Origin of the sequence: uncultured Veillonella sp., assembly GCF_963543145.1 — a bacterium.
Classification (GTDB): Bacteria; Bacillota; Negativicutes; order Veillonellales; family Veillonellaceae; genus Veillonella.
In genome coordinates this window covers 57,672-106,284 of record NZ_CAUTZP010000005.1, presented here as the reverse complement: position 1 = coordinate 106,284, position 48,613 = coordinate 57,672, and the positions used below count along the sequence as shown (strand labels likewise).

Below are 48,613 nucleotides of genomic sequence, written 5' to 3'. Positions count from 1 at the left end.
CAAATAACAGCATATCCGCACTGCTATCAATCCATTTTTCTGCATCTGCAGCACTGCGGACTTGAATAGCTTTCCAAACCTCTACATTAGACTGTTCTTTTAGTATTTGGATGAAAGACTCATCTTCATCTCCATGAAGTTGAATCACATCAAGTTTTACGTCCTCAGCAATCGTAAGTAGGTTTTCTACCGTTTCATTTACGAATACGCCTACAGTTTTAATTGCGTATTGCTTATGGAGTTCGTCCACTAATGTCTTAGCTTGCTCCACAGTGACTTGCCGTTTGCTCGGTGCAAATACAAGGCCCATATAATCAGGCTTAGCATTGACTACAGCAGGGATTGTTTCCACCTTGGAGATGCCGCACATCTTAATCTTAGGCGTATAATATGTAGGCCCATACAGATAGGCTAACTTCTCAACCTTGTTTGGAGAGCGCATGAAGGTTTCCCCCATCAAGGCGACGCCGATATTGTTATCCCGCAATACTTGAATATCCTCTGGCGTTTCAAGGCCGCTTTCAGATACGAAAATCACATCGTCCTCAACGAGATTGCGTAAGCGCACACTATTTTGTACATCCACCGTGAAGTCTTTCAAATTGCGGTTATTAACGCCAATGATACGGGCACCGCAATCGATGGCCATTTGTACTTCGTGTTCGTCGTGAGCCTCTACTAAGGAAGACAAACCAAGAGAATCGGCTAACTCACGGAACTTCGTCAATGTAGGCACATCGAGGCAGGCACAAATCAAGAGGATGGCACTAGCGCCCCACACCTTCGCTTGGTAGATTTGGTATTCATCGATGATGAAGTCCTTACGAAGGACAGGGATTTTTACAGTGCTTGCAATTTCTTGCAAATATTTTTTATCACCTTTAAAGAAGTCTGGCTCTGTTAATACAGAGATGGCCGCTGCGCCGGCTACTTCATATTCTTTAGCGATATCTAAATAGGGGAAGTGCTCCGCAATGATGCCCTTAGACGGAGATGCCTTCTTTACTTCGCAAATGAAGTTAAAGTCTTGCTGACGAAGGGCTGCTTCAAAAGGAAATCCTGTATCAGATGGTAACGCCAAAGCCGCTGCTTTTACAGCCTCAGGCGTTTCCACCTGTTTTTCTTGGGCTACCCGAATTTTGGTAGCCTCTACAATTCTATCTAAAATCAATGATTATACCTCTTGGGTTGCTTTCACAAACTGTTTCATTGTGGCAAGAGCCTTGCCAGAGTCGATCATATTTTTCGCCTCTTCAATGCCCTCTGCTAATGTAATACCCTCTTTTGCAAGGTAAATCGCCATGCCTGCGTTGAGGAGAACCGCCGTGCGTTTGCCACCTTGTTCACCACCGAGAACGCGGCGCGTAATCTCAGCATTTACCGTAGCATCGCCACCTTCAAGCTCAGTTTTATCAGCGTATTCGAAACCGTATTCCTTTGGATCGAATTCGTAGCTTGTGAAAGTACCATTATTAATTTCGCATACATAGGTTTTATTGGTAGCCGTAATCTCATCAAGACCGTCGAAGCCGTGTACCACAGCACCGCGTTTAACGCCAAGATTAGCCAATACGCGAGCCAATGGTTCTACCAACGATTTATCGTACACGCCCATCAACTCTACAGTAGCGCCTGCAGGGTTTGCCAAAGGGCCAAGGATGTTGAACACCGTACGAACGCCCAACGCCTTACGTACAGGGCCTGCATATTTCATCGCTTGATGATACACAGGAGCAAACATGAAGCACATATTGGCTTTATTGAGCACTGCCTCGTTTTGTTCGCCATTAAGCTCTAATTTAGCGCCTAATGCTTCGATCAAATCAGCAGCACCACATTTACTAGATACACTGCGATTACCATGCTTTGCTACAGGAATACCTGCAGCAGAAATGACGAAACCAGATGTAGTAGAAATGTTAAACGTATTAGCCTCATCACCGCCAGTACCTACGATTTCCACAACAGTACCTTTGTGAGGTACAGAACCAGCCTTCTCGCGCATAACCTCAGCAAAAGCCGTAACCTCATCTACAGTAGGGCCCTTCGCCGCCAAAGCGCACAAGAAACCAGCCATAGGAACCTCGGCTACGTCGCCGCTCATAATCTTGTTCATTGTATCTTTTGCAAGGTCGTAGGATAAATCTTGACCATGCGTTACTGCATATAATGCGTCTTTAATCATTTTATATCTCCTTTTGAGGATATCTATTAAATTGATACCATATCAAACTGACTACTACCGATTGGGTTATGTCCTCAGCCTCCAAGTGGCCACCCCCCGCTATGCGGGGCGCCAAGTCGGCTTCGCACATAACCCAATCGCACCTATCAGCCAAAAAATCATACCAATTTAATAGATATCCCTCAAACAAACTATTATCAAATGATCCTGCGCATTATATGGAGTAACGCACAGGCCATTTCTTTATAAGGGGTGGGAAAGGTGGTGCTTTGCACCACCTTTCCCTATATTAGGGGTTCTGATTCGCATATTTCTTTAGAAAAATATGTCTATCGTTTAAGGTATGTGCTGTAGAGGGGCTATTGAATGAGTAATGCCAAGGTTGAGTTGGCAGGAAATAAGGTCTTAAGGAACGACTTGGCGGCCCCATGTAGTGGGGCGGTGGCCACTTGGAGTTCCGAGGGACCTTATTTCTGCCTTATCGTTCTAGGACCTATAAATAGCCCCTCGATACCTAAATTAAACAGTGATTATTTTTCTAAGAAATTGCGAATCATTTGTTCCCCGTTCGGTGTCATGATGGATTCCGGATGGAATTGCACGCCGTAGATTGGGTAGTCTTTGTGTTCTACGCTCATTACTTCGCCGTCGTCTGTAACGGATGTGACGATGAGTTCGCTTGGCATGGTTTCGTCAATGATCGCCAAGGAATGGTACCGTGCCACTTCAAATTGTTCTGGTACGCCTTTAAGAATTTTGGATGGGTGTACTTGTTTGGCTACGCTTTGTTTGCCGTGCATAACTTGTTTTGCGTAGGATACGGTGCCGCCGAATACTTCGCCGATAGCTTGGTGACCGAGGCATACGCCGAGGATTGGAAATTCGCCTTTGCATTCGCGCAATAGGTCTTCGTATACGCCCGCATCAGCTGGTCTGCCAGGTCCAGGTGAAAGTATCACATAGTCTGGTTTTAAAGCGCGGATTTCTTCAACTGTTAATTCATCGCTACGGATGACTTTAATATCTGGATCGATAGAGCCTACTAATTGGTATAAATTAAAGGAGAAGCTATCGTAATTATCTATAAGGAGTACCATTATTCTACCTCCTGTGCATCTGTAATTGCGGAAATCATGGATTGGCCTTTCATCAAAGTTTCGTTATATTCACTAGCCGGTACACTATCACGAACGATACCAGCGCCAGCACGAACATAGACTTTACCACCTTTATTCATGGCCATGCGGATACCAATACATACGTCCATGTTACCGGAGAAATCGATGTAACCTACAGCACCACCGTATACGCCACGTGGGCTTTTTTCAAGTTCGTGTAAAATCTCGATAGCACGAATCTTAGGTGCCCCAGATAAGGTACCAGCTGGCAATGTAGCACCGATAGCATCAAGGGCATCTTTGCCGTCTTGAATGTCTCCGCTTACAGTAGATGTAATGTGAATGACATGAGAGAAACGTTGCAACATATGTAACGCCTCTACTTTTACAGAACCGAATTTAGAAATTTTACCTAAATCATTACGACCAAGGTCAACGAGCATATTATGTTCAGCCAACTCTTTTTCGTCATTGATGAGTTTTTCCTCAATAGCGAGGTCCTCTGCTTCGTTTTTACCGCGGCGCATAGTGCCCGCAATTGGGAAGGTGTACATTTTACCATCTGTTAGTTTTACCAAGGTTTCTGGAGAGGCACCTGTAAGCTCTACATCGCCACCAGACAAGTAGAACATGTATGGAGATGGGTTCAACGTACGCAATACGCGGTATGCATTTAGCAAGCTGCCATCGAACTCGGCTTCGCGGCGATTCGATACAACACATTGGAAGATATCCCCTTCCTTGATGTAGTGCTGTGTCTTTTTAACAACTGCTTCAAACTCATCCTTTGTAAACTCAGATGTAAAGTCTGTTTTAAGAATGCCTTTTGGAATATCCGCCTCTTTACCGTTCACTACGAGATCTGCTAATGCTTTTAACTCAAGCTCAGCCTTGTTGTAGTTACGCTCTAAATCATTTGTGCTAATATTAGCAATCAAATAGATTTTATTTTTGTAATGGTCGAATGCAATAACCTTATCAAAGAGCATAAGATCTACATCGTTTACCATCGCTGGATCATCATCTGGTGTTGGGAAGTCCAATGTGGGCTCGATGTAGCGAATATATTCACAAGCGAAGTAGCCTACAAAACCACCTGTAAAGGTTGGCAACTCTTCTAAACGAGGGCTTTTATATTGGCTCAAAATATTGCGAATTTCTCCAGCTGGGTCAGAGCATTCAAAAGTACGTGTTGTACCGTCTTTGATAGTCATTTTATGATTTTTGCAGAATAGCTCAATCTTAGGATCATAGCCCAAGAAGGAATAACGGCCCCAATGATTACTATTATCCGCACTTTCAAGCAAGTACGTATGACTGCTCACTTGTTTTAATGCTTTCAACACACTAATCGGTGTGCGTACGTCGGATAAAATTTCCATATATACAGGCACGATATCGTAGCCCGGTGCGATAGCTTTCACACGGTCAAGACTAGGGAAAATCATGAGAACCTCCATCTGGCATTTGCCAATAAAAAAACTCGCCCATGACAATATAACGTCAAGGACGAGTCTATAGTTCTATTATTACAAGAGTATTCGAAAACCTTGTATTATGCTATAAATCGCGGTACCACCTTGTTTGAATGCAGTGCATTCCCCTTTCGCAGGATACTAACATATCCCTCACGACTAACGCTCGTGTGACGTCGCACCATACTAGGAATGAAAGTTCATTCTGTTCCCTGCGCCCTCGGTGGTCCATTTAATAAGCTGCGTACTACGGGTTCTCAGCTAATCCCGCTCTCTGTGAGTGCATTTCCTATTTTTATCTCCACCTCATCGGTTTCTTTAGGCGAGTATAAAATTATAATTTGATTATAATGTTTCTATAGAATGAAAGTCAAGAAAAATCTTAACTTTCACCTTATCCTTAGATTTATCAATTATCTGATATCGTTACTTGTAATTAAATCATGTACCCCTATTCTCCTTAGCAAATTCAGAATATTTATATTGTTTTCCTATAAATACTAATAGTATACTGAAATTACATATGTTATCAGCCTCTACTGATTATTATGCGGAGGAGAGAATGAGTTTTTATTTTACTGATCAAATACAGCGGTCTTTCAATAAAATATTCCATCAATGTAATAAAGATATCGCTTGGGAGGGCAAGGCAGAGCTTGAGGCCCTTGTGAAAGCCGACGAGGAAGGTCAAGAGATTCCAGGTATTGGCGATGTGTACGCTATTTTGGCGCGCGTTTATTCTGGCCCTCAGTTCACGTGGATTGAAGCAGGCTTTCCTGAGGATGACACAAAGGCGTATAGTTACTTGCATACCGCCATTCGTCGCGGCAGTGCTATCGCTATTTTACAGGCTATGCGTACCTCAGGAGCCCTTACACCAACCATTGAGAAAGAGTTACCTATGACGAAGGACGAAGCATTCCAGCGCGTCTATGAAGGTGCCCAAAAGGGTTGTTCTTATTGTGCGTACGCCATTGCCAATGTATTCCAATGGGGAGATTACCACATCTTACCATCGGCTCAAAAGCTAGTCAATGAAGGTGAACCATCTACCTTTACCCGTTTCTTAAAAGGCTTATTTGTACAAGCAAATCAACGTAGATTGGCAAACAAAGTAAATGCTATTGCTCAAGAATGGCTCCGTAAATCTGCCGAGGCTGGTCTTGTTATTGCATACAGCAACTTGCGCGTTACCTATGTAGAGCAAGATAATAGGCAAATGGAAGAACAAACCATTTTTAAAGGGGCCGAAGCAGGTTTGCCACTCATGTTGTATCTAGCAGGCGATATTTGTAAAGCTCGCGGGGAACATGAACGAGCTCTTGAATATTTTGAGCGCGGCGCAGCCATGAATAATGGCCTATCTTTACGGGAAGCTGCCGAATATTACGCAAAACCACAGTTGTCTAATAAAAGAATCCCGCAGAATATTCAAAAGGCTCTCAGATACTACGAGCGCGCTGCTATAAGCCCAGATTATTTAGACTTTGACGACCATGCTTATGTTACATTGCAGGCCATCATTATTCGCACATTGAATATCGATGGTCAGTCCCAAGACTGGTCTCGCATTGCTCACTTATTGCAACAACCAGCTATTTACACTCTCGATGCTATTTGGCCATATCTCGCTTATGTATTTACTTTCAAAAAAGGTAATACCCCTGCCATGAGAACCGCCATAGAATGCGTTAATCCGGCTAGCAAATGTCACGACAGGTACGGTAGTTACGACTATGCGGATCATCTATGGCAACTGGCGGCCGGCTATTGCTACGAAATCGGTGCCATTACAAAAGAACCGGATTTAGACCAAGCCGTTACGTTCTACGAGCATGCTCGTGAAAGTATCAACCGTCTCAACACTAGAAATGATAATTGGTTAGGTAATGGTGAGCCCTTGGTAATTCCTGACGAAGCATCTGAACGACTAGAAGCCTTTGAGCTCGTTAATGGCCACTACCAGTACAAAGAAGGCATAACACAATCTTCTACAACTTGTAATCCTATGCCACCTGCATGGCCTCAAAACTCTGTTGATGTATTAGAAATCTTCGAGGACTCTACTACTGGTTGGCGTACTAATAAATACGATTGGGATTTCATTGTGCGCGAATGGGATACACAAAAATACCTCAGTTTTATCATCTATGACAATCGTCAATCCATAGAAAACGTAATTCACGATGTGTACAGCATTGTTATGTTCCACAATGAAGATAAAAACTCTTGTACAATCTATCTATACGGCTACAATGAGGATACCAGTGAACCAGATGAAACCTTAGAGCCTACAGTATATGAAATACGATACTTTAAAGAAATGTCCATTCCTGACGGTTTACGTTTAATTAAAGACTTCTATGATAATGCTACATTACCTGTTATTGATGAAAGTTGGGAGAAACAGTACAAAAATACAACACCTCCACGAGAATATGTATTAACTGTAGATAACGATATCTTCCACCTCAATCAATATGAACATTCCAATCAAATGATTAAGGATGCCTTAGAAGGCGTAGCTAATGGCAAGTATGATATCATGGCGGTTCGCCCATCTAACCTCGACGATCAAGATATTAGCTACTTCATCGAGCGTGGAAAAGGTAAAAACTTACACATTCGACTCTTTATCACTATAGAAGACGACGTAGGAGACAACATCGTATATGGCTTTGAACGAGACTCTTGCAACTTAACATCCATTAACTACTGGATTCAAGAATCTATGACAAGCAGTAAACTTCCGGACTTAAGCGATTGGGAAGAAGTTAAAAAGAAATAAAACTAAAGGAGGGATACTTTGGAAACGTGGAAACGAACGGTGTACATATGCGCATTCTGCGTATTCTTTATGTCCCTTGGGATTAGTCAGGTAAGCCCTATTCTCCCTCTATACTTCCATAATATGGGCTTAAGCGATACAGGCTCGATAGCACGATGGTCCGGTGCCTCCATGGGCATCACCTTCCTCATTGTCTGTTTAGCTGCTCCCTTCTGGGGCCGATTAGCAGACCGTAAGGGACGTAAAATTACCCTCATACGCTCTAGTCTCGGTATGGCTATATGTAGTTTCTTATTGGGCTTTCAGACTACACCAGAAGGTGTTTTCCTCGTTCGTACGTTGCAAGGTTTAGTAAGCGGTTTTTACTCCGCATCGGTAACACTGATTGCGTCAGAAACACCGCAAAACCATACAGGTTGGGCACTAGGGATTATTGCCTCTTTTAACCTTGCTGGCTCACTAGCAGGTCCCCTTGTAGGTGGGTATCTCAGTGATGTAGTAGGCATTCGAAATGACTTCTTTATCATCGGGGCCCTTATGCTTATCTCCTTTGGCTTAACGGCTATGCTAGTACATGAAAACTATGTTCCAAAGCCGCTTGTAGAAAAGCAAACTTTTAGAAATCTAAAAGCTCACTTACCAGAGTTTTCTAGTTTAGTCGCTTTATCTACAGCCTCCTTCTTGTATGCCATTTCGGTGACCGCCATTTCCCCTATTATGACGGTTTACATTAAAGGAATGCTACCAAGCAATACGGAAAATATAGCCTTCATATCTGGTGCTGTATTCTCCGCCATGGGTATCGCCCAGTTCTTTAGTAGCTCTCCACTCGGAAAATTAGTAGACCGCATAGGCCCTAGAAAGGTACTCATCTACTCCATGATCTATGTAGGTCTGCTCAATATACCGCAAGCCTATGTGGACTCTGTGTATGTACTCGGGTTTATCCGTTTCTTACAAGGTTTTGGGCTTGGTGGTATGTTACCAGCCCTTAATACCTATTTAGCATCAAAAACACCTAAGGAATATACGGGCCAAGTATTCTCGTACAATCAATCTTGTTTGTTTATGGGTTACTTCCTAGGCTCCTTTGGTGGCTCCATCGTAGCCGCTCAATTTGGCTTCACAACCCTTTTCTGGGCATGTGGCCTTACCTTTATCGGCGCCGCCCTATGGGTTGCATCAAAATTAAAATAACCCGAAAAAGCTGTCCCAAGAATTCAGATGGATTCTAGGACAGCTCTTTTATTATGTTCTTTTATATCTTTTATTATGTTCTTTTATATCTTTTATTATGTTGTTTTGTGAAAGTCTGAAAACTTTCACTACCTAGGGGATAATCATTCTATAGGTATAGAATAACTATATTCTCTAGTTTATTGTCTTTAGTTAGGTATTATAGGATACCGATGATTTCCCACCATGCGTAGCCTACTGTAAGGTTTACGATGAAGCACACGATAGCGAAGATACCGCCGATAACCCACCAGTTTTTAACTGTGTTGTAACCTGCACCAAATACAATCGGAGCCGCTGCACCACCGTAGTGGGTCAACGCACCACCGTAGGAGTTTGTAGCAGCTAATAACAAGGACAAGGCCATTGGATTTACGCCCGCCACTTTACCTACAGTAAGGAATACTGGAAGCATGGCTACAACGTAGGCACTACCAGAGGCGAACAAGTAACGAACAGCGATACTGAGAGCGCCTATGATAATTAGAGCCATCATCGGGTTGTCGCCGAAGCTGAAGTGTGTACCCATAAAATCAGCTAGCCATTCAAAGAATTTAACCTTGGTCAACGCACTGGACATGCCGATGATACCACCGAACCAGATCAACGTATTCCAAGCACCTTTTGATTCAAGCATATCTTCCCATTTGATTGTGCCTGTTATAAGCGCTGCTACCATGGCTGTAATAGCTACTGCTGTTGCATCAAGAGAGAATTTAATACCAAAGCCTTTCATCAAAATGGATGGTAATGCCCAACCCACTAAGGCAAGAATAAAGATAACGATGAGAGATTTTTCCCGACCAGACATAGGTCCTAGTTCTTTTAAACCTTCATCAGCAATCGCGTGAGAGTCGATGTGTTGAATAGATGGTTTGTCTAAGTAATATACCAAAGCAGGTGTAATGAGAAGCATTACAAGACCTGGTACTCCGAGCGCTAATGCCCATAGTCCCCAGTCGAGATCTACACCGAGGATTTTGTTCATGTAGTCAGCAGCCAATAAGTTTGGTGCCATTGCTGTAGCGAACATGAAGCTTGTTACCTTAGTAACCATGTATGTGTTAACCATGAGGTAAGAACCAGCTTTTTTAGCGGTTTCACCAGGCTCAGACCCCAAAGCTTTTGCTACAGAGTTCATGATTGGGAACACGATACCACCACAACGTGCTGTGTTGGACGGTGTTACTGGGGAAATAACCAAATCTAATAAAGCAGTTACATAGCCAAGACGCAATGTAGTGTGACCTAAAGATTTAATCAATAGATAGGCAATACGACGGCCTAGGCCTGTTTTTACGAACGCCACACTGAGGGAGAACGCAGCGAATACTAACCATACGGTTGTAGATGCATAACCAGACAATACGTTTTTCGTAGCATTCAAGAAAATTGCAGAACCTGCAATAGATAATAACAAGATAATTGGTGCTGGCCAAGGTTTAACAACAAGACCAACGATAGCCATTAAATAGAAACCTAATAGTCACCAAGCTTCAACGCTCAAACCTTCTGGCGGTGTAATGAACCACATTGACAGAGGAATGGCAAACATAATTGCAATTTTAAGTAGCTTATTCATTCTTACTCTCCTTTAACATAAGCTATGCCTTTCATGATCGGTCGCGCTGTTCTAGCGACGCCCGCCTTCTCCACATGCCAACCATTATCATGGGTCAAGCATATTTCGAAATCAAATTTCCCTGATGGATGCGCTAAAGTAACGCGATTTGTTTCCTTAGCACGTTCGCTCACTACTTCGTTTGCCACAGTACCCGTAATAAGCGCTGCCGTAGCTGTACAAATACCACCTGTAACAGCATACGCTTTATGCATTACAGCTAGTGCCTTTGTACGGGCTACAATGTCTATGCTATTCCCCTTGATAGTTCGACCATCGCTTGCCACGTAGGTTTGTGGTGCAGACACCATGCAAACCTTTGGAACTGCAGGACTCACAGCCTCTTTAGATGGAGCAAGGTCCATCATCACAGCCGCAGTAGTACGAATATCTTCAAGTGTATTGAGTAATACACCGCCATCCGTTTCTGTGAAAGCCGGTAATTCCGTACCTTCATAACCAAGGTCCGTAGCCTTTACAAAGACAGCTGGATTAGCTGCGTCTACGAGACTGACTTGGATTGTGCGACCATCAGCCAATGTAATCGTGTCTTGTACATTCCCTGTTGGTAGTAGCTTACCCGTCTTAGAACCACCTGGCTCCAAGAAATATAATGTAATACGAGCACCTGTACCAGGTACACCGTCGATAGCAAAATCACCGTCAATAACAGGCTTGCCATCTCGAACTGGCACATGCGCTTCAATCACCTTATTTGTATTCGTGTTAAAGATACGAACTACTGTTTCTGGTTCTACAGCTTTCACAAAGCCTTCCATAATAGCAAATACCCCTGCACCAGCAGAAATATTGCCACAGTTACCTTCATAATCCACTACCGCATCAGCGATGCCTACATACCCAAAGGTGTAGTCGACATCTGCATCATCGCGGTCAGAAGGATTTACGATAGCTACCTTGCTCGTCAATGGATCGGCACCACCAATACCATTAATTTGACGTGCATCAGGAGAACCATATAAATCTAAAATCATACGGTCTCGTGCAGCTGGATCAGTGGGAAGCGTATCTTTTAACAGATACGCCCCTTTACTAGTACCACCGCGCATATAGGTAACAGGAATTTCTTTATACCCGTTCATAATGTACTCCTTTATGTTCACCACTTACGCTTTACTATTTGCATAGTAGTTGATGAGACAACCTGCTGCGATAATATCTTTTTCTTCATCGCTGAGATGACCTAAATGCAATGTAATCTCTGCTTTCTTCACGCCACCGCTGATAACATATGCTTTGTAATCATCGGAGTCAGAGAATAATTGGTCACGCACATTTGGCACATATACATAGTCGCCTACTGCCATAGTTTTGGAGTCTTCTTCGCTAGTTACGAACGGCAACATGCCCCAGTTAATAACATTGCTGCGATAACGTTTTGTAGCATATTCAATAGCAATATTAGCACCACCACCCAATACGCGTTGGCAGGATGCTGCTTGTTCACGAGCAGAGCCATCGCCAGGGCGATTAGCGTACACCATACTGGAAACGGCTGTAGATTTAGCCATATCCTCTACGGAATCTGTAAGACCAAGCGCTTGTTTTACCTCTTCATAGGCAGTTACTAAATCGGCTGCACTTTCACCTTCTTGACGAGATTTTTCCCAATCGCGAACGACTTTCGCACGACCTACATACTCAGGAACCTTACGGCTCAAAGCAAACTCAGACAATGCATATGGGTCAGAACGGAAGGAAGATGTTTCACCAGATGGAATCAACTCATCTGTAGTCGTTACAGGATCGTCGATATAAGCTGCTACTTTGAGCAATACATTTGGTGTCAATGCTTCGATAGAAGGCCATGGTTTGATAGATGGACCATACACGAGCTCAGTATCTTTATTAGGTTCGTTAAAGCCATTATATACCTTGCTTTCATAAGGTTTATCATCATAGTGGTAAGCTGGCACCGCATCATCATATTCGATATCAGTAGCCGCCGTTAACGCACCACCATTAATAGCCGTAGCCGCTACAGAACGGGCGTCTAACAGTGCAACGGAAGAGATTTGACCATTCCCTGGTTTAGACCCTTCACGATTTGGGAAGTTACGTGTCGCATGACGACCGCTGAGGCCCGTATTATTAGGTGTATCGCCTGCGCCGAAGCAAGGACCACAGAAGGCTGTACGCACGATGGCACCAGCACTCATAAGGTCAACGAGAGCACCATTTTTCATAAGCTCTAAATAAATTGGTTGGCTAGAAGGATATACACTGAAAGCGAAACGACCGGAGCCTACGCTCTTACCGCGTACGATATTGGCCGCTTGCATGATATTTTCATACAAACCGCCAGAACAACCAACGATGATACCTTGATCTAAGTGTAATTTGCCGTCAAAGTGTTTTTCAGGCAATTGCAAGGACAAGGATTTATTATCTAATTGCTCAACCGCTTGACGTTCGATTTCCGCTAATAAATCGCGACCGCCTTCGTTGATTTCTTTAATAGTATATACATTACTTGGATGGAATGGCATAGCAATCATGCTTTCCACTGCGCCAAGATCAACCTTTACAAGGCCATCATAGTAAGCCACATCGCCAGGGTTAAGCTCTTTATACGCATCACCGCGACCATGAAGGGTTAAGAATTCTTTTGTATGGCTATCTGTTCTCCAGATTGTTGTAAGACATGTAGTCTCAGTAGTCATTACATCGATGCCGTTACGGAAGTCCATGGATAGGTGTTCAATACCAGGGCCTACGAATTCCATTACTTTATTTTTTACGAACCCATTCGCAAATACAGCTTTTTCAATAGCGAGAGCCACGTCTTGTGGACCTACGCCGTGTTTAGGTTTACCATCCAGGTAAATCGCGATAACCTCTGGACGTTGTACATCATAGGTACGACCGAGCAATTGTTTTACAAGCTCTGGACCGCCTTCACCAATCGCCATAGTACCAAGCGCACCATAACGAGTATGGCTATCGGAGCCGAGGATCATTTTGCCGCAACCTGCCATCGTTTCACGCATATATTGGTGAATAACGGCAAGATGAGGTGGTACATAGACGCCGCCGAAACGTTGTACTGCGGATAAGCCAAACACATGATCGTCTTCATTAATTGTGCCCCCTACAGCGGCTAAACTGTTATGACAGTTTGTCAAAATATAAGGAATTGGGAATTTATCTAGACCACTGGCAATAGCCGTTTGGATAATGCCAACATAGGTGATATCGTGAGATGTTAAAGCATCGAATTTGATGCGTAAATCTTCATCCCCTTCATGTTGTTGGTGGTCCATTAAAATACGGTACGCCATCGTTTCCTTATAGGCGCGCTCTTTATTAAAAACTTCTTGCTGATCAAGGGCTGCACTAGAATCTGCAGGAACGATATCCGTACCATGATATAAAAATACACCATTTGGAATTAACTCAACCATAACTTGCTCCTTTATTACTTTCAGGCATGTGTAAACCTTTACAAACACTATACTTTCACCATGTTTATGGATGAAAGTTACATTCCTCTTACATGTAACTAGTCTTTAGTTATATCTAATCTGTATAGCCCTAGCCGTCCCTCATCTGTACCAACTCTACGGGATAGAGTACAATAATACATATGTAAAGGAGAGTTTATGGACACGAAAGATTGTACAATTTTAAAAACCTTAGCAGAGGAAAATAATATTACTTATGCGGCACGTCGTCTATTTATGACGCAACCGGCATTGAGTGAACGAATAAAAAAATTAGAAAAGGAATTTAACTGTCCTATCATCAACCGACAAGCTCGTGGTGTAGAGTTTACCTATCAAGGTCAACGCCTTGTGCGGTACGCCGAAGATTTGCTCAATTCCTATACTTCGGTGCGCCAAGAGCTATTAGCTATGGGTAGTGAACCACGGGGTACATTAAACCTAGGATGCTCAAATGTATTCGCCAAGTATCACATTCCCCATATCTTATCCACCTTTAAAGAGGCGTATCCCCACATTGATATCATCATGTATACGGGACTTAGCTATAAGCTGTACCATGACTTCCTTGAAGGTCGCCTACATGCTGCCATCATCCGCGGTGCTCACACTTGGACAGAATCGAAAGAGCATATTTGGTCTGAACCATTCTGCTTCTTTAACAAAACGCCTTGTGCCGTAGAGGACTTACCTCGTCTGCCCTATATTCACTATCAAACAGATCCGAATTTACAGCAAACCATAGATGATTGGTGGTATTCTCACTACTCACAACCACCGATGCGCACCATCGAGGTGAACGACATCGATACCTGTATGAAGCTCGTCAACCAAGGGCTTGGTTTCACCATCCTCACCCAAAGCTGTGGTAACGATTACCCTAACCTATTTAAGGAAACCTTGAAGGATCTTGATGGTCACATCATGACTCGTGATACATGGATGTACACCCGTCATAGTGCCCTTGAGTCCAAACCAGTACAGGCTTTTTACTCATTTATGAAAACCTGGGCTGTCACAAAGGTATAGTATATATTCCTTTAATACATATAATATATTATGAAAGTGCAATAAAAACAAATTGCTCTTTTCTTTAGTATCCATAAATTTTACTTATACCTTGTACCTCAGCATAAAAAAGAACCCGTCATGACGATGATCATGACGGGTTTTCTTTTATGAAAGTTTTTCTTTTATAATTGCTTTTATAAAATAATGTCTCTACTATTACACAATCAATATATCTCAGACTAGAGTAACAATAGCATAATCACAACTGTAGCAATGATACATGGCACAGCATTACGTTTTGCCATTTCCATAGGATTGATTCCAGCAATCCCTGCGACGATGATACCGGCACCTGCTACAGGACTCATGCTACGACCGATACCTGCACCGATTTGTGCCATGGAGCCAAGTTCTATAATACCATAGCCGAAGTCTGCTGCGTGTGGTGTTACAGCACCATTAAAGGCAAGGGCTGCTGCATTACCAGAACCAGAGATAACAGCCAACAAGAACGGACCAAAGGCCGCGCCAATTTGAGCGATTTGTTGAGAGTTCTTCATGCCATCAATAAGAGCACTCGTAAGACCGATGAGTTGCATACCAGCTGTAAAACATGCAGCAGCAGCCATAAGGCCTACTACATCACACATACCATCACCAGTACCGCGGAAGAACTTCTTCACCGCTTCTGTTACATTAGGACGAACTGCTACGATACCAATGGCTGTGCCGATGAGCATAGATACAGGCACAGAAACTTCTGGAATTACCGCCACTTGTTTACTGCCGAGTACAAGCAATACAAGTGGAATAATAGGGATAATAGCATAAAGATAATTTACTTTAAACTCTTTACTGTCCTCAGTAGTATCATTTTTCATCACATACCCTGTATGCTCTTTCTTAACAATAGCTACGATATTCAGTAAAATTGCGGCTACTACGATACCAATCATGGCTTGCATGGAGAAGCTTGCAATAACCGTCATTACATCTACACCCGCTAGTTGTGCCACTTGAGGGTTAAACATAAGGCCTGGGCTCAAAGAGCTACCCCAAGTACCTAGGAAAATAGCAGAACCCGCCATTGCTGGATGTACACCAGAGCGAATGAGCGCTGGGATTAATAGAGCACCTACCGCCGCCGCACAGCCTGCCGCTGTAGGCAACGCAATGTTGATTAAGAACGTAATAATAACTGCGCCAGGGATGATGATTTTAGTCATCTTCTTAAGTCCAGCAGAGATGAAATACACCATATGTTCTGTACATTTTGTATATTCCATAACATAACTAAAACCAAGAACAGTACAAATTGTCGGCACAAGGCCTGGATTTGTAAGTTCTTTTACAAAGGCCGTTGTACCCGCACCAAGCTGTCCACCAATAAAGCACATCAAAAGGCCCGACAATAATAACACGAGCCGCGTTTCATACTGTTTAATAATAGCGATAAAGGTCGCTACTACGATAACAATACCTGCAATAACCATAATCTCTCCAATCTGTGTATTCCCTGCCAATCGCAAGTATTCACTGCTAATTCTATTACACGAAATACACCCTTCTAACCAAGTAAAATATACGGCCCTAGCTAGTTAATACACATCTAACTAGATTATATGTACATAACATATTTCACAGTACTCAATCTAATTAAGTTTAGTACTACCTAATTCAGTTTAGTACTACCTAATTCAGTTTAGTACTACCTAATTCAGTTTAGTACTTTCTAAGCTAAGTTTTCTAAGCACTGTATCCAATACCTTAGCACCCGTAACGATGTCATCCATATCTGCAAATTCAGCCGGATTATGACTGATACCTTCACGGCATGGAATAAAGATCATTCCTGTTGGCACATCATCAGCCCAGTGCATAGCATCATGACCAGCACCACTTGGCATAGTCATATAGTCTACACCGACGGACTTAACAGCCCCTTCAATTTCTCGAATCATAGCAGGATGCATCGCTACTGGATGATCTTGTGCAATAGGCTCAATCGTATAGGATAAGCCTCGTTTCTCTGCAATAACATCAATAAATTCCTTAATAAGAGTGACTACAGAATCACGGGCCACCTTAGAAATACTACGGATATCTACACCTAGTTTCACCGCACCAGGAATGACATTCATCGCCCCTGGCGTAACCTCTACAACACCGACTGTACCAACTACTGGAGGCTCTTCTTGCATGGATGCAATCTCCTCAATACCGAGGATAATTTTTGAAGCCCCACAGAGCGCATCATGACGCAAGTTCATCGGTGTAGCACCACTATGATCTGCATTACCACGAATGGTCACATAGAACCGCTCTGGTGCCGCAATACCAGTTACCACTCCTATAGGTTTTGCTTCGTGCTCTAGTACCTTACCTTGTTCAATATGAATTTCTGTGAAAGACTTTACAGGTCTCTTATATTCCACCTGTTCAATGTCGTCAGGATTTAAGTTGCGACCTTTCAAAGCCTCATACAAGGAAGTACCTTGTTTATCTACTAAGCGATGTAAATCTTTCAAGGTCAATTCACCGCGCATCGCCTTACTACCTAAAGTGGCAGCTCCAAAGCGACTAGACTCTTCGCACATAAAGTCCACTACTGCAATGGTATGGTCATGTTCAAACTGATCCTCTGTCATGCTACGCACGGCTTCGATAGCAGACAACACGCCGACAACACCATCATAATTGCCCCCATTAGGCACACTATCCGTATGAGAGCCCACCATGACTACTGGTAATTCTGGATTCTTACCAAGCTTATAGCCAATGACATTGCCAAATCCATCCGTTTCAACAATGAGTCCCGCATCAATCATGCGATCCATAATGTATTGACGACCTGCCCAGTCTGCATCGGTGAAAGCAAGACGATTAATGCCTTCACCAGGTGATGTCAACTGTGCCATAGCTTCAAAATCCTTGGCTAATCGCTCTCGTTGAATCATATAACACCTCACAATCTGATTCCCATATTGCGATGCATACATCTATAGGGGCATGCACCTATAGTTTCGATAAATACATCGCAATATCTCAGTCAATACATCCTATTTTAAATAGTGAGTTGCAATTGTACCTAATGCAACAATGCCGTTTAACATATCTTCTTCATCGATATCAAAGAGCGGATTATGATGCGGTGCTTTAATAGCAGAGCCCAATACCATATAGGTTGCTCGACCGCCACGATCAATAACACGGTTCAAGAAGTACGCACAATCTTCACTGCCACCACCGCTGTAATCAAATGGTACTTCTTTAAAAATACCTAATGGTTCAATGATGGATTGTACCTCACGAGCTAAATCATCGCTAATACGACCCGCTGGTGTTTCACCTTGTTTTGTAATTTCAAAAGTACAATCATGCATTTCTGCAGCGGCTTTAATAATAGTCTTAGTGCGTTCAATCATGTAATCATTGATTTCTGTAGTAGCACCGCGTGTTTCAAGTTTAAGTACGGCTACATCAGGAGTTACATTGCGACCTGTACCACTTTCAAAAACGCCTACATTCATACGAGAAGCACCTTGACTATGGCGGGCAATAGCTTGTAAGTTAAGCACAGCTGTACAGCCTGCGAGCATGGCATTTTGTGCTTTTTCTGGAGAACCGCCAGCATGAGCAGAATAGCCATGGAACACAGCATCAAGTTTTGTAGTTGCTAAGAAGCCATGGTCACTACAAGCAAAGCAATTAGATAACGTTTCATTAAATCCGATATGCATACCGAACATCAAGTCTACATCATCTACTACACCTGCCTCTACCATCGCTTTAGCACCGCGTACGCCTTCCTCTGCTGGTTGGAAGATAAGTTTAATAGTACCTTTCAATCCATCCTTATGGGTAGCAATATATTCAGCAAGGCCAAGGCCCATTGTCATATGTGTATCATGGCCACAAGCATGCATAGCTTTATCGTGGCGAGAACGGAAACCATTCTTAGCAGGAATATGGTTAAGTTCTTTAGATTCGATGACATCATTAGAATCCATATCTGCACGGAATGCCACTACAGGGCCATCATCACTAAACTTCATAGTGGCTACGATAGCTGTTTTACCATAGCCCATTTTCTCTACTAGCTCAGGATCTGCACCTTCATCCATGGCACGAGCCATTGCTGCTTTCATAACATCTTCACTAGGTAAACCCATACGAGAATCTAAATCGAGTACATCTGCGCCAAGTGCTACATCATAACCCAAAGTAATTAACTTTTCAGCAACTTTAGCAGCAGAACGATATTCAAGCCAAGCTGGCTCTGGATACATATGAAAATCACGACGCATAGCGATAAACTCATCACGTCGTTGTTGTACAAAATCTTTTACAGACATAGGACCCTCCTAAAAATTAATTAGTACTTATATATTAACTATATGAATAGATAGATAAATAGTCAACTAAATAGGTCATGTATACAATATATGCATGGATTATGCTATATAACAGAGTTACAAAGAGTGAAATTATTTTTTGAAACGCTCTTAGAATATCATATTTTATAGAACAAAAAGACACATATATCACGAGAATTATCTCATGGTATATGTGTCTTTATTTCTCTAATTAATTTCTGTTTTATTCAGTTTTTCCAGTACTTCTCGTTTGATTTGTCGTTGCCGATCCCAAGCAATGATAAACACAGTGGCAATGATACAGATCATACCAAAGATGCCGATGAGGGTAAATTCATTCCCCAGCAACGCCCATCCAAATAAGGCAGCGGATATCGGTTCTAAGGATGAAAGTATAGACCCTTGTACGGCCCCAATGAGCCTTACCCCTTCCATATAGGCATTAAAGGATACTACTGTACCAAGTATGATGATGGCAAACAACCCAAGCCACGTCATACCGTCCCAAATCGCTTCAGATTCAAATTGTTGGAACATAGCAACAGATAAGATACCGCAGATAAACATGGCAAAACCAACTATAGACGTAGTACCATATGTTTTTAAAAGCTCAATGGGCTGTAATGTATAGACACAAATGCTAGCCGCCGATACGAGTCCCCAGAACAAAGCTTCTTCGTTGAAGGACGATAAATCTAAGCCTTCTTGCATGACAATACAAACGGTACCAACCATAGCAAGTACAATACAAAATAGCTCTGGTATAGATGGCTTTTTAAAATACCGTAAGAATAGGTAAATAATAATCATCGTCGGTGCTACATATTGAAGCACCGTAGCCACCCCAACCCCAGAAATAGCGATGGCTCTAAAGTATGTATACTGTGCTAAGGCAATCCCTAATATGCCAAAAATCAGTAGCTTTCCTATGTCTTTTGGCTCTTTAAAGATAGAGAAAATACGCTTCCCCTCTTGTACATAGGCTAATACAATGGTTAAGATCCCTGCTATAAGCAAACGCGCCTCTAGTAACCACTCTACATTAATGTGCTTTGCACTTTCAAGAAATTGTACAGATGTGCCTGAAAGCCCCCAAAACAGAGCTCCCATAATGGCAAGGCCCATGCCCTTCCATTGTTTTTCCTCCATAGGCCCCTCCCATGACGAATACTTTCACTACCCTCTTTTTTCTAAAGCAATAATAATAACGGTAGCAATAATCATGGCCATGCCAATTAACCCTAGCATGCTAAATTGATTATCTAAAAAAGCCCATCCAAAGAAGGCCGCTGAAATTGGTTCAATAGATGATAAGATGGATCCTGGAACGGCGCCAATGCGTTTAACCCCTTCTAGGTACGCATTAAAGGATACGATAGTACCTAAGAAGATAACGCAAAAGTAACCAAAGACCGTCCATTCATCCCATAGGGCAAAGGAGTTTGGCTGGTGGAACAAAATCGCCGCCACAACACCGCTTAAAATCATACCAAAGCCTACTGTCGGCAAGGTACCGTACTTTGGCAATAAGCTAACTGGTGCCAAGCTATAGACTGCTACACCTACTGCAGATAAAGTGCCCCATGCAAGCACATCAAAGCGGATACTTTCAAGAGAAATACCACCTTCATTGCCCATAAGACAAATGGTACCAACTAGTGCCAAAATAACAGAAATAATTTCGCCCCTAGACGGTCGTTTACCATAGCGCATAAATACGTAGATAATAATCATAGACGGCGCCAAGTATTGGAGGACCGTAGCGATGCCAGAACCGGCGATAAGAATAGCATGGAAGTAGGTATACTGACACATGCCCATCCCAAAGATACCAAAAATAAGAAGTTGCAGTAAGTCTCGACGATTTTTAAAAACATCAAAGATAGACAGACCTTGTGTAAAACCTGCATATAATACTGTTAACATACCAGCTAGTAAAAGTCGAGATGTCACAAGCCACTCAAGATTCATCCCTCGATAGTTACCGAGAAACTGGACGGCTGTGCCCGATACGCCCCACAAAACTGCACCTAGCAGTGTTAAGAAAATACCAATAACATGATATTGATTCATATTACTCTCCGAGCAAGGATACATGAACCTTTACAACGACCTTGCGGATTTTAATAGGCTTATCGTTTACAGCAATTAGCGCGCGATGGATATCGGACGGAAAGAATACTGTATAGTACCCTTCTGGACAATGGATTCGGCCTTCATCGACAGCTTCATTTGGGTAAAAATAACAATCCCGATCTGGATAAGACTCTACAGGTTTTACGAGGCCTTTATCTACAAAAAAGCCCATATTTTCTTCCCCATCTACCATGAATTGAACATCTACATAATTGAGATGAGACTCAGGTTTTGTAGCTTCAAATAATTTTGTTTCTACATCGTCTACATTGGCGTACATCATGTCCCCTTCAATGGCATGACGACCACCAGGCAATGCTTTTAAATCTGTATTTTTCAAGAAATCCAAAGCCCGTACAATGGCTTTAGGATAGCCCATTTTTGTGTAATCTACAGTAATACTAGAGAAAAACATATACGATCCTTTCACACTATCAATTTATATAGCAAGCACATATTTATATAGTAAATACATATTTATATTGTAAGCTTACGGTTGTCATTATATTTACTCTCTATGTTAGCACATATGTACACAAAGAACTAGTAAAAGCCCTCCATACGCTACATATATGGAGGGCTAATGTAAAATACTATTCAGATTTATGACTTTCGTCAATTGTTATGTTATGAAATTGTTCATTATGCAATTGTCTATTCAGTTGTAGTGATTCTAACTGTATTACATACAGTATGTGGACATGGTCTTACATTATTCTTGAGTTTTATGAGCAGCGATAATTTCTTCCGCTTGCTTATGTGGAACCTCTTCATAAGTATAGAACTGACGATTAAATACGCCTTGTCCTTGAGTGATGGAGCGCAATGCAGTCACATAATCGGCCATTTCAGCCAATGGTACTTGCGCTTTAACAACAGAAATACCTGTTCTTTCACTTTGTTCCATGCCTAATACACGACCTCGACGGCTATTTAAATCACCCATGATGTCGCCCATGAAAGCATCTGGTGCAAACACGTTAACTTCATAGATTGGTTCTAATAGGACTGGTTTCGCCTTAGGAATTACATCCTTGATAGCCTGTGACGTAGCTACTTTAAATGCTAACTCTGAGGAGTCTACACTATGGTAAGATCCATCCAAGAGTGTCACTTGCACGCCAATCATAGGATATCCCGCAATTAAGCCTTTATCTAGGGTTTCTTTGGCACCCTTTTCCACTGCTGGTATGTATTGTTTAGGTACAGCACCACCAAAGATTTTGTCTACGAATGCAAATTCGCTTCCATCGTATAATGGGTCCACTTGAATCTTAACGTGACCATATTGACCATGACCGCCACTTTGTTTTTTATATTTAGACTCGGTTTCAGCGGAGCCTTTGATAGTTTCGCGGTATGGAATGTATGGAGTCACAAGTTTAGCTTGTACGCCGTATTTGCGGTCCATTTTATTGAGAATATGCTCGAGATGAACCTCGCCCATACAATCGATTTGTAATTGGCGGGCCTCAGCATTTTTCACTACCACACAAGTAGGATCTTCTTCTGCAACTTTTAGAACAGCACCAGCTAATTTTTCCTCCTCACCTTTTTTCACAGGTTCCAATGCCACTGTGTATAGAGGTTGAGGGAAGCGGATAGCATCGTATGTTACTTTAAAGTCAGGAGCAGTTAATGTATCTCCAGTCTTAGCATTAGCCAATTTCGGTATCACTACGATATCGCCAGCTTTAGCAGAAGATACAGGGATTTGTTGCTTCCCGATAAGGGTAACCATCTTGCCCCATTTTTCTTCTACCCCTTGATTTACATCAAAGAGGCGATCGCCTTCTTTGAGTTCACCAGAGAAGATACGTACAAAGCTTTGTTTGCCTGCGAATGGGTCTAACAACGTTTTGAATACGAATGCAGTTAATGGTTTATCTACATGTATTGCCCGTTGTTCGCCAGTTTCTGCATCAGTTGCGGTCATAACCTTTTTAGTTGCATCTGGCATGTAACGGATCATACGATCCAATACTTGATCTAAGCCAATACGAGATGTGGCACTACCACACATGATTGGGCACACACGGCCACTAATCATACCTTCACGCAAGCCTTGGCGAATTTCATCTAAGGATAATTCTTCGCCTTCTAAATATTTTTCCAACAATTCATCGCTACCTTCAGCCGCGGCTTCTACGGTTAATTCCCGAATTTCTTGAGCCTTTTCCATAAGGTGAGCTGGTACAGCGATTTCAGTTGGTTGGCCGTCCTTATAAGTAAACGCAGTCATTTTAGCTACGTCTACGACGCCTTCAAAGTTGGCGCCTTCACCGATAGGAATCTGCAACGGCATGATGCCTTTGCCAAATAATTCCCGCATTCTTTCAATAGTACCGAAGAAATCGGCACCATCTACATCCATTTTATTGATAAATGCCATGCGTGGCATTTGTAATTCAACTGCATAATCCCATGCGCGAACTGTGTCAGTTTCTACACCAGATGTGGCAGATAGTACCATCAACATACCATCACACGCACGCAAAGCGGCACGAACTTCGCCATGGAATTCATTGTAACCTGGAGTGTCTACGAAATTAACCTTATGGTCATGCCACTCACATGGAGCCATGCCCAACTGGATAGTTACGTTACGTTTAATTTCTTCCGGTTCAAAGTCCATAATATGTTTATTATCTTGACCTTTACCTACGAAATCAACCGCACCAGAGGTTAACAACAAGGATTCAACAAGAGCTGTTTTACCTGCACCATCGTGGGAAACAACAGCAACGTTTCTAATTTTATCACTACTGTACTCTTTCATCGGAATCGCCTCCTTATTGGCAAATTACGGCTTTTGCTAATACATTTCGACACCATAATAGAAAAGTCCTCTTTTTCCGAAAAAATTTCTCGAAAAAAGAGGACTCTATAAAGCTAAAATTTCCCCGTCCGCTTACCGTAGTGTTTGGAGTCACCATTTTGCTTCCAGCCAACGGTATCACCGATAGACATTACGCGACGCGTTAAGCAGTCTTTACATTTATCTGCATTATCATCTACGCAAGGTTTGTTATCGTATAGCAGGTATTTTGCCCGGTGTTCAGGAATCGTAATGATAGGCATCAAAATATTTGCGCCTGCTGCAAGGCCTTTTTCACGGCCCAGTTTATCAAGCGCTTGTAGAGCCGTTGTAGCCGCAATGTTTACGTCTTTCAAGAATAAGCGAGTCAAGGCAATCATCTTAAGGCCTAGTTGAACGCGGTGGAGCTTGCCTGCTTCATCATCGATGCCCATCGCTAGAGCCTCTTGGCCTAGCGGCGTATCGTGATGTACTACATAAGGTCCCATACCAATCATGTCGATATCCATGTCGCGATAGAACAAGATATCATTTACAAGGTCTTCCTCAGTTTGACCTGGTAAACCAATCATAACGCCCGTACCTACTTGGAAGCCTACGCGGCGCAAACGACGCAAACATTCAACGCGCGTTTCAAAGGAGTGTAATTCATCTTGAGGATGAATTTTGTGATATAGTTCTTTATTTGTAGTTTCAATACGCAATAGGTAGCGGCTCGCACCAGCTTCACGCATGCGGCGGTACGCCTCTTCGCTTTGTTCTCCTACGCACATCGTAATGCCTAGAGAGCCATCGCCGATGGCCTTAATATCGCGAATGAGATCTACCACATAATCGACGAACATATCGTCACAGCGTTCACCAGATTGGAGTGTAATAGAACCATATTCATGGTCATACGCCCATTGAGCCATCTTGATGATATCTTCACGATTCATATCAAAGCGTTCCGTCTTATCATTTTCACGACGGATACCGCAGTAATTACAGTTTTTGATGCATCGGTTCGAGAACTCGATGAGGCCACGATAATACGCTACAGGCTTTACATATTTCGCTTTCACTTCGTAAGCCTTGTTATATATTAACTGCAACTGTTCTTCATCAGTTACAGACATGAGAAATCTCAGTTCTTCCTCGGTCAACCATTCATCGCCGACGAGGTCTTTCGCAAGAATGTCTTGCACTTGCAAATAATCACTTCCTTTCATAACGAACCGTCATCGATTCGCTTGGTATGGTAATGGATTCAATGTCAGTAACACAGGTAAATCCATTAACTTCGCGCGGCAAATCACACACATGTTTCACTTGTCTTGTTAAACATTCGTGAGCCATCACACCGCGACTCATTTTCGAGGATGTACTCATCTGTTTAAACGCATCGCCTCGTAATTCCCAAAATTCAACGGTTACCACCTTTGGATGATTCACCATTTTGGCATATTCTTTAGACGCTAGATTTAAAATCCAATCTTCTTGGTGAAAGTATGCATCCACAGCTTCCCGCCACGTATCGTATAAATTAATACCTACCTTATCAACCATATCGAGCCGATAATCGCGGACGCCCATCGTAGGCTCTACGACGCCGTACAACGCAGACATCACAACGAGGTGGCTTTCACCAAAGGCCTTGGCCTCATCAGACAAGTTCTGCCAGTCTAAATATTTGAAAGCAATGCCATCGTAGCTTTCACAAGCGATACCTACTGGATGGGACTCAAAAGCTTGATAAAACTCAAAGACCGCTTGTGCCTTATCGTCCTTTAGTTTTAAAGCTTTACCAAGAGCCGTCACATCGAGACTTTGGACATGTTTTATGATTTCACCTGTGATGCAGTGCTGAAATTGTCCATCTCGAACTGCAAGATTGACTGACCCATCGCTATTAGCAGCATTCGTAATTGTTTTTGTCTTACTAGGAGAGAGGACGATTTTCATGGGATAATTCCGCCTTGATAGTTTCCTCTGTCAAATTGTCAATCAACTCCGGATTCCACAACATGAGAGGTACGGCCACAACGTGGCTCGCTTTCAGTTCTTTACATAATTTAATGCATTCTTTGAGGTAGTCAGAACCTTCGTCCACAAGATCACATACGATCACTACGTGACGACCTTTAAGATTTACACCTTCGTAATCGATGCTTTTCGCAGATACAGTAAGTATACCGGTTTCTAATCGACCTTCACTCATGTCGTGCAAACGAGACATCAACACGTGCTCAAGCATAGTAGATACAGGTGTTACTACGTGGCCAATACCAAGAAGAGCTTCTGGTTGTGCATGAACGATAACCGTTTTCTTCCGCTTATCCGTTCTGTACTCAACGAGGGCTTTTTCTAAAGCACCGAAGAATACGAATAATTGCCAAGGATCAAAGGAACCAGTTTGGAACATGTCGATAACAGAACCGTCCTCGTCAATATTAAGGCGTGCCAATAATTCCTCTGCAATGTCGCTTACTACAGCAGTAAAATCAGATTGCATTGCATCTTGTAATTTAACTTCCTTTGCCATTAGGTCCTCCTAATTTCCATATATCACACTGCTAGATATAATCTAACAGATATTACACTACCCTTAATTGTACCATACTTTATACCCCTCTTGGGTATTCTAAGATACGCTTTTTACATAATAGATACATAAATGGAAAAAGGACTAAATAGAAAAGGACCGCCAAAGCGGTCCCTTTACCCCACAATTAATAAGTAAATATTCATAACTGTAACGATGATACCGATGCCCCATAAGAGCACATTTGTAAATGTGCGGTTCGCATATTCCCCCATCACCTTGCGGCTACTTGTCATGAAGAGCTGCAAGAAGATAGTAATCGGCAATTGCAAGCTCAAAAACATTTGAGAAATCAACAGTGCTTGGAATGAGTCAGTAACGAATACAATCAGCAACAATGCTGGAATGTAGGTTAACGCCAAGCCTAAACGAGTATGGAAGTCTTTCATATCGTAAGACTCACCAAACATACCTGCAAAGATACTCGCTCCTGCCATGCCTGCCGTAGCCGATGATGCAAAGCCTGCAAAGAGCAAAGCTATCGCGAAGATAGTACCAGCTGCGGGACCGATGAGAGGTCTCAATAATGCCTCAGCTTGTTCAAGTTCCGTAACCTCGATGCCATGAGCGAAGAATACAGCCGCTGCTAATAGAATCATAGCGGAGTTAATCATCCAACCAATACCCATGGAGAACAATGTATCAAGAAACTCGTAGCGCAATTGGCGTTTCATAATAGTCGGATCCTGCGTATTGAACTGGCGACTTTGGATGATTTCAGAATGTAAGAACAAGTTGTGAGGCATAATAACAGCCCCTAAAATACTCAAAATAACGAGCATCGACTCGTTTGGTATCTTCGGATTCACCCAACCAATTCCAGCGGCGGCCCAATCTACATTAACCATATTGACCTCAACGAGATACGCCAACGCAATGAGAGATACAAAGCCGGCTATAATTCTCTCTAGCTTGCGATAGGAGTTAGTAATGAGCATAACCGTACAAATAACAGCGGTCAGAATACTGCCTATCAAGATAGGAATGCCAAAGAGCATTTTTAGAGCGATGGCGGCACCGATAAACTCAGCTAACGCTGTGGCTGCTGCTGCAATGCCTGCCGTACTAAGTACAAAGCGAGACACGTAGCGCGGTAAAAATTCATAAGCACATTCTGATAAGCATTGACCGCGTACAATGCCTAAATGAGCCACATTATGCTGCAATAAAATGAGCATAATCGTAGATAGTGTTACTACCCATAAAAGTTCGTAACCAAAACTGGCACCAGCCGCTAGATTTGCTGCCCAGTTGCCAGGGTCGATAAAGCCGACCGTTACGATAATGCCAGGCCCTATAAATTTAAAAGCCTCGCTTACCTGTTGCTTACCGTTTTGATGGACCGTAAACAACTGTTTCTTTAAAAAGTCAATCATTATAACTCCTTATTAAGGGTTATAGAGTAAAGGTCATCTCCGTTTGCATGCGCGCATCTGTTTTGGACTTCTTATCCTTGGAACCAGCGTAACGAATGCGTACTTCGTTATTCACCTTAACGCGAGAGTCATCAATTTTAAATTTCTTCATTTTTTCTTTGATTTGCTCGTCTGTTAAAGCACGCTCTTCTGGTTTTGCTACGTCATCATTAGCTTTATCAAGAGCTGCTTGTTGTTCTTGAGACACTTGGTACGTCTTGCCAGATTTCTTAGCCTTTTCAGCACGTTTTGCGTCTAATTTTTGGCGGCGCTCTTCGGTAACTTTCTTATCGCGAGCAATGCGATAATCCATTACATCACGCATGTTTTCTTGGTAAATACGCAACGCATATTGACGATCATTGTCGTTCATTTGCTCACGTTTTGTAACCACCTCATCGATAAGAGGCATGAGCTCATCTTTTGTATAGCTTGTATTACCATCAAAGACAAAACCATGTGTATCTGTAATAGCACCATGTTTGATAAGTGTTTGCAGTGCCGTATATGTCCAATCATTCGGCGTTACCACGTCTGAACTTACATGATGTTGTGCTTTGCTAGAGCTACTAATTGTCTCTACATCAGCACCGATACCATCAATCATAGGACGTGCGCTTGGAATGGCAATACTTTCAGCATGGCTATAACCTACAGACGCAACGAGGCACAATGCACCAATCCCTAATGCGCGACGAATAACATTCATTTGACGTGTATATTTTGTATTCATAAGAGTCTCCTTAAAATTACATTTTATACAATCTATTATATGAGTCCCCTTGTGATACGTCAACTCTATACCCTTACACACCTGTGTAAAACACTAACTATTAGACCCTAGATTCACCTGAATCCTTGCAATAACAGGGCCCATAAAATTAAACCACAAGAAACAAAAAGACCTTACACCGGATGATGTAAGGTCTTTACATGGCGGAGGATTAGGGATTCGAACCCTAGCGACGGTAACCCGCCCTAACGATTTAGCAAACCGTCCTCTTCAGCCTCTTGAGTAATCCTCCATGCTTTACTGGGTAATCATATCATACCCAATAAGGCATTGTCAATCGTATTATTTCAACATAGATTCGATGAACTCAAAAAACCTCTAACTACTAGTTACCTAATAGTTAGAGGTTCATTTCAGCCTATATTATATTCTTGTATAGTATTTTATAGTCCTACATTAAATATAGTATTCGATGTAATCATCAGGAATTTTCTTTTCCTCAACCTCACCCTTATTGGTTCGACGAGGTTTACGGACATACATATTTTCTGGATCCGTTTCAAAGATAACCATGTCTTTAGGGATATCATGTTTAATAACGAGATTACAACCAATTTTTGTGCGCGCCCCGATAGTAATATCCCCTAAGATTTTTGTGCCTGTACCGATGAGTACTTCGTCTTCGATGGTAGGATGGCGTTTTACCTTTTTAGAAGACATACCACCTAATGTTACTTGATGGAATAAGGTTACATTATCACCTACGATGGCGGTTTCACCAATAACAACGCCCATACCATGGTCAATAAATAGGCCACGGCCGATCGTTGCGCCTGGATGGATTTCAATGCCCGTTACGTGTCGAGAATGTAGTGCCACACGACGAGCCAAGGTTGGCCACCCCGCCTTATAGAGGCGGTGCGCAAAGAAGTGCCAGAATAAGGCCGTAATATGAGGATACGTCCAAATGACCATCAAAACGCTTGTTGCAGCTGGGTCAGAATCCATTACGCGCTTAATATTATATTGAATTTTGCCCCATAATTCGCGCAAACCTTGTATCATAGTGACTCCATCTCAAATAACTCTACTCATATATAATATATAGTATACAACATATGTGGTCTGTATTCCTATACATAAGATATTTTATCTATCCGAAATCTGCTACTTTACGTATTCATTATTTGCAAAGTCCAATAGGGATAAGTATTTTTCCACCCCATCTGGCGCAATAACGACGATATTTGCATTTGGCATATCTCGAGCAATACGCTTAGCCACTACGATGGCTGCCCCCGCTGAAAGCCCGATGGAAATACCACTTTCACGCATGAAGGTTTGTACCTCGCTAAAGGCTTCTTCATCGCTTACAGTTTGTACGCCGTCCATCAAGCTTTGGTCGAAGTTCTCTGGAATAAAGCCTGCACCAATCCCTTGAATTTTGTGAGGACCACCCTTACCCTCTGTAATGGCTGGAGATCCAGTTGGTTCCACAGCGATAGCTTTTAGATTTGGATTATGTTCTTTCAATCGTTTAGTAACACCTGTGAAAGTACCACCTGTACCGATGCCTGCCACAAATACGTCTACATTCGGCACTTGTTCTACGATTTCAGCGCCCGTAGTTCGGTAATGCATATCTGGGTTCGCAGGGTTTACAAATTGGCCCAAGGTAAAAGCATTAGGATATTTTTCTAAGATTTCATTGGCTCGTTCAAGAGCGCCCTTCATGCCTGTTTCTTTAGGCGTTAAGATGAGCTGTGCACCATAGGCCTTAATAAGTTCACGACGTTCTTTACTCATGCTTTCAGGCATAATAATTACAGTTTTAATATGTAAGATAGCGCCCACCATGGCAAGAGCAATACCTGTATTGCCACTGGTAGCCTCGACGATGATGCTATCCTCATGAAGGCGTCCTTTTTCCTTAGCATCTTGCAACATGCCAAGTACAGCACGGTCTTTCACAGAACCGCCTACATTATATTTTTCAAGTTTTACATAAATATTTGTATTCGGTAATTGGTATACCGGCGTTTTACCGATAAGTTCTGTAGTTTGATTTGTTACTATGCTCATCTGATCCTCCCTCTAGTGACAGATGATAAAAATCGTCCTCAGGAATATCCCAAGGACGATATGTATTTCACCTTGTTACTCACTATACACTGGGTATAAACGTTTATGTATTCCGATTAATACAACCATACTCTAACACCTGAATCAATTCATTGTCAAGAGAATGAGAATAGCTTTTAAAGCCCCAAAAACGCAGGAAATAACTAGGTTCATCTATTTACTTGTAAGCACGTTCACCACGACATCCCAAGTGATAGGCACCAATATAATGGCTAGGGCCAATCCAATAAAGAGAACGGCCCCCACAAGGACAGCAATGCGAGGAACTAAGGATATAACAACGCTCTTGGCCAAACCAGATATTTTACTAAGATCATGATGCAACGCTACATGGCCCCACAGGAAGCCTGCTACTACATAGGAAATAACATACGGATCTAGCAGTACATGCGTAGACAACTCATTATTTTCATGCATAATGCGGTTGATAAGGGGTGAAACCAGTACATTCACTAGCATAGCTAACACCTTGAACCATACAACGCAGATAATATATGTCCACATGCTCCGCTTGGTCATCCAGAGCATGTATAGGAGCCCTATTATACTTGCTCCTAGCGAGCCCTTCTCAGCTTCTAGGTATCGCTCCATCCAAGATGGCTGCTCTTTGCCTTCCTCTAATTGGCTGTAGTAAAAGGATAGATTTCTTTCACCATGGGCGACATCAACAAGCCCCAAAACTTGGAATACCACAAGCAAAAACAGGATAGCTACGACAACTTGGAAACTTTCACTAAAGAAAATATCCATACAGTTAACATCGAGATGGCCTATGTTCATAAGGTTGCCGTATAGATCGTAAAATCCTAGATATACAGCATTGGTTAGGAACAGGTCCATAACAAATAGAATCAACACAAAGATAATATAGCCGTTCCAGCAGGTCCATTTGCCTTGTGATTCTATATAGGTATTCGTCCCTACCATAATGGACGCAGGGTGTATAGACAAGGTCACACCGACCATAAAAAACATTATGAACGATGTGACCATTGTTAAATATTCGTATGCCATATTAACGGTATGCTACGCGCTCAGGCTGCATGTCATGGAAATGAAGGCGCTCTTTTGCCGTCTTTTCCCACTCTGTACCAGGCTTGCCGTAGTTTGCGTATGGATCGATGGACAAACCACCGCGCGGCGTAAACTTGCCCCATACCTCGATATACTTGGGATCCATCAACTTGATGAGGTCTTTCATGATGATGTTGATGCAGTCCTCGTGAAAGTCCCCATGATTGCGGAAACTAAATAGGTATAATTTCAAAGACTTGGACTCTACCATTTTTTTATCTGGTACATAAGAAATGTAAATGGTCGCAAAGTCTGGTTGACCTGTCATAGGGCACAAGCTAGTGAACTCAGGACAGTTAAATTTAACGAAGTAATCATTCTCAGGGTGTTTGTTATCAAACGCCTCTAACACCTGTGGTGCATAATCAGTAGGGTAATCGGTCTTGTGACCTAACATCGTTACCCCTTGTAACTCTTTTTCAGATCTGCCGGATGCCATAAGAAACCTCTTTCTATAAACTCTGTAACTCTATAATTAAACATATCAAATAATTCATGTAATACTTAATTATAGCATAAGAAATTCTAATTCTTATTTTCTAAAATGTATTTCATAAGAGGCTCTACCACATTATAATATACTTTTTCTTTACAACTTAAACGCTACAAAAAATTATAGTATTTCAATATACCTAGAACCGCTAAGAAATAAAAGAATACAATCCAGACTACATACATCTGCTTCTTTCTAGCCCAATCATAATAACGACTGTGTGATGGCTGCCTGAATAGTGTAGCTGCAATTAAAACTGGTTGTAAAAACCAAGCCATAACAATTGGCACTGCTATATAATCCATAAAATAAAACATACTTAATAGCATAAAGGGGTATGTGATAATTGTTGTCCAAGAGATAACTTTCATAAAACTATAATTAGCATTAGCAATTAAAGATACTAGTAATGGTGAAAGCTTTTTTCTTAAAAGTATTTTATATAGGATCCAATAGAAAACAATTACCGAGTAAAATATGACTACAAAAACTAAGGGTAAATGAATATGCACAAATACTAACTCCTTTTACGACTTAAATAGTTATAAATATAGGTCCATATCACATAGCTCAAAAGGATTACAATATATAGAGTAACAAAAAAATAAAAATCGACTTCATCCTCGATCATTTCAGGATTTGTAACAATAGTAAAAGGGATAATTATAAGAAAGAAAAGTATAACACCCCTCACAAAATAATTATAAATTTTTAAAAACATATATTTACTCTCACCATAAAAACTATAACTTCACAACACAACTAAAAACTTTATTTTTAATACCTCATAAGTTTTATAGCTATTAATATCATAAAAAATACGATTAGAAAAACATATTTCATATTGAATAGATTATTAATCTCTTTAAACCCATTTAGCTTAAATGCTTGTATTAATAACTTTACTTGTTTACGACTTAACATATATAAAACTATATGCAATGCTAGCCCCGCTAGTATTGCTGCTTTTAGATTTCCTTCGTATCCACCAGTTATCATTGCGCTAATAAGAGCTATATCCATAAGAATAATTGGAATGGTACATATAATAACTCTGTAGATAAAAAATTTACTATACATTAATTTACACCTTCAAAATAAGATACACTTTATTGAACAGTAGAGTAATATTGATCTGCACCCATTTTCTTGGACAGATATAATCAATACTGGAGAAATATAAAATATATTAATGTATTAATATATTAACAAAACAAGATTAAATATCAAAACCATCAGCAACTATATAAGCAATAAATAAATAGCCTGTCTTAAATACTATTTCCTCAACTAAATGTATTCCACACATCATATTCCCCAACTTTACTAAGATTCTTAAAAGCACCGACCACTATGAATTGTATAAAATTTAAGTTTATAATAAAATATTCATATATATTTGGTAACGTTAATATATTCAAAACGATATAACACCTTATGGAGGTCCCTTATGAAATTAAAACAGCTTATTTTATCTAGTATCGCTGTAGGCGCATTAGCTTTCACATTCGGCATGGCACAGCCTGCACAAGCGGCTATCGGCATGGAAAGTCCTGGTCCAGCTATGAACCTTGAGAAGCCTGCATCTGTAACAACACAATATCACATTAATGTAGATGGCAAGGTACTTGAGCCTATTAACGGGCAGCAAAACGTAATCTATGTAGACGGCCAACCGCTCGTTGCATTGCGCCAAGTATCTGAAGCATTGGGCTATAAAGTAGCATGGGATGAACCTACTAAAACGGCATTGGTAGATATGAGCATCGCTACATTGGCAATTCAACCAGACTCTGCTGATGTTATCCGCCATGGCAAATTAAAGGTTATCAACCTTGATACATCTGAATCCTTCCTACCAGCAGCTCGCAAGGTAGACGGCACCATCTTTGTAAAACCACAAGTGTTCAAATTATTATTGAACGACGTAAAAATTACAAAGGATGAAATCTTCATCGCCCCTCAGCGTGCACAATTGGCGTCGACCACAGACACAGACGTACCTCATAAGAATGAACTCAACACCTTCTTACCACCATCTCAAAATGACGTAAAGAAAAAAGAAGATCCAAAAGCGACAGAAAAACCGCTTATAAAAATCAAAAAAACATCGGCTAAAGACTCTGTAACTACAACAAATACAGACGCTACAGAAAAATCTGAATACCAACGTGCTAATGGCTTAGATCGCTAATCCATATTCATACATCAAAAGGTCCCTCATGAACTGCCCCCATTAGATTTAATCTTAGGGTGTACAGTCCATAAGGGACCTTTTTATTCTGTAAATATAACTAAAATGACTATGTCAAAATCAATTATTTACCAAAACCATAACGGTTAAGTGACGTATTACCATTACCATATAGAGCCATAATCTTCGCCATGAAATAATCAGCCACTGCTACAGAGTATGCTGCAATATCATTGTAATCGGAATATTTAGGAGCTACATTAGTCGTATTAACGCTTTCAATAGTTACATTTTTATTACTAGTTACAGGTGTTGCTAGTTTGTTTGTAGTAGTAGCAGGTGCAGGATCTGTAACTGTTACAGTGGAACCCATAGCTGGATTAACATAACCTGTTGGAGTGGATACTGGTGGGCGTTGGGAGTCAGTATATTTATAGCCATAAGATGCGTTCGCTTGTTGTGGCGCCAATGTAGCTACACCGAATGCAAGAACAGTGGCTGCCAAAACGATAGATAATTGTTTAGATGCTTTCATAAAAACCTCCATAGCAAGTACTAAAAGAAATGCATTATTATCAAAAATTCTGATAACAGAAAGTCATTATAAACCATATATTTAAACGCACAATGAAAGCATATAAATATCATTTACACTTCATTTATCAATTAATTTTGACACTTTCAACACTATCTTTCACAGAATCCATTTGTCGCTTTAAGTCTTTAATAGATCCTTTTACATCGTCAGGAATCTTGATATCCTTAAGACCTTTGGCCGATTCCGAGGCACGCTTACTATTTTCACTAGCCTCTTTCATGCCTTCTTTAATTTGGTCCATATTCTCATCTATCTCATCAAATGAGTCTTCATCATAGAGAATAAAATTGCTGCCCCCGTGGGATGTAATATTGAGTGGCCCCATCGTAAGCTGTCCATCATCGATGCGCAACGCATTTGTAGAAATCGAAGTGACCTTTGTATTTACTTTTACATCACTAAAGGACAGGTGCCGCCCCTTATTGTGAAAGTTTCCCGTAATGCTTTGAATTGGTATGAGCATATAATGGCCTTCTCCGGACCAGAAATTGCCCCATACCTCCATATCGCGAGGCATACCGTCGCTTTTAAAGTTCAAATTTGCTGATACAGGTACGAGAAACTCCGGCGTTTTAAGGGCTATACTGCTATCTAAGTCCTTCGCTATGCCAGTGATTGTATAGGCACGAGTATCCAAATTATATACACCTTTCGCCTCTAGTTTACCGTTGAACACATTGGCATTCACATTAGAGAAATTCAAAATACCATCTTGGTATGTCACATCGCCTACTACATTATCAAAGGTCAATGCAGGGATTCGCAATATAGGCATCGTTACGCGACCTTTCGCAAAAGGTCTATTAAAATCACCGGTTACCTTTGTAAGCAAGGTCATGGCATCGTGAATGTTCTCACCGAACCCAAGGGATGATGGATCGACACCATGCACATCAAATTGAAGGTCTAGTTGTGGCATGCGATGTTTTAGCACATCTTTCAAGTCTACACGGCCTTTTAACACGAGACCATCCCCAATAGCAGTGCCACCAAATTTTCCCGTCTCCATATCGATGTGTATAGCACGATTGCTATCTAGATCAATCCGAGCATTTACATCTTTCATCACATAGTGACGATTTCTATTAAACACCTCTAATTGGCTATTTCTAAGCCTAATCTTAAGGTCTAAGTGTTGCCCTTGCCAATTAAAATTACGCACCTTTTTGGCCAATTCCTCTTGCCGATCCTGAGTTGTCTTTTTAGGCGGCTTAGGACGAGGCTCCACCTCATTAAGAGGCTTATTCACATCAGGCGAAGCAGGCACAAAATCTAGCCGATTATTCTCGTCCAAATCGACAACAATGATGGCATCGTTTAATTCAATACCATTAATAGCGGATGCCTTGAAGTTACGGGTTACCACATCCCACATATTAACCCGTATCTTACCATCTGGAACCGTTATTAACCTTCGTCCATCCGGGTCCGTCCATACCAAATTCGTAAAGGACAAGGTGCCCCACGGAGTAGCACTTAAACTTTCAACAGTTACGGTCCCTCGCATCATAGTCTGACGAGCCATTACCTCATTAAAAATAACGCCCATTCCACGACTAGCAATAGTGGCCAATACAAAGAAAACGACGGCTCCTATGGCAAGAAAAGCAGCAATGCCTTTAAGACCTTTCTTATACAATTGTTTATATTTTGTCCAATAGGAACGCATGTAATGTTTCATAGCCTTATTATATCACGATGCATTTATAATTTGACTCAACCTCTTCTTTTGTCTATTTAAGTATTCAAATATTATGCTTCGTCATCGGTTACGGCTTTGGTTCCTCTTGTACCTGTACGTATGCGCATTGCATCTTCTACATCATATACAAAAATTTTACCGTCCCCTACTTCACCAGTTTGTAACGTATTTCGTGCTGTGTCCATTACAAGATCAACTGGCACATCACACACAACGGTTTCCACTTTTACCATAGGAATGAGGTTCACATCATATTGTTGGCCCCGATATACTTCAGTATGCCCCTTTTGTAAGCCACAGCCAAAAACTTGTGACACCGTCATGCCTTGAACACCAATTCTATTTAAAGCCTCTTTTAAATCTTCTAATTGCTCAGCACGAGCGATTATATCTACCTTTTTCATTCGTTTCATATGCTTAACTCCTATTTAATAATCGTAACTCATAATAAGGACGTTTGATTGGACGAAATAAATCGACCAGAGCTTTTAAATTCAGATTGATTATAAGCGCTTTCCCCATGTTCACTAATATCGATACCTAGTGACTCAGAGCCAATGCTAACGCGCATATCCATGAAAGCGCTGACGATTTTAAATAGTATAAATGTACCTACAATGGCAAACACATAGGCAATCACTAGTGAAAGTAATTGAGGCCCTAACAAGAAACCACCATAGAACAAGCCATTTGACCCATCAGGATTAATCGTAGTCGTAGCCCATAAACCTGTAGCAATAGCCCCCCACGTTCCACCTACACCATGAATGCCAAAGGCATCAAGAGAATCATCGTAACCAATACGGTTTTTAATGATTGCTACGGCTAGGTAACACACGACTGCACCTATAAAACCAATAATAATGGCCGCCATAGGCGTTACAAAACCTGCGGCTGGTGTAATTGCGACAAGTCCAGATACACCACCAGAGGCAGATCCTAACACAGTAGGTTTACCACGATGCAACATTTCTACTAGTACCCATCCTACAATCCCTACAGCTGCAGAGATTTGCGTAGTCAAAACTGCATTAGCTGCAAGGAACCCTACACCAAGAGCAGATCCTGCATTAAACCCAAACCAACCAAACCATAGAATAGCGGCCCCGAGAATTGTCATCGGTAAATGGTGAGGCAACATAGGCATCCGTCCATAGCCTCGGCGACGACCTAGCAACATGCATAAAGTCAACCCAGACACACCGGACAATACATGAATTGCAAGCCCGCCCGCGAAGTCTAATGCGCCCAAATTACTAAGGAATCCACCACCCCAAATCCAATGGGCCATCGGATTATATATAAAAACAGACCATAATAAAGCAAATATTACAAATGGTAAAAAACGCATCCGCCCAGTAATAGATCCACTCATGATGGCTGGTGTAATAACAGCAAACATACATTGGAAGGCTACAAAGGCAAGCTCTGGAATATGTGTATTAATTAGCACTGTTGTCTCTGCACCACCAAGACCAAACTTGCTAAAATCACCGATGATACCATATATATCATCACCAAAAATCAAAGTATACCCTACCAAAATAAACTCAACAGAAATGACACCAATCAAAAAGAAGCTCTGCATGATTGTACTTAGCACATTTTTACTACGCGCCATTCCACCATAAAACAACGCTAAACCAGGTGTCATAAAGAATACTAATGCAGTACACAACAATACCCATGCTGTGTTACCAGTATCAATCATATTGACCATAAGAAACTCCTTTCCATACAAAAAGCGCCTTGCTTACAGAAAGTCTGCATGCAAGGCGCCGTTACCTAACTATTTTATTGTAGTAATATACATCACTACATACATCGTATATTACATTGCTATTCATGTCAATAAATTCTATAGAATTTTAATCGATATAATCTAATAAATTTCTATACAACACACTACTCATCGGTAAAAAAACAAAAGAGCACTCATAACGAGTGCTCTTTTAGATATTTGATGCAACAAGCTATTATGCTTTTGCTTGTTTACCGTATTTTACAAGGCTTTCAGCTTCAATTTCAGCTTGAGTGCGATAGTCTTGAGGAATGTTAGACAAGCGAATCCAGCTGCGAACTGCTTCTACTAATACGATAAGAATCATGAGGAACATAGCAGCACTGAAGGCTACTAAAATCCATTTACCAGCAGGAATGTAGCTGTAGAATACGTTTTCATAATCTGCAGCGATCGCAACGATAGCCATTAGGACACATGGAATACCTGTAACCCATGCATAGCGTTTGCGGCCAAGTCGCATGATAACCGTAGTACCTACAGCCAATGTCATAGTACCTAATAATTGGTTAGATACGCCAAATAGAGGCCAGATAGTACCGATGTTACCTTGTAGAACTAGGTAGCCCCACAATACGCATATCAAAGCTGCACAACCATATACGCCAGGAGCCCAGTGTTGGTCGTTGAATTTAGGATGGAAATGACCTAATAATTCTTGAAGTAAGTAACGACCTACGCGAGTACCAGCATCGATCAAAGTCATGATGAACAAGGCTTCGAACATGATACAGAAGTGATACCAATAACCCATCAAGTGATCCATATTAGGCAATCTGGAGAAGATATGAGCCATACCTACTGCTAAGGATACGGCACCACCAGGACGGTGCATCAAGTCTTCACCAACCATTGCGGACAATGCTGGCAATTCATGAACTTGAAGACCTAGTGCTTTAAAGGATTCTACTGTGGAGTTAATAGCAAAGTAATCATCTGGATGCAATGCAGTCGCAGCAATCAACGCCATCATAGCGATGAAGGCTTCTGTTAACATCGCACCATAACCGATAGGTAAGATTTCTCTTTCATTAGTAAGCATTTTAGGAGTTGTACCTGTAGCAATTACTGTATGGAAACCAGATAAAGCACCACATGCAATAGTAATGAAGATGTAAGGGAATACAGAGCCTTTCAATACAGGACCACCACCCCAGATATATGGAGTAACAGCTGGCATTTGAATTTCAGGCATTACGATGATAATACCGAGAGCCAAGGCGCCAATAGTACCGATTTTAAGGTATGTAGACAAGTAATCACGAGGAGCAAGCAATAACCATACAGGCAATGCTGCTGCAAAGAAACCATACACGGCAAGCATAATTTCAATAGTTTGCAAGTCGTATGTGAACCAAGACGCATATTCGCTAGCCGCTACGTTTGGACCATAAATGATAGCTGCGAAGATTAACGCTACACCAATGACAGTAGCCTCTTGGATTTTACCAGGACGCAACCATTTTAAATAAATACCGATAAAAATAGCAATTGGAATTGTAGCGAATACGGAAAAGAACCCCCAAGGAGAGTTATGCAATGCGTTTGCTACTACTACGGCCATACCAGCAAGGGTAATAACCAATAGGAATAAGGTAGCAAGCATAGCACCGAAACCAGCTACTTTACTGATTTCTTCGCGCGCAATATCCGCGATAGACTTACCGTCATAGCGAACAGAAGCGAATAAGATAACCATGTCATGTACAGCGCCGGCTAATACGGAACCGATAAGGATCCATAATGCACCAGGCAAATACCCGAACTGGGCTGCAATAACTGGGCCTACGAGAGGACCTGCACCTGCAATGGCTGCAAAGTGATGACCAAAGGTTACCCATTTGTTAGTTGGCACGTAGTCGTGACCATCGTTGTGAATCATAGCTGGTGTCGGACGATATTGGTCCAAAGTCAACACCTTAGCCGCTATGAAAGCCCCATAAAAGCGGTACGCTAAAATCAGAATACACGCGGAGGCAATAACTAAGTAAATACCATTCATAACCATATAAACACCTCCATTTGTTTCGTGACATGGAGTATATGAAATTGCTGATAAAACTTATGTTTCCATGCCACTTTGGCTTGTAAAAATGTTAGTACTTACACTTTCATTGTATAACTAATCAAAGGAGTGTCAATTACTATTTAGTCATTTTGAAAGCCCTCTATAACTTTTAGGCATAACAAAAAGGCATTTCCCTTATAGAAAAATGCCTTAATTATCGTATTTAGAAGGTTTCACCTATTGTCTTACGACGATACCAGATTCGTGGAGAGACTTCTTAATGTCTTTTATAGTTAATACTTTATTATGCAATAACGCACCAACAAGAGCTCCTGTTACATTAGTTTTTGTAAATAAATCCACAAAATGCTGTACATTACCTGCACCACCGAAAGCTGTTACAGGAACATCTACCACTTCTTCTAACGCTTGATATAATTCAATATCAAAGCCAAGGCCTGTACCATGTCTGTCGATGCTCGTTACCAACAATTCACCTGCACCGCGTTCTACGGCCTCTTTCGCCCATTCAAGAGCATTTCTACGTTGCGCCCCTTCATCATTAGAAGATCCATGTCCATAGGCATACCATACCTTTTCAAATGGATTATACTTTACATCAAGGCATACGACGATGCCTTGGTTACCGAACTTCTTAGCCCCTTCTGTAATAAGGGATGGATTAGCCAAAGCCGCCGTATTAATGGAAACCTTATCAGCACCAGCTTTCATAAGCTGCGTCATATCCTCAACAGACGTAATGCCACCGCCTGCTGTGAGCGGCATGAATACCTTATCAGATGACTTGAGTACCATATCAGTAAAGGTCTTACGGCCCTCCGTGGTCGCCGTAATATCTAACAATACAAGTTCATCGGCGCCTTGTATTTCATAACGTTCTGCACATTCTACTGGATCACCTGCGTCAACCATATCGCGGAACTGTACGCCATTCTGTACACGACCATTCGCTACACTAAGGCAAGGGATAATACGTTTCGCTAACATTTAGTCGCCCTCCTATTTTCTAGATGCTGCATACGATTCTGTAATATTACCAAATGTACGCAACAAGTTCAGACCTACAATACCACTTTTTTCAGGATGGAATTGCATGCCATATACTCTGCCACGCTCAACTACACCAGGTACATCGATACCATAGTTAGCTGTGGAAATGATATATTCAGGATCTGTATCTACATAATAGGAATGAACGAAATAGGTATATTGATCGTCCACATTGCTGAAAGCACTGTCAGGGTGATGAACTACGTTCTTGTTCCAGCCCATATGAGGCACGTTAAGCCCAAGGTCGCGAGGAATTTCTTTTACCTTACCAGGAATAAGACCAAGTCCTGGAGTTGGGCCGTACTCTTCGGATTCCTCAAATAATAATTGCATCCCCAAGCAAATACCTAATAGTGGAATTTCTCGCTTTACTACTTCATGAAGTACATCGACTAAACCGCGCTCTTTTAGAACCGCTACAGCCGATGCATACGCGCCTACACCAGGCAAGAGAACGCCATCAGCGTTTAATATAACCTTAGGATCCGCTGTTAGCACTGCATCGAGGCCGATGTAGGCTAACGCTTTCTGGACGTTAAATGTGTTCCCTGCGTCATAATCTATAATGGCAATCATAGTAAACTCCTTTCAACCGCCTTAATGAGCCCTAGAGAAAAAACTAGGGCTCAAACATTCACGCATTCACGTTGTTTTCGATATATATATTCGTCAAAAGAAAAAAAAAGTCCTGCCTATAGATTGCGTAAAAGCTAAACTCCATTCTATAGAATGAAATTCGATATCAAAACGCTCAAATTATTAGTATAAGTGATATATTCTTAATGATTAATTCATGAATTGTTTTAATATATGACGCATTACATCTCCATCTTGAGCCATCGGTATGGTAAGGCGCAACCAACCATCTCGTTGACCTCGGCGCACTTGGTATCCCTCTTTCAGCCATGCATCAGCGAGGCCATTCGCATCCGCATCAGGAGCCTCAAAGAATATAAAATTCGCTTCACTTTTATAGTAATGAATCCCTAGTTCATCAAATAGAGCCTCCCATTTAGCCCGTTCCTCTGCATTTTGGGATACTGTTCTCGCCAAGAACTGTTGATCATCAAAAGCGGCTTCTGCGGCCACTTGGGACAATGTATTGAGATTATAAGGCAAACGAATGGTTTGCATATAGTTTGCCAATTCTAAAGGAGTCATCATGTAGCCTACGCGGTAATTGGCAAGACCATATGCCTTCGAGAAGGTTCGCATGATAGCTACATTAGGGAACTCATCTAATAAGTCACGTGCTGTAGGAATTGCGACAGATGTAACAAAGTCAATATAAGCCTCGTCTACGATAACTAGTGTTTCCTTTGGCACTGCTGCTACGAATTTACGAATGTCTTCTACGGACTCGTAGGTCCCAGTTGGGTTGTTGGGGTTACAAATCCACACGAGGCGTGTCGTTTCATCGACGGCTTTCACAAGAGCTGAAAAATCATATTGTCCTGTTTCAAAATTAGCTGGCACCTCGCGAATTTCAGCACCTTCTACGAGACCATTTAAGGCATACTCGGAAAAGGCTGGTACACTGACCACGATAGAGTCACCTGCACTAATCAAAGTTTTATTGACCATGGCGATGACCTCATCAAGGCCTACACCAATAACGAGTTGCTCAGGTTGTACCTTCCAATAATCAGCTAATTTCATGCGCAAATCCGTGGCGTTCCCATCGGGGTAATAATTAGCATCATTATGTGTGACATAGCTAAGGATAGCCTCTCTTACCAGCGGAGAGGTGCCGTATGGATTTTCATTGGCAGACAAACGCACCAATCGGTCCACACCGAGGCGTTCCTTTACCGCCGCAGCAGGCTCCTCAGGTATATAAGGTTTTAACGTGCGAATTATCTCTTTCATAAGCTATCCTTTCTAACTATTTTCTTTATGCATATAAACTCGTCGAAACTAATCTAAATTGGTCCAAACGTATCTAAATCGGTCCAGCCTCATCTTAATCTATTCAAGTTCATATGAATCTATCCAAAATCATACTACGATGTACATTATAAATTTGTAATCTCTGGGCGATCCGTAGTTTTGCTGACTACCCCTTCACGGCTAGCAAGTTCTGCCTCAATAGCTTCGTAAGGAATATTTTTCTCTGCTAGTAATACGAGCAAATGATACAATACATCTGCTGTTTCATAAATCAATTCTTGAGGGTCTTCATTTTTGGCAGCGATTACAACCTCTGTTGCCTCTTCGCCGACCTTTTTCAAGATTTTATCGAGCCCTTTGTCGAATAAATAATTCGTATAAGAACCTTCCTTTGGCTGAGCCTTGCGGTTCTTAATAATTTCGTATAATTCGTTCAATGTTTGCTGTGCCATGCTTAACTCCAATCCACATCATTAAAGAAACAACTTGTGCGCCCCGTGTGACACGCAGGACCCTCCGGCTTGACTTGAATGAGCAAGGTATCTCCATCGCAATCGAGGGCCATACTTACCACATGCTGCACATTACCGCTGGTACCACCCTTATGCCATAACTCCTGACGAGAACGAGACCAGAACCACGTTTCCTTTGTCTCTAGTGTTTTGTGAAAGCTTTCTTCGTTCATCCACGCCACCATGAGCACGTCCTTTGTGTCCGCATCTTGCACAACCGTTGGCAATAAGCCGTTTCCCTTTTTAAAATCAGGTTTCATAGTATAATCCTTTAATAAAAGTAATGTTTTCTATGTTCAATATTTTATTTAGTACTCTTACCATACTATCAATGTTTAGTACCTATATCGTACTATCAATATTTAGTACCTTTACCGTACTATCAACATTTAATTCCTTTACCGTACTATCAATATGTAATACCGTTACCATACTCCAATTAGTGAAAACAACTTTATCGTACAGTAATTCCGTGAGCTCGTAGCTCTTCTTTAAGATCTGGGATTTTAATTTCTCCAAAGTGGAAGATAGATGCCGCCAGTGCACCAGTAACGCCGGTTTGCTCAAATAGGTCTACAAAGTCCTGCACCGCACCTGCCCCGCCGGATGCAATGATAGGCACATTCACTACAGACTCAATAGCCTTATATAAATCGATATCAAAGCCAGATTTTGTGCCGTCCTTGTCCATGCTCGTTACAAGCAATTCTCCGGCCCCGCGAGCTACGGCTTCCTTAGCCCAGTCTAGGGCTTTCCAATCGGTACGCTTACGACCGCCATGGGTATAGGCATACCATTCACCCGTTTCTTCATCTGTTTTCACATCGATGGCCACTACCATACATTGATTGCCAAACTTTTGAGCCCCTTCTGAAATAAGTTCAGGATTGGCAAGGGCTGCAGAGTTCAAGGACACCTTATCGGCGCCAGCTTTCAACAAAGCCGTCATATCCTCAACACTCTTGATACCTCCACCAACGGTGAGAGGCATAAATACTTGGGATGAAATCTCTTGCACCACGTCGCGCATGGTGGTCCGTGCATCTACGGTAGCAGTAATGTCTAAAAATACGAGCTCGTCCGCCTGTTGCTGCTCATAAGAGGCCGCAATATCTACGGGACTGCCTACATCTACGAGATTAACAAAGTTAACCCCTTTTTTAACGCGCCCATCGTCCACATCTAGGCACGGAATAATCCGTTTCGCTAACATACATTTCCTTTCTATGAAGTGTATCTCAATTTATATCGTCTGTTTTATTTCGTCCGTTGTATTTCATCTATTTTATTTCATCTGTTGTATTTCATCTGTCATTCCATACAAAATTGACTTTTAAGCAGACATATTTCTATCATTTCTATTTTATCGTTGGTTATACTCAGCAATTTCCTTTAATGTAATCGTTCCTTCATACAAGGCTTTACCGACGATACTGTCCATGACGCCTTTTGCTTCAAGGGATTTAATATCTTCTAAATTACGAACGCCACCAGACGCAACAATACGAGCTGTAGGGAATTCTTTTTGCAAATCACCGAGCAAGTCTTCGTTAGCCCCCTGCATAGTGCCGTCCCGGTCCACATCGGTAACGATGAAATACTTTGCGCCCCCTTCAATCATGGCACCGATCAAATCGGTCATAGGCACATCGGATTGATCGAGCCAACCTTCAGCAGCGACCTTTCCATTTTTACCATCTACACCAATAACGATGCGCTCTGCACCGTATTCAGCGATAACCTGTTTCGTAAGTTCAGGATTTTTGAGGGCCACAGAGCCTAAGATAACTCTGTCTACGCCTAAACCTAGATAGAGGTCAACGGCTGCTTTATCGCGGATACCACCGCCGATTTCAAGGATACCTGTGAAAACCTGACGCACTGCTTTTACAATGTCCACATTAACAGGCTTGCCCGCCTTAGCACCGTCTAAATCGACGAGGTGGAGTGCACCAACATTAGCTGCTTCATATTGTTTTGCTTGGTCCACCGGATCTGGATTGATAACCGTTTCCTGTGCGAAGTCACCTTTATAGAGGCGAACGCTGCGACCATCTTGTAAATCTATAGCTGGAAAAATCATAGGTTCTCCTTTATTAAATGACGCCCTTTGTAGAGTTTACTCCTTGAATATCTGGGTTAATAGTAACGGCCTTGCGCAATGCGCGGCCTGTAGCCTTAAACATGCTTTCAATGATGTGGTGCGTGTTGCGACCATATATATTGCGCACATGTAAGTTCATAGCGGCACTCATGGCTAGTGCTTGGAAGAAATCCTCTACAAGCTCTGTTTCAAAGTTGCCACCAAGAACTGGGGTACTCCATTCGCCTTGGAACACAAGGTATGGACGACCACTCAAGTCGATTACAACCTGTGTTAGTGCTTCATCCATAGGAACCCATGCATCACCGTAACGCTCGATGCCTGCCTTATCGCCAAGGGCTTTCACCAACGCCTGACCTAAGGCCAATCCAATGTCCTCCACAGTGTGGTGAGCATCTACGTAGGTATCGCCCTTTGCCTCTACTACAAGGCCAAAGCGGCCGTGTTTCGCCAATAGCGTCAACATGTGGTCAAAAAAGCCGATTCCTGTGGAGATGGAGCTCGTTTGTGCCCCATCAAGGGTAAGTTCTACTTTAATATCTGTTTCTTGAGTGGTGCGTTGCACCGTACCTGTGCGTATCATAACGACCTCTATACTCCAAATCTATTTTTCAAAACGTACTTCGATGGCGCGAGCATGGGCTTCAAGGCCTTCTGTACGAGCTAATGTTGTAATATGTTTTGCTACTTCTTCTAACCGTTCTTTTGTAAATTGTGTAAAGGATGTACGTTTTACGAAATCATATACACCAAGGGGAGATGAGAAGCGTGCTGTACCACTTGTAGGCAATACGTGATTTGTACCGCCTACGTAGTCGCCCAATGGCTCAGATGCATAAGCGCCGAGGAATACAGAGCCTGCATTTTGAACAAGGCTCATATAGTTCATTGGGTCTGGCAATTGAATCTCCAAATGCTCTGGCGCTACTTCGTTCATTACGGTGAACATATCTTCAACGCTATCCATAACAGCAATATAACTATTATTTTCAATAGCTGGGCGGGCGATGCTTTCACGAGGTAACAATTTTAATTGACGTTCTACCTCGTCAGATACGGCATTTGCCAAGCTTTCACTAGTAGTCACCATAATAGCGCGCGCCCGAGGATCATGTTCCGCTTGGGACAAAAGATCTGCGGCAAGGTGAACTGGGTTAGCACTGTCGTCGGCAATAACACCGATTTCGCTAGGACCTGCAATCATGTCGATATCGACTTGACCAAATACTTGGCGTTTTGCAGTGGCTACGTAAATATTGCCAGGGCCTACGATTTTATCAACCTTTGGAATGCTTTCAGTACCATACGCAAGGGCCGCCACACCTTGAGCACCGCCAACTTGGTATACCGCATCAACACCGGCAAGCTTTGCCGCACCTAATACAGCAGGATTGATACCATCCTTTTGAGGAGGTGTGACCATAACGATTTCTTTAACCCCTGCGATTTTAGCTGGCAACGCAGTCATAATGATTGTAGAAGGATACGCCGCTGTGCCGCCAGGTACATAGAGGCCAACGCGAGCCAATGGAATCACCTTTTGGCCACGGATGATGCCTGGTGTATCCATATCCACAAAACCTTGCTCAATTTCACGACTGTGGAACTCAGTGCTATTAGCCTTTGCCTTTAATAAGGCAGCTTTCAAATCATCAGATAAGGACTCATAAGCGGCGTCGATTTCCTCTTGAGGCACCTTGAAGTCTTCGATAGTAACGGCATCGAATTTTTCAGAATACGCCTTTAACGCCCCGTCACCATTGGTACGAACGTCAGCGATAATATCGTACACGCGGCGTTCAATCTCCATATCTGTAGTTTGTTGTGTATAATCTCGCACGATACTAAGCATCGCATCTAGTGATTCCTTATAAATTTTCATCAAATGTCCTTCTTCCTACTTAAGCTATCCGTATCACTGGTTAGCTCTATTATTCATTCCATATAGCAATAGTTTTATCTGCTATTAATAGTTTTATCTGCTATTAATTCTAAATCTTGCTAGCCGGATATATGATTCGCTCTACATCTTATTATTTAATTTCTTCTGAAAGCTGATCTATA

41 protein-coding genes, 1 tRNA gene and 1 pseudogene (1 of these 43 running past the window's edge) are annotated in these 48,613 nt (G+C 41.9%); 4 read left to right on the top strand and 39 right to left on the bottom strand.

Annotation, left to right across the window (positions count from 1 at the left end; all coding sequences use genetic code 11):
• The 4 genes from trpC to RWZ05_RS03925 form a co-directional block, all read right to left on the bottom strand.
• The coding region (gene trpC / locus RWZ05_RS03940; RefSeq protein ID WP_314642310.1) for an indole-3-glycerol phosphate synthase TrpC at positions 1-1,171 on the bottom strand (1,171 nt) is incomplete at its 3' end.
• A gap of 3 nt (positions 1,172-1,174) precedes the next feature.
• On the bottom strand, positions 1,175-2,185 hold the full coding sequence (trpD, locus tag RWZ05_RS03935; RefSeq protein WP_314642307.1) for an anthranilate phosphoribosyltransferase: 1,011 nt from the start codon (positions 2,183-2,185) through the stop codon (positions 1,175-1,177).
• A 530-nt stretch (positions 2,186-2,715) separates the two neighbouring features.
• Positions 2,716-3,282 (bottom strand): aminodeoxychorismate/anthranilate synthase component II, encoded by a 567-nt coding sequence (locus tag RWZ05_RS03930; protein WP_213467546.1) that lies wholly within the window; start codon positions 3,280-3,282, stop codon positions 2,716-2,718.
• A complete protein-coding gene (locus tag RWZ05_RS03925) occupies positions 3,282-4,751 on the bottom strand; it encodes a chorismate-binding protein (RefSeq protein WP_314642302.1) in 1,470 nt (489 codons plus the stop codon). Before RWZ05_RS03925 ends, RWZ05_RS03930 begins: the two co-directional genes overlap by 1 nt.
• Positions 4,752-5,340: 589 nt before the next feature.
• Between RWZ05_RS03925 and RWZ05_RS03920 the strand changes: the two genes are divergently transcribed.
• Positions 5,341-7,566, top strand: a complete 2,226-nt coding sequence (locus tag RWZ05_RS03920; RefSeq protein ID WP_314642301.1) for a sel1 repeat family protein — start codon at positions 5,341-5,343, stop codon at positions 7,564-7,566.
• Between the two features lie 18 nt (positions 7,567-7,584).
• The gene (locus RWZ05_RS03915) at positions 7,585-8,763 is read left to right on the top strand and encodes an MFS transporter (RefSeq protein WP_314642299.1); all 1,179 of its coding nucleotides are present in this window, start codon (positions 7,585-7,587) and stop codon (positions 8,761-8,763) included.
• Positions 8,764-8,962: 199 nt separating this feature from the next.
• Here the strand turns inward: RWZ05_RS03915 and RWZ05_RS03910 are convergent.
• From RWZ05_RS03910 to RWZ05_RS03900, 3 genes and pseudogenes are all read right to left on the bottom strand, one after another.
• A pseudogene (locus RWZ05_RS03910) lies at positions 8,963-10,384 on the bottom strand (anion permease).
• A 2-nt stretch (positions 10,385-10,386) separates the two neighbouring features.
• Entirely contained in the window at positions 10,387-11,526 is a 1,140-nt protein-coding gene (locus tag RWZ05_RS03905) for a PrpF domain-containing protein (RefSeq protein ID WP_314642298.1), read from the bottom strand.
• A gap of 24 nt (positions 11,527-11,550) precedes the next feature.
• Positions 11,551-13,848, bottom strand: a complete 2,298-nt coding sequence (locus tag RWZ05_RS03900) for a hydratase (RefSeq protein WP_314642295.1) — start codon at positions 13,846-13,848, stop codon at positions 11,551-11,553.
• A 198-nt stretch (positions 13,849-14,046) separates the two neighbouring features.
• Between RWZ05_RS03900 and RWZ05_RS03895 the strand changes: the two genes are divergently transcribed.
• A complete protein-coding gene (locus RWZ05_RS03895) occupies positions 14,047-14,916 on the top strand; it encodes a LysR family transcriptional regulator (RefSeq protein WP_314642293.1) in 870 nt (289 codons plus the stop codon).
• A 221-nt stretch (positions 14,917-15,137) separates the two neighbouring features.
• Here the strand turns inward: RWZ05_RS03895 and dcuC are convergent, their stop codons facing one another.
• The 17 genes from dcuC to queF all read right to left on the bottom strand — a co-directional run bounded on the left by dcuC (position 15,138) and on the right by queF (position 32,615).
• Positions 15,138-16,391: a C4-dicarboxylate transporter DcuC gene (dcuC, locus tag RWZ05_RS03890; RefSeq protein WP_314642292.1), complete on the bottom strand. Its 1,254-nt coding sequence runs from the start codon at positions 16,389-16,391 to the stop codon at positions 15,138-15,140.
• A gap of 219 nt (positions 16,392-16,610) precedes the next feature.
• Complete coding sequence (locus RWZ05_RS03885) at positions 16,611-17,855, bottom strand: M20 family metallo-hydrolase (RefSeq protein WP_314642289.1); 1,245 nt, start codon at positions 17,853-17,855, stop codon at positions 16,611-16,613.
• 102 nt (positions 17,856-17,957) lie between these two features.
• Positions 17,958-19,253, bottom strand: coding sequence for an amidohydrolase (locus RWZ05_RS03880; RefSeq protein WP_314642287.1), 1,296 nt, complete (start codon positions 19,251-19,253; stop codon positions 17,958-17,960).
• Positions 19,254-19,481: 228 nt separating this feature from the next.
• The gene (locus RWZ05_RS03875; protein WP_314642285.1) at positions 19,482-20,423 is read right to left on the bottom strand and encodes a DMT family transporter; all 942 of its coding nucleotides are present in this window, start codon (positions 20,421-20,423) and stop codon (positions 19,482-19,484) included.
• Positions 20,424-20,450: 27 nt separating this feature from the next.
• Positions 20,451-21,347, bottom strand: coding sequence for an EamA family transporter (locus RWZ05_RS03870; RefSeq protein WP_314642283.1), 897 nt, complete (start codon positions 21,345-21,347; stop codon positions 20,451-20,453).
• Position 21,348: 1 nt separating this feature from the next.
• Positions 21,349-21,825 (bottom strand): YhcH/YjgK/YiaL family protein, encoded by a 477-nt coding sequence (locus RWZ05_RS03865; RefSeq protein WP_314642281.1) that lies wholly within the window; start codon positions 21,823-21,825, stop codon positions 21,349-21,351.
• Between the two features lie 297 nt (positions 21,826-22,122).
• Positions 22,123-24,189, bottom strand: a complete 2,067-nt coding sequence (fusA, locus tag RWZ05_RS03860) for an elongation factor G (protein ID WP_314642279.1) — start codon at positions 24,187-24,189, stop codon at positions 22,123-22,125.
• 113 nt (positions 24,190-24,302) lie between these two features.
• Positions 24,303-25,439 carry a [FeFe] hydrogenase H-cluster radical SAM maturase HydE gene (gene hydE, locus RWZ05_RS03855; protein ID WP_314642276.1) on the bottom strand — a complete coding sequence of 379 codons (1,137 nt, stop codon included), beginning with the start codon at positions 25,437-25,439 and terminating at the stop codon, positions 24,303-24,305.
• Positions 25,426-26,172 (bottom strand): YaaA family protein, encoded by a 747-nt coding sequence (locus RWZ05_RS03850; protein ID WP_314642275.1) that lies wholly within the window; start codon positions 26,170-26,172, stop codon positions 25,426-25,428. Before RWZ05_RS03850 ends, hydE begins: the two co-directional genes overlap by 14 nt.
• Complete coding sequence (locus RWZ05_RS03845) at positions 26,150-26,752, bottom strand: hypothetical protein (RefSeq protein WP_314642274.1); 603 nt, start codon at positions 26,750-26,752, stop codon at positions 26,150-26,152. Before RWZ05_RS03845 ends, RWZ05_RS03850 begins: the two co-directional genes overlap by 23 nt.
• Positions 26,753-26,928: 176 nt before the next feature.
• Positions 26,929-28,188 (bottom strand): Nramp family divalent metal transporter, encoded by a 1,260-nt coding sequence (locus RWZ05_RS03840; RefSeq protein WP_314642273.1) that lies wholly within the window; start codon positions 28,186-28,188, stop codon positions 26,929-26,931.
• Positions 28,189-28,207: 19 nt separating this feature from the next.
• Positions 28,208-28,960 carry a hypothetical protein gene (locus RWZ05_RS03835; protein WP_314642272.1) on the bottom strand — a complete coding sequence of 251 codons (753 nt, stop codon included), beginning with the start codon at positions 28,958-28,960 and terminating at the stop codon, positions 28,208-28,210.
• A 201-nt stretch (positions 28,961-29,161) separates the two neighbouring features.
• Positions 29,162-29,252: transfer RNA gene (locus RWZ05_RS03830), tRNA-Ser, on the bottom strand.
• 164 nt (positions 29,253-29,416) lie between these two features.
• A complete protein-coding gene (gene epsC, locus RWZ05_RS03825) occupies positions 29,417-30,025 on the bottom strand; it encodes a serine O-acetyltransferase EpsC (protein WP_314642271.1) in 609 nt (202 codons plus the stop codon).
• 102 nt (positions 30,026-30,127) lie between these two features.
• The gene (gene cysK, locus RWZ05_RS03820; protein WP_314642270.1) at positions 30,128-31,042 is read right to left on the bottom strand and encodes a cysteine synthase A; all 915 of its coding nucleotides are present in this window, start codon (positions 31,040-31,042) and stop codon (positions 30,128-30,130) included.
• A gap of 213 nt (positions 31,043-31,255) precedes the next feature.
• Positions 31,256-32,068, bottom strand: a complete 813-nt coding sequence (locus tag RWZ05_RS03815; RefSeq protein ID WP_314642268.1) for a hypothetical protein — start codon at positions 32,066-32,068, stop codon at positions 31,256-31,258.
• 49 nt (positions 32,069-32,117) lie between these two features.
• Complete coding sequence (queF, locus tag RWZ05_RS03810) at positions 32,118-32,615, bottom strand: preQ(1) synthase (RefSeq protein WP_314642267.1); 498 nt, start codon at positions 32,613-32,615, stop codon at positions 32,118-32,120.
• 1,504 nt (positions 32,616-34,119) lie between these two features.
• Here queF and RWZ05_RS03805 point away from each other — a divergent pair.
• Positions 34,120-34,863, top strand: coding sequence for a copper amine oxidase N-terminal domain-containing protein (locus tag RWZ05_RS03805; protein WP_314642266.1), 744 nt, complete (start codon positions 34,120-34,122; stop codon positions 34,861-34,863).
• Between the two features lie 124 nt (positions 34,864-34,987).
• Here the strand turns inward: RWZ05_RS03805 and RWZ05_RS03800 are convergent, their stop codons facing one another.
• The 15 genes from RWZ05_RS03800 to hisG form a co-directional block, all read right to left on the bottom strand.
• Entirely contained in the window at positions 34,988-35,398 is a 411-nt protein-coding gene (locus tag RWZ05_RS03800; RefSeq protein WP_314642262.1) for a hypothetical protein, read from the bottom strand.
• Between the two features lie 127 nt (positions 35,399-35,525).
• A complete protein-coding gene (locus RWZ05_RS03795) occupies positions 35,526-37,142 on the bottom strand; it encodes a membrane biogenesis protein AsmA (RefSeq protein ID WP_314642261.1) in 1,617 nt (538 codons plus the stop codon).
• 71 nt (positions 37,143-37,213) lie between these two features.
• On the bottom strand, positions 37,214-37,576 hold the full coding sequence (locus RWZ05_RS03790) for a P-II family nitrogen regulator (RefSeq protein WP_295868309.1): 363 nt from the start codon (positions 37,574-37,576) through the stop codon (positions 37,214-37,216).
• A 29-nt stretch (positions 37,577-37,605) separates the two neighbouring features.
• On the bottom strand, positions 37,606-38,883 hold the full coding sequence (locus RWZ05_RS03785; protein ID WP_314642260.1) for an ammonium transporter: 1,278 nt from the start codon (positions 38,881-38,883) through the stop codon (positions 37,606-37,608).
• Positions 38,884-39,139: 256 nt separating this feature from the next.
• The gene (locus RWZ05_RS03780; protein ID WP_314642259.1) at positions 39,140-40,972 is read right to left on the bottom strand and encodes a carbon starvation protein A; all 1,833 of its coding nucleotides are present in this window, start codon (positions 40,970-40,972) and stop codon (positions 39,140-39,142) included.
• A 237-nt stretch (positions 40,973-41,209) separates the two neighbouring features.
• Positions 41,210-41,980 (bottom strand): HisA/HisF-related TIM barrel protein, encoded by a 771-nt coding sequence (gene hisF / locus RWZ05_RS03775; RefSeq protein WP_314642256.1) that lies wholly within the window; start codon positions 41,978-41,980, stop codon positions 41,210-41,212.
• 12 nt (positions 41,981-41,992) lie between these two features.
• A complete protein-coding gene (hisH, locus tag RWZ05_RS03770; protein WP_314642254.1) occupies positions 41,993-42,619 on the bottom strand; it encodes an imidazole glycerol phosphate synthase subunit HisH in 627 nt (208 codons plus the stop codon).
• A gap of 210 nt (positions 42,620-42,829) precedes the next feature.
• On the bottom strand, positions 42,830-43,912 hold the full coding sequence (hisC, locus tag RWZ05_RS03765; protein ID WP_314642252.1) for a histidinol-phosphate transaminase: 1,083 nt from the start codon (positions 43,910-43,912) through the stop codon (positions 42,830-42,832).
• Positions 43,913-44,058: 146 nt separating this feature from the next.
• Positions 44,059-44,385, bottom strand: coding sequence for a phosphoribosyl-ATP diphosphatase (hisE, locus tag RWZ05_RS03760; protein WP_005387497.1), 327 nt, complete (start codon positions 44,383-44,385; stop codon positions 44,059-44,061).
• A gap of 2 nt (positions 44,386-44,387) precedes the next feature.
• The gene (hisI, locus tag RWZ05_RS03755) at positions 44,388-44,705 is read right to left on the bottom strand and encodes a phosphoribosyl-AMP cyclohydrolase (RefSeq protein WP_314642251.1); all 318 of its coding nucleotides are present in this window, start codon (positions 44,703-44,705) and stop codon (positions 44,388-44,390) included.
• A 194-nt stretch (positions 44,706-44,899) separates the two neighbouring features.
• Positions 44,900-45,658 (bottom strand): imidazole glycerol phosphate synthase subunit HisF, encoded by a 759-nt coding sequence (hisF, locus tag RWZ05_RS03750; protein WP_314642250.1) that lies wholly within the window; start codon positions 45,656-45,658, stop codon positions 44,900-44,902.
• A 150-nt stretch (positions 45,659-45,808) separates the two neighbouring features.
• Positions 45,809-46,528, bottom strand: coding sequence for a 1-(5-phosphoribosyl)-5-[(5-phosphoribosylamino)methylideneamino]imidazole-4-carboxamide isomerase (gene hisA / locus RWZ05_RS03745; protein ID WP_314642249.1), 720 nt, complete (start codon positions 46,526-46,528; stop codon positions 45,809-45,811).
• Positions 46,529-46,541: 13 nt separating this feature from the next.
• Positions 46,542-47,132, bottom strand: a complete 591-nt coding sequence (gene hisB, locus RWZ05_RS03740; RefSeq protein WP_314642246.1) for an imidazoleglycerol-phosphate dehydratase HisB — start codon at positions 47,130-47,132, stop codon at positions 46,542-46,544.
• A 21-nt stretch (positions 47,133-47,153) separates the two neighbouring features.
• A complete protein-coding gene (gene hisD, locus RWZ05_RS03735; RefSeq protein WP_314642243.1) occupies positions 47,154-48,431 on the bottom strand; it encodes a histidinol dehydrogenase in 1,278 nt (425 codons plus the stop codon).
• Positions 48,432-48,582: 151 nt separating this feature from the next.
• Positions 48,583-48,613, bottom strand: the 3' end of a protein-coding gene (gene hisG / locus RWZ05_RS03730; RefSeq protein WP_314642240.1) for an ATP phosphoribosyltransferase. The gene runs 1,568 nt beyond the window's last position; 31 of the gene's 1,599 nt are visible here — the last part of the coding sequence; its start codon lies off the right edge, out of view; it ends in the stop codon at positions 48,583-48,585.

Bases quoted from the DNA above. Each gene is read 5' to 3' on its own strand.
- trpD (WP_314642307.1), bottom strand. From the start codon at position 2,185: ATGATTAAAGACGCATTATATGCAGTAACGCATGGTCAAGATTTATCC.
- RWZ05_RS03930 (WP_213467546.1), bottom strand. From the start codon at position 3,282: ATGGTACTCCTTATAGATAATTACGATAGCTTCTCCTTTAATTTATAC.
- RWZ05_RS03925 (WP_314642302.1), bottom strand. From the start codon at position 4,751: ATGATTTTCCCTAGTCTTGACCGTGTGAAAGCTATCGCACCGGGCTAC.
- RWZ05_RS03920 (WP_314642301.1), top strand. From the start codon at position 5,341: ATGAGTTTTTATTTTACTGATCAAATACAGCGGTCTTTCAATAAAATA.
- RWZ05_RS03905 (WP_314642298.1), bottom strand. From the start codon at position 11,526: ATGAACGGGTATAAAGAAATTCCTGTTACCTATATGCGCGGTGGTACT.
- RWZ05_RS03900 (WP_314642295.1), bottom strand. From the start codon at position 13,848: ATGGTTGAGTTAATTCCAAATGGTGTATTTTTATATCATGGTACGGAT.
- RWZ05_RS03895 (WP_314642293.1), top strand. From the start codon at position 14,047: ATGGACACGAAAGATTGTACAATTTTAAAAACCTTAGCAGAGGAAAAT.
- dcuC (WP_314642292.1), bottom strand. From the start codon at position 16,391: ATGGTTATTGCAGGTATTGTTATCGTAGTAGCGACCTTTATCGCTATT.
- RWZ05_RS03885 (WP_314642289.1), bottom strand. From the start codon at position 17,855: ATGATTCAACGAGAGCGATTAGCCAAGGATTTTGAAGCTATGGCACAG.
- RWZ05_RS03880 (WP_314642287.1), bottom strand. From the start codon at position 19,253: ATGTCTGTAAAAGATTTTGTACAACAACGACGTGATGAGTTTATCGCT.
- RWZ05_RS03875 (WP_314642285.1), bottom strand. From the start codon at position 20,423: ATGGAGGAAAAACAATGGAAGGGCATGGGCCTTGCCATTATGGGAGCT.
- RWZ05_RS03870 (WP_314642283.1), bottom strand. From the start codon at position 21,347: ATGAATCAATATCATGTTATTGGTATTTTCTTAACACTGCTAGGTGCA.
- RWZ05_RS03865 (WP_314642281.1), bottom strand. From the start codon at position 21,825: ATGTTTTTCTCTAGTATTACTGTAGATTACACAAAAATGGGCTATCCT.
- fusA (WP_314642279.1), bottom strand. From the start codon at position 24,189: ATGAAAGAGTACAGTAGTGATAAAATTAGAAACGTTGCTGTTGTTTCC.
- hydE (WP_314642276.1), bottom strand. From the start codon at position 25,439: ATGAAAGGAAGTGATTATTTGCAAGTGCAAGACATTCTTGCGAAAGAC.
- RWZ05_RS03850 (WP_314642275.1), bottom strand. From the start codon at position 26,172: ATGAAAATCGTCCTCTCTCCTAGTAAGACAAAAACAATTACGAATGCT.
- RWZ05_RS03845 (WP_314642274.1), bottom strand. From the start codon at position 26,752: ATGGCAAAGGAAGTTAAATTACAAGATGCAATGCAATCTGATTTTACT.
- RWZ05_RS03840 (WP_314642273.1), bottom strand. From the start codon at position 28,188: ATGATTGACTTTTTAAAGAAACAGTTGTTTACGGTCCATCAAAACGGT.
- RWZ05_RS03835 (WP_314642272.1), bottom strand. From the start codon at position 28,960: ATGAATACAAAATATACACGTCAAATGAATGTTATTCGTCGCGCATTA.
- epsC (WP_314642271.1), bottom strand. From the start codon at position 30,025: ATGATACAAGGTTTGCGCGAATTATGGGGCAAAATTCAATATAATATT.
- cysK (WP_314642270.1), bottom strand. From the start codon at position 31,042: ATGAGCATAGTAACAAATCAAACTACAGAACTTATCGGTAAAACGCCG.
- RWZ05_RS03815 (WP_314642268.1), bottom strand. From the start codon at position 32,068: ATGGTCGGTGTGACCTTGTCTATACACCCTGCGTCCATTATGGTAGGG.
- queF (WP_314642267.1), bottom strand. From the start codon at position 32,615: ATGGCATCCGGCAGATCTGAAAAAGAGTTACAAGGGGTAACGATGTTA.
- RWZ05_RS03805 (WP_314642266.1), top strand. From the start codon at position 34,120: ATGAAATTAAAACAGCTTATTTTATCTAGTATCGCTGTAGGCGCATTA.
- RWZ05_RS03800 (WP_314642262.1), bottom strand. From the start codon at position 35,398: ATGAAAGCATCTAAACAATTATCTATCGTTTTGGCAGCCACTGTTCTT.
- RWZ05_RS03795 (WP_314642261.1), bottom strand. From the start codon at position 37,142: ATGAAACATTACATGCGTTCCTATTGGACAAAATATAAACAATTGTAT.
- RWZ05_RS03790 (WP_295868309.1), bottom strand. From the start codon at position 37,576: ATGAAACGAATGAAAAAGGTAGATATAATCGCTCGTGCTGAGCAATTA.
- RWZ05_RS03785 (WP_314642260.1), bottom strand. From the start codon at position 38,883: ATGGTCAATATGATTGATACTGGTAACACAGCATGGGTATTGTTGTGT.
- RWZ05_RS03780 (WP_314642259.1), bottom strand. From the start codon at position 40,972: ATGGTTATGAATGGTATTTACTTAGTTATTGCCTCCGCGTGTATTCTG.
- hisF (WP_314642256.1), bottom strand. From the start codon at position 41,980: ATGTTAGCGAAACGTATTATCCCTTGCCTTAGTGTAGCGAATGGTCGT.
- hisH (WP_314642254.1), bottom strand. From the start codon at position 42,619: ATGATTGCCATTATAGATTATGACGCAGGGAACACATTTAACGTCCAG.
- hisC (WP_314642252.1), bottom strand. From the start codon at position 43,912: ATGAAAGAGATAATTCGCACGTTAAAACCTTATATACCTGAGGAGCCT.
- hisE (WP_005387497.1), bottom strand. From the start codon at position 44,385: ATGGCACAGCAAACATTGAACGAATTATACGAAATTATTAAGAACCGC.
- hisI (WP_314642251.1), bottom strand. From the start codon at position 44,705: ATGAAACCTGATTTTAAAAAGGGAAACGGCTTATTGCCAACGGTTGTG.
- hisF (WP_314642250.1), bottom strand. From the start codon at position 45,658: ATGTTAGCGAAACGGATTATTCCGTGCCTAGATGTGGACGATGGGCGC.
- hisA (WP_314642249.1), bottom strand. From the start codon at position 46,528: ATGATTTTTCCAGCTATAGATTTACAAGATGGTCGCAGCGTTCGCCTC.
- hisB (WP_314642246.1), bottom strand. From the start codon at position 47,132: ATGATACGCACAGGTACGGTGCAACGCACCACTCAAGAAACAGATATT.
- hisD (WP_314642243.1), bottom strand. From the start codon at position 48,431: ATGAAAATTTATAAGGAATCACTAGATGCGATGCTTAGTATCGTGCGA.